Origin of the sequence: Streptomyces sp. NPDC090077, from assembly GCF_044747545.1 — a bacterium.
Taxonomy (GTDB): domain Bacteria; phylum Actinomycetota; class Actinomycetes; order Streptomycetales; family Streptomycetaceae; genus Streptomyces.
In genome coordinates this window covers 110409-162965 of sequence record NZ_JBIVEG010000017.1, presented here as the reverse complement: position 1 = coordinate 162965, position 52557 = coordinate 110409, and the positions used below count along the sequence as shown (strand labels likewise).

The window sequence follows — 52557 nt, the reverse complement described above, 5'->3', positions numbered from 1 at the left end:
CGCAGGGCGTGCTTGAGCACGGGGTCAACCACGAGGCTTCTTTCGATCGGTACGCGGTCGACCCCATCGTGCACCACTTTCAAAACACGGCCTAGTCGGGGCAGGAGTCAGGGCCGGGCAGCGTATGCGGGCGCGGTTCGCACAGTGAATCCACAACCCAAGGTCACTTTGACGACAGACCCTGGGGCCGTTCGAAGGCCTGGAGGACGCCGCCGGCCGAGAAGCACAGGGCGCCGGTGAGCGTGCCCCAGTTGGCGATGCCGGTGTTGACCAGGCTTCCCGTAGCGGGCCGGGTGAACGCGGCCAGTGCCGAGACCATGAAGAGCACCGATCCGAGCTGGTTCACCGCCACGACCCACCAGCCCAGGCTGCGTGAGCGCAGGCAGGGCCGGGAGCGGTGGCAGATCTCGACGAACGCGAGGTGCCCCGAGGCCAGGAACAGCAGGCATCCGATCACGTCGGGGGTCCAGATCAGCCGGTTGGTCTGCTGGACACTGAGCCCCTGGAGGAAGGAGTCCAGCAAGTTGACGCCGAACACGAGCGTCCCCGCGAAGAGCGCGAAGGCGCTCAGCCAGGCCAGGCTCATCGGTTCGTACCCCCACCACCTCCAGCGGTTGGTGACCAGCGGGCCGCCGCCCTGGGAGTGCTGGGGCGCATTGAGGACCTGGAGCAGCGAGGTGTAGCCCCCGGTGTTGAAGAAGAGGCCTCCCGCGAAGTAGATCGAGGCGCTCTCCAGCGGGTCGCCCGAGCCGAACTGGGCCACGGCGGCGCCGAGGGCGAAGAGGGCTCCGCCGATGACGAACGCGACCGAGGCGATGGCGTTGAGCCTGCGCAGCCGGCCGAGGGCCTCGTCGTCGGCCGCCGGGGACAGGGTGAGCGAGTCCCCCGGGCCGGGGACGGACAGCGCTCCGCGCCGGCGCGCGACCCGTGACTCCCAGACCACCGCTCCCCCTTCCGGGCGGTGCCAGGTGAGCCGGGTGGTGAAGGGTCCCGCGCCTTCGGCGCGCTGCTCGGGGTGTCCCACGACGCGAGCGTAGCCCTGCGGGCGGCTCCCGAGAGGGGAGACCCGCCGCGCGCGGCGGCAGTTCGGGTCAGGCAGCGGGCGGCGGGCGTCCGGGGGCGGCCGGCCGGTCAGCGGCTGCGGGCGGCGATGTCTCCGTAGGCGGCTGGAGATGGGGGCGAGCTCAAGCGGTCAGCGCACCCGCGACTGGATCGCCACCGAGGAACGGATGATAACCGCCGAAGGCGCGCGCCGGCCCGCACCACCGCCCCCGGACTGGCTGATCGAACACGGCATCGGCACCGGCCGGCCACCCGTCCGCGTCCACACCGGACAGTGCTGGGACACCCGCACCCGCTGCAAACGCGCCACCACCGACGCCGTGCGGCAGGCCCTTGCCGCCGCACGGCGACACCGTCACCCTCGTGAAAATCGAGCTTCCCGCCCCGGGCGGCGCGCTGGGTGCACAGGGTCCCGCCCTCGGGGTGCCTGCGTCCCCGGGCGGGCGCAGCGGCCTCAGGGTGGATCACCAAGGATGTGAAGCCTTATGCGGCCTCGCGTGCCCGTAGGGCGAGGTAGAGGCGGGCGTTGACGAGGTAGGTGAAGGCGATCTGGAACATCAAGAAACCGATGAGGAGCGTCGTGCCGAGGGCCAGGGTGCCGTAGAGGTCGGTGATGGCTTCGAATCGCAAGGAGCTCGGACGGTACGAGTCGTCGTTCGGCAGGAAGGCGGTGTACTCCCCGTTCCAACCGGGGACGGATACGAGCATCGCGGCCAGCGCGCCGATTCCGTACGCAATCAGGAAGGCCAGCCCCTGGGTGGCGAAGGACAGCCACCACGCTCCCTTGACCAGTTTACCGGAGCGGCTCATGGACTGGCCCGCCCCGACCCTTTCGAAGGCTGCGACCGCCGGGGCCAGCGCGAGCAGCACCCACAGCCAGACGCCGAAGAGGACGACAGGGATGAGGGGAGCCGAAGCGAGAAGCACGTACGGGGATTCGATGCCGATGAAGGTGCCAGTGGTAAGCAGCAAGGGCATCAAGAGCGTCGTCGACAGGAAGTCGCTCCCGATCGCTGCCGGTATACGTGGCACGCCCGCCCTCAGCAGGCTCCACACCGTGACGCGAGGGCCGCCGGGCCGGTACTGCTCGATGAGCGCGCACGCCACGGCGCTCATCGCGCCCCGCACCAGGTAGAGCAACAGGGCGAAGGGAAGGAGGAGGATCAGGACGGTGGCGTCCTCCTCACTCAGGTCGTTCGGGCGCTTTCCGTAGACGTCGGGGCTCAGAAGCTGGCCCATGAGCAGTGTCGTGATCAGCACCACGATCAGGATCGCGAGCTCCGACGCCAGCACCGCTCCGAGCAAGGGGCGCCAGGTTCTGCCCAGCACGGCAAAGGCTTCTCCGACCAGCCCTACAGGACCCGGAAGCGGCGGTAGGCTCCCGTGTGGGTGTGGCGGACCTAACCCCGAACTCATCTTCAGCCCCCCAGTGGCCAGATCGTGCCCTCAAACCCGGGCCGTGAAGGCGATGGTAGGGATCGCCGTGTGCGGAGGACAGCGATCCGGCAGCGGTGCGAGAAGGCCGGGTTGCCTGACGGGCGACCGCACTGATCGCTTGAGAAGGCGTTGAGCTCCGGGCGGGACGCCGAGCGCATCGGACAGCCGGGCCACCGCCGACCCCGCACCGACTCCGCGCAGAGCGGCGCGGACCGCCTCCGCGTCGACCGCCCCAGCCGAAGAGCGGGACGTCCGCCGCCGCCGTCACTTCCAGACGCAGCCACTTGAAGCGGACCGGATGCCGGTCGGCGCTGACCTCCGCCACCGCCTCCGGCCGGACCAGGACCGCGTCCAGGACGTGCCGGGACCCCCATGACGCCGCGAACCGGAGCCCGGCCCAGGGGTGTTCGGGGCCGACCGGGGCGAGGCGCTCGGCCACCTGGCGGCCTGATCGGGGCGCAACGGAACCGTCCGGCCGACCGTGCACAGCCGGCCCCCGGTGTCGTGGCGGCCGAGGACCAGGAGCTGCGGGCGAGTCAGGGTGCCGGTGACCGCGCCGATGACCGCCTCGGTGGTGTCCCGTCTTCTGATCTTCGTCCAGCCCCGGTATCCGGCCAGATATTTGCTGGTCAGGGGCTTAATGACCAGACCTTCAACCCCTGATACGTCGGTCCAGGTCTGGAGCCACTCCCGGGCTTTGGCCAAGTCGGTCGTCATCGGGCACAACGTCCACGGGGCCGTCAGAACGCGGTCGGTGAACAACTTCTCCAGTTCAGTCCTGCGGTCCCTGTAGGGCGAAGCAACAGTTCCTCGCCGCCCTGCTGCAGGAGGTCGAACGCGACAAAGTAGGCCGGCCAGCGGGCGACCAGGGCGGCGGCCCCGCGGCTACGGGCGGCGGCCGGCGCTGCAATGCCTCGAACGACAGCCGGCCCTCCGCCCCGTCCCAGACGAGCAGTTCGCCGTCCAGGACCAGGCCGGGCGGCAACTGCTCGGCGGCCGCCACCAAGTCCGGCCACCGGTCCTGCACGAGGGACCCACGCCGGGTCTGGAGCAGCACCCGCCCGCCCGAACGGGCTGGTCCGCACGTCCCGAGCAGCATCAGCTTCTGATGCAGCAGACCCTGGACGCTCTGCGCGACCAGCTCGGCGCCGCCGTCTACCTCTCCATCTACACCAGCGGCGAAGTCGAGATCCTCCAGTCCTCCCACAGCCCCACCGCACCCCCGGTCCAGGTCCGGGCCGCGTTCACCGACAGCGCGCACGCCAGCGCGGTCGGCAAAGCGCTCCTGGCCGACCTCGACTTCAGCGCCCGCATGGAACACCTGACCCGCTACCAGCTCCGCTCCTACACCGGACACACGATCACCAACCTGCGGACCCTCTTCGACAACCTCGACGGCGACGGCCCCCGGACCCTGCACTACGACCTCCTGGAGTACTCCGACCTCAACCTCTGCGCTGCGTTCTCCCTCACCCTGCCCGGACACGACGCCACCTGCGTCGCCCTCGCCCTGCCCACCGACCAGCACCACCGCCTCAAGCGCACCGCCAGAGCCCTCAGCAAACTCTCCACCGGACTCCTCGCCCACCTCCTCACCACCACCCACGACATCCCCGACACCACCCCCGGCGACGTCTGGACCACCCGACCCGCAGACCCACCCCGCATCGCACTCCCCTAACCCACCACCACCGCCCTGCCCGGCCGACGCGCCACACGACGCACCAACCAGGCAGGGCACCGGCATCCCCGAACAAGGCCGACACCCCAGCTGGCCGGCACCGATCACGCTCAGCCGGCTGCAGCCCTACCACCCCCGAAGGGCGGCACGTCCTTCAACCCCACTTCCAGGCGCAGCCGCTTGAATCGCATCGGATACCGGTAGACGCCGCGCTCAATAGACCGGTCGGCGCTGACCTCCGCCACCACCTCCGGCCGCGCCAGGACCACGTCCAGGACTTCGCGAGACCCCCACGCGGACGCGAACCGCATGCCCTCCCAGGGGTGCCCGGGGCCGGCCAGGGTGAGGTGCTCGCCTACCTGCCAGGCCTGTCCGGCGCTAGGGCGTGTCCGGAAAGTCATGGAGCCAGAGCCGTAGGCAGGCGATGGTGACCATGGCCTGGTAGTGGCGGGCTCGTTTGTCATAGCGGGTGGCCAGGGCCTTGTTCTGCTTGAGCCGGTTGAAGCAGCGTTCTACGACGTTGCGGCGCCGGTAGGCGGCCCGATCCAGGCGGCAGCGGCTCTCGCCGCGCCGGATGCGTCCGTTGATCTGGTCGATCCGCTCGGGGATCGTCGCAGCGATCCCGCGTCGTCGCAGGTAGGCGCGGATCTTGCGGGCCGAGTAGCCCTTGTCGGCGACGACACGGCCGGGCCGGGTCCGGGGCCGTCCCGGTCCCGGCCTGGCGACTTTGATCCGGCCCATGACCGCCTCGAACTGGGTGCAGTCGTTGACGTTGCCGCCCGTGATCGTGAAGGCGAGCGGCCGGCCGCGTCCGTCGCAGGCCAGGTGGATCTTGCTGGTCAGTCCGCCGCGCGACCGGCCGAGGGCTTCGCCCTCCCAGGGCCCCCTTTTCGTGCCCCGGCCGCGTGCTGATGCGCACGAACTGTGGTCGAGTCCACGCAGACGATCGACCAGTCCACGGTCCCGATGGCGTCGCAGTGCTGCTGGACATGCGCCAGGAGCCGGTCCCAGGTGCCGTCGGCGGACCAGTGCCGGAAGCGTTCGTAGGCCGTCTTCCACGGCCCGTAACGCTCGGGCAGGTCCCGCCAGGCGGCGCCGGTCGACAGCTTCCACAGGATCCCGTTCACGACCTGGCGCCGGTCCCGCACGGGCCTGCCCATCCGCCCCGGTGCCAGCAACGGAGCGATCAACGCCCACGAATCATCCGTCAGTTCATGTCGACGCACCACGAACGGACTAACGAGCGATCGACTTTCCGGACACGCCCTAGCCCGACCCACAAAGCGCGAGGCATCTTACGGGGCCGGAAATCGGGCATCGAGACCGCAGTACATGTCCTAATAGTTGTGGTGGCCTCAGGTTAACCGTGGGTAAGGTGATCAACGCAGAAGCGGGCATCCCTGACCAGGATGCCCATTTCACATGTTAACGGCGGCCAGGGGGACACTGCCGCTGCGGGGGATGAGTTTGCTGTGCCGCGATGCCAGCCGCGCCGGATCGTTCATGCCGGCTTCCATACCTGTGAATCGCAGGCTGCCGGTAGCCGCCTTCTCGGGTCCTGACCTCCCTGGACGCCTTCAGCCGTCATGAAGGACGCATACGTGAACTCAAGACCAGGCATCTTCTCCCGGAAGTCGCCCAGATCCCAGCTCCTCACTCCCACCGTGACGTCGATAGTCGCTATGGCCGTCTTAGGCGGGCTGGCCATTGAGCCTGCTGCGTTCGACCAGACCAGCATGCTGCGCGCCACCCCTGTCGCAGACTCCTACGACTGGCTCTACGACACCCCTGCCGAGCAGTGGCGTCAGGATCAGTGCCTGATGAACGAAGTTCTGCGCCTGGGTGGTCCTGCAATGGCCCAGACCGCACAGGACAGCCTCAACCAGGCACAGGACAAGCTGCACGTCCTGGCTGACCGCAACCACTGGGAGCAGACACCTCTGGCGGTCGCCTACAAGAAGGACCGGGACGCGGCCAGTAGCGCGATGAGCGCCTTCGGCGCCCAGCGGGATGCATGGGCGAAGCCCCTAACGGGGCTGACGAATCCGCCTGGAGGTATGAACAACGCTGACTTCCACTGGCCTCCCGGCTCACCGGGCGATGGGAAAACAGACTTCTACACGCAGACCGGGCTGAATAAGTGGATCGCCGACCGGTTCTGGACCGAGGAAGGAGTCTTCTATCAGGACTCCACCCCCAAGGCGTACGACATGGCCAGGGGGATGGTCAAGTCGTTGGGAACCCCCCTCTACGGGAAGGACCCCGATCCCCAATCATCTGGACCCAACTGGAATCGCGATCTGGCAGAGCGGTCGGCATTCCAGCACCTGACGGAGTGGTCCCCTGAGCCGATGGGGGCGGACAACGCCCGCCTGTTCATGGCATCGGGAGGGTTTCCCCGCACGGCACCCGAGCCGGGAACGGCGGAGTACCGCATCGCTGTCGAGGACCTGAAAGCCCGGTTCGCCAGCTGCGCATGGCGCGACCCGATCGACCCGAACCGGGTACTCGGCGGCATCGCCACTACCGCCGCAGGCGAGTGGCAACAGGAGATCGCCTCGCAGCAGGTCCAGCGCAACCAGATCCTCACCGCGAACGCCGAGGCAACCACGGCGCTCGCGACGGGGGCGAAGTCTCTGGGCGAGATGCTGGGCCACTCGTGGGTCGCCGACCACGCCACCCGCTGGCAGGACTATTGGTCCCCGGGCGGGATCGGCGCGGTCGGTGACAAGCCGGCGGTGATCGAGCTCCATGCAGCAGCAGGTAAGTGCCTTGACGTGGAGAACAGCGGGACCAATGACGGCTCGCCTGTCCAGGTCTACTGGTGCAACGGCACCTCGGCGCAGCAGTGGCAGCTGTTCGGTGACAACGACGGCCTGCACCTGAGGAACGTGGTTTCGCAGAAGTGCCTGGACGTCTCGAACAACGACTCGGCCAACGGCACCCGGATCCAGATCTGGACGTGCAACAGCTCCCCGGCTCAGACGTGGGAGTACAACCTGCGGGCCACCACCGCTATCAAGAACGTCGGCACGGGCAAGTGCCTCGACTTGCACACCTACGAGCCCGGATACGACTCCTGGCTGTGGGAGTGCAACGGGTCCGGCCCGCAGCAGTTCGACATCAAGCCGTCCGGCAACGGAGCCGTCGCACCGCAGAGCGAGTTCACCAAGGCCAAGGCCGCCGTCACCGGGGCCCAGGCAGGCGCGAAGAAGCAGCTCGACGTCCTCAGGGCCCAGGCCGCGGCAGCGAAGAAGTCCGCTGCGGCCACCGAAGCCGCTGTGCAGGCCGCGTACACGGTCGCGGACGCCGCTGGTGCTCCGCGAGGCCGCGGGCTGCTGGTAGGGCAGCAGAAGGCCCAGGTCACCAAGGGCGCTGCCGCCGCGCTGGAGGCCATGGTGAAGGCCGGCGAGACAGCCGAGGCCGCCACCCGTGCCTCCGGCGCGGACAGCGAGACCATCGCCCAGCGCGCCCTGGCACAGGCCGCGCAGGCCAAGGCCGAGTTCCGGCGGGAAGCCGCGCGTACGGCGGAGCTCCAAGCGAAGGCCGCCGCAGACACGGCCAGGACGCATCGAGACAACGCGAAGAAGGACGCCGAGACCGCGAAGGCCAGGCTCGGCGACGCGGCGAAGGCGGAGGCCGACGCCAAGGTCGCCGCTGCCGACGCCCACGCCAAGCGGCTCGCCGCCGAGGCTGAAGAGGCCACGGCGAAGAGGGAGCGGGGGACCGCGGCCGCCAAGCAGAGTGAGGCGGCGCAGCATCGGGGGAACGCACAGGCGGAGGCCACGAAGGCTCAGAACGCCAGGACGAAGGCGGAGGCGTCCGAGGCCACCGCGGTCGAACGGAGGAACGGGGCGGTCAAGGCCCGTGACGAGGCCAAGGCCAAGCGTGACGACGCGTGGAATGCGGAGCAGCGGGCGGAGGCCGAGCGGGCCAAGGCCGATGCCCAGGCTGCCTACGCCGCTTCGCTCGACGCCGGTACGGAGGCGGACGCGGCTCGCACGGCGGCCAACCAGGCCGACCAGCACGCCAAGGACGCCGAGACAGCGGCCGGCAGAGCGCGCGGGGAGGCGGATGCGGCAACGCGGGCCGCTGCGGAAGCGGATGCCGCGGCTACCCGCGCTGAGTCGGCGGCGAAGCGTTCACGGGCCGACGCGGAAGCCGCGCAGGCCGCGAAGCTGAAGGCGGACGCCGCGGTGAAGACCGCGACCAGCGCGGCCGCGGACGCGATCGCCGCCTCGCAGCACGCGGCGTCGGAGGCGCGCAGCGCCGTCGCCCGGGCGGATGAGGCGGACGGCAAGGCCAAGGCCGCCAGGACCCAGGCGGATGCGGCGAGCCAGGAAGCGGTCAAGGCGCGGGCGGCATCGGCCAAGGCAGCCGGCTTCGCATACGTCACCGCGCAGGCCGCGGCCGATGCCGGGAAGGCGGCCGCCGGGGTCGCCCGGCCGGCGAACGACGCGATCCAGCTCGGTTCGCCGTATGTGACCACCGACTCGACCGCGTCCCTGATCGTGCTGACCGGGCAGGCGTCCAAGACGATCGCCGAGCAGCAGAAGGCCATCGCCGAGGCACATGCCAAGAACGCACAGGAAGAGGCGGCCTCGGCCAAGGCACTCGCCGACGCAGCGCAGGCGGACACGAAGGCCGCCTACCAGCACTCGGCCAACGCAGCCGGGTACGCCTCCGAGGCCCGCGGATACGCCAAGGAAGCCCTCGGCCATGCAGCCGAGGCGGCCAGTTCGGCTTCCCTGGCAGCCGCGTCTCTGGCCCGCACCACCGAGTACGGCCGACAGGCCGCGGCCGACGCCGCTGCCGCCGGCCAGGCGGCCGGCCGCTCCGAGGGCTACGCGAAGGAGGCCCGCGACTCCGCCGACCAAGCAGCCCTCGACGCCGCCGCCGCCCGCACCGCAGCGGCCCAGGCCGAACAGGACGCCAAAGCCGCCCGCGCGGCGGCCGACCGCGCTGCCACGGCGGCCAGTGAGGCCGAACAGGCCGCGAAGGACGCCGACAAGTACGCCAAGGAAGCCCAGGAGGCAGCTGAGCGCGCCGAGAAGGCAGCCAAAGCCAAGCAGATCGACACCGGAACCGTCCCCGACGGTGCTGGTGCGTCCATCGGCAACATGTTCTACCTAGTCAACCGCACCGAGCAGATCGGCAAGCCCGAAACGCTGAGGAAGACGGCCGGCTGCGAGGGGTTCATCGACGCGCTCTTCTACAAGGGCGACTGCACGATGACGATCAAGATCCGGTACAAGGCCTTCCTGGATCTGTACCTGTGCACGGCTGACGTCCTGGACCCCACGAAGGGAACATGTCCGCCGGCCGGGACGGTGTACTTGGGTGAGTACCCGACGGACGAGCTGTCCCAGGAAATCACGCACACCATCACCATCGCCGAGTACCAGGCGGGCGTCAGCCCGGTGGACATCCTCTTCGGACACTGGATCAAGTGCGCGCAGAAGTGGCCCGGCGGGGAGAGCGGAAGCTGGACCGGATGCGCCTGGGCTGCCTTGGACGTCGCCCTGCTGTTCTCCGGCAAGATCCTCAAGCCCATCGCAGACGCTGTCAGAGCAGCCGATGCCGCCGCCAGAACCGGTATCGGAGTCGCGGACGCCTACAAAGCCCTACGGACCCTCGGGCTTACTGAGGCCGCAATCGAGGGCATTGGCGCGAGGGCGCTCCGGGGCTTCGTAGAAGGATGCGCCGCGCCCAAACCCCTGGGTCGCCGCATCGCAAGCACACAAGGTGCCAATCCCTGCGAGGGGATGATCGCGTACCTCAGCACCGAACTCAGCCGTATGGCATACAAGGCCAGGACCGCATCTGGAATCTCCACCAACCGCAACGTCGCGGTCGCCAGGGTTCCCGGGTGGAACGACCCCAAGACCGGCGACCTCGTGGTCGGCTTCAGCAAGGGGAACGGATATCACTCGGAGAACCACATCCTGGACCAGTTGACCGCGAAGGGATTCAAGCCGACTCAGATCACCGAACTGTATAGTGAGCGCAGCCCCTGCGCAGCGTGTGGAACTCTGCTGGAAAACTCTCTAAGCCCCGGAACGCCAATCTCCTGGTCTCTGCCAGCCGGTCCAGGCTCAGGCGATCTCCTCTACAGCATGATTCGGGGATTCGGGGGGAGGGCTTCTCTCAGCCAGTCCGCCGTCGAATAGGAAACGAAGCGAGTGTGGTGAATTTCCTCAAGGAATCCAGCACATCCGCACCACGGGAAGTGTGAAAAACATCATGACCGAGTACGGATTCTCCCGTGCCTCCGATGACGTTGTCGCCATCCGAACCGAACTAGCAGACCAGGTTGTCCAGGTACTTCAGCATGCCGGCCTGACTGCTTTCCGCGACGGCGCAGAAGGCAGCCTGAGCCAATCAGGCGCTGTGATCTATGTCGACACCGACGCGGAGACTGCCTCGGCACCCGTATCCGTGGGATGGAGGCCCAATGCCGTCGTGAGCCAGGCCGCTGTGGATGCTCTTTCCTCCGGGCAACCTCACGATGCACCGGTTGTCCGCCGTCCCGGAACGATCGGTCTCCACATGCAGACTGCGCTGATCAAGATCCTCTTGTCGGCGGGAATCATCGCCACATTGGAGAACGACAGCATGAATCCAGATTACGTCCTGGTATTCGGCAAGACATGCGACCTGCCACCCGCACTACGACCGATGTTCATTCCACTAGCACGCTAGCATCCATTTTCCAGAACGGCCTGCCGGTCCTTCCGGTGGGCCGTTTCCCCTTCCGCCCAGTCCGCTGATCCGGGTGCGCGAGTGTGTGTCGTGAGCGCAGCAGTGCAGGCCGCTACCCGGCGAGCGTGGCGGCCCACACTGATGCTCCAGGTCAGAGCGTGGGGCGGTTCCGCTGGCCTGCCTGCCTCCGCTCGGCCGCCTTGGGTCCGGATGTCAGGAAACCCTGACAGGCGGGAGGGGTTCCGTGTTCCTTCCCCTCCGGTGCCAGTCGGATCCGATGACCACACCGTGACCCGCTGCGCCCACAGCTCCGCGCGAACGGCAGCCCGACATCACCGCGATACTCGAAGGCCAGACCAGTGCCTGCGAGGCAGCCCGCGAGGCCATCGCCGCCGACGGTCCTGGCGGCGCCCGCGAAGCTTTCGCGTAATACAAGGGTGGACATTGATGCGGTCCCCCCTTCGCGGCGCGACCATGGATGCCGTGAGCGGTCTGGGGGCGGCCTCCGGGAGAAGGGGAATGTCCATGGTGTTCGTCGGCACTCACGCCAAGTGGGGGCGCATCGACGCCACGTTGCTGGACCTCGGATGCGGCCAGGACCGCGCCGCGCTGCACCACAAACCGGCTCCGGTCACATGCCGTGAATGCGGGTGGCGCCTCCACCTGGTCCACGTCACCCACGGCGGCCGGGACTTGTGGCACCTGCGGCACGCCGACAACGCGCCGCAGTGCACGGGCGCCAAAGAGAGCATGGCGCGCCACCTGTTGAAGCTGGACCTGGCCTGGCACGCCCGGGACGCCGGCGCGGTGGTTGAGCTGGAGGCCCGGGCGGATGACGGGTCCTGGACGGCGGACGCCCTGGCGACCATGCCGGACGGGCGGCGGGTGGCACTCGAAGCGCAGCTGGCGCCGAAGGCCGCGGCGGAGATCGAGATGCGCACCGCCCGGTACGCGGCCGCCGGGGTCGAAGTGTGCTGGTTCAGTGACCGGCGGAAGGTCCCGTGGCTGGACAGCACCCCGGCGGTGCAGCTGGCCCGGGCCGGGGACGGCGGGCCGCTCCAGGTCGTGGCCGGCGCGGCCCGGTTCGTGGCGGGACGGTGCCTCAAGCGGCCCCTGTGCGAGCAGGTGCCGGGGGCGCTGCCGTGCGCCGGTCATGGCGGGTGGGAAGACGTCGAGGTCCCGCTGGACCGGTTCGTGGCGGCCCTCTGCCGGAACACCGTCCGCCCGTACCGGCTTCGGGTGGGGCCGTCGGTGCTGCGGTGGGTCACGCGCCCGTACTTCGGTCTGGAGGCCGAGCAGCTGGCGGCGGCCGGGCACCGGGAACGCGCCGCCGAGCGTCTGGCGGCGGCCCGCCGGCGCGAGGAGCAGGACCAGGCCACACACATGGGACACATCAACGCCCTGCTGCAGCGCCAAGCCACGTTGGCCGGGGTGGTCAGCGCGTACGTGCACCACGAGACCGGGCAACCGGTCAAGGTCGGCCGGGATCCGGATCCCGCGTTCGCGATGGGTGTGTCGGTCACGGTGCACGGTGAGCTGTACGGGGTGATCTGCCCGGTGGCCAGTCGCATCCCCGCGCAGCGTGAGCAGCTGGACGGGCTGGTCCTGTTCGCCGCGACGGAGCGGGAAGCCGACCGGATCACCGCGCAGGCACCCCGAGGGCAACGGGTCGTCGTCCTCCAAGTACCGCAACAGCCGACCGCCTCTGCCCCGACCCCGGCGGAGGGGGCAGTGAGCGTGACCCGGGTCGGCCAGGGACAGGCGGCTATCAGCATCCGGGAGGCGGTCCGCATCATGACCGGAGTCGACCGCTACTGACCCGGCCCCGGCAACGACAGGCGTTGTCCCCGTCTCGATACCGAGGCCTTGGTCCAACGCTTGACGCGGCCTGAGGTGCCACGGCCCAGGCCACTTGGGCGTGGTGGCGTTCTCCTGGGCGGGGATCCGGACGTCCAGGTAGACGGCGGCGCTGGGGCCTCCCTCCCCATCGGCGGAGGTCAAGCGGATCCGCACCTGGGAGTCGGCTGGCGGTTCCAAGCCGGTCGCCGTCAGGACCCGCCGTGAGCGGGGCGCGCCGCTCACGGAAGCTGCGCGCGCCGACCGGGGCAAGGCCAGACACCGGCACCGGCCCGCGGACTGGCACCAGCTGAGATCACCCGCGCGGGCATCAGGAGGTGGCGGTAGCCGCCCGTCCCGGCCGCGCCAGGTCCTTCAGTGAGCGGTGCGGGCTTGGAAACAGCCGGGCGGCCGAAGTCGGGCCGGGAGACGGCCTGGCCTCCGGCGTCGTCACCCGCGCTGCCAGCGGTGGCGAGGCCTGGTGGCGGATTTCGGTACGGACCACCCCCGAGTCCCGGCCCACCATCCCCGGGCTCGACCTCGCGCCCACGCTGCCGGCCTCCGGACCGGTCAGCACCGGCGACATCGAGCTGCTCCTCGCCCACGCCGCCGTGACGGTAGGCGCCGTCACCACTGCCCGCTACAGCACCCGCGAGAACCCGTCGGCGCTCAAGTACGGGGTCCACGCCGAGTTCGAGGACGAGACGGCCGCGTTCCTCCAGCTGCAGTGGGTGCTCCGGCCCGGAGAGGAGCGGCGGGATCACAACGCGGGGCTGGCACCGCGACGAGGTGTAGTCTGCGCCGTCGAACCGCCAGCCGGGTGATTTGCCGTGCTCGACACCGTTCCCGTGGAGGAGCCCAGGCGATCGGTCTCCTGGCCAGCCCTAGCCTCCCGGCATGGACACAGCGAACATGCCGGCGGGCCTGGTCTCGGGGATCCACGCGAGCGCCTGCGAGGCAGTCCGGGACCTGACGGACGCCCTGCGCTACGCCCAGGGCAACAGTCCCTTCAATGTCCCGCGGATGGTGCTCTACCGTCTGGGCGACGCCATCGACACCCTGTCGCAGATCACCCGGGTGATCACACTGCACTACCGTCAGAACGGGTGGGCGGAGCAAGACCTCACTTCGTACCTCCAGCCCCGCCAGGAGCGGCCCCGGACAGGCGAGGCCGCGGAAAGCGATCACCACTACCTCGCCGGTCTCCTTGGCCGTCCCTGCCCGAGCGACAACGGTTCGCCAACCGGTCTTTACGACTGGGGCCGCATGGAGGCCGAGAACCCCAACCTGCCAGAGGTCGTCAACACCCTCGCGTGCCTGTACGCGCTGCGTGCCGCCTTCTCCGAAGAGCCCGAAGCGGTCTTCGCTGACCTTGACGAACCGACACGCACCGTGGCACGAGGTGTGGCCCAACATCTGCTGCGGGCACCGGCCGAAGAGCCGTGCGACCTCTGACGACCGTGTTCTGCGGGTCTGTGGCTGCGTAGGTGAGAGCGGGCTCTGGTCCACTTCTTGTGGTGCGACCGCTCTGAGTGATCGACGGAGGTTTCAGGGGGACGTGGGTCTTGAGTCAGAACGGCGGGTCGTCGCTGTAGCTGCCGCCCGTCCAATTTCCGTCCCAGGCACGGGCGGCTCTGAGCTGGGTGTGGTGCTCGCGGGCCACGATGTCGGACTTGTTCTCCAGTCCGCTGGTGTCATGGCCCCATGTCCTCAGCGCGTCCAGGACGCAGTCTCGGTGCTGCCGGTCGGTGCAGGTGGCCAGGAGGCGGCGGGCGTGGTCGGCCATCTCGGCCTGGTGCTGGGTGAGGAGGGGGTGCTCGATGAGGGGGATGGCGGCGACCAGGGCGGTGCGGCGAACGTCGGCATCGTCATGACCCAGAAGGGGATGAACAGCGGAGAAAATCGCCGGGCGTGCGTCCCGGAAAGCACGCATAGGCTCGTACTCGGCCAGGAAGTCTCCGTCGAAGAAGCATTCGCCGGCGGCGACGCACTCATCGTCGGCGTCGTAGGCGGTGTCACCGAGCCAGTCGAGCAGCTCCACGAGCGTTGGGCGGTTCTGTGTCCCACCGCCGGGGTTGTCCTTGGCCACCGTGATGGCCGGATGGTTGAGGATCGCCGCGACACAAAGCGCCACGGGGACGGTGGCCTCGTAGATGCTGTTCTGGTGAGTCACGGGCCCCAGGGCGTCGCGGAGGGCGGATTCCCTGACGGTCGGGTCAGGGTCAGTGAGGAGCGTCAGCGCCGCCGGCAGGGCTTCGCCCGTCCCGTAGGCGGTGAAGATCGATGCCCAGTCCGTAGTGTCCAGCAGTGTCTGAAAGGGAGGGAGCTCGGCGGGGTGAGGCGGCTCGGTCTGTCTGCGGCTCAGGGTCACAGGCTGAGGCTATTGCGTCGACGATCCGGACCCGTGCCCGGGTGTCACGTGTAGAGCAGGACTCGCTTGCGCAGAAGCTCGAAGCCGGCGCGGCCGAACATCTGGCGCTTGACCATCTTGATCCTGTTGACATGGCCTTCGACGACTCCGGAGTTCCACGACTGCGAGAGTCCGGCGGTGACGGCGTCGAGATCGCGTTCCAGGTGCCGGGCGAACCGTTGGAGGCTGGGCAGGTCGGTGGTGGTCGCGGCTTCGATCCAGGCCGGCAGCTGGTGGCCTTGCAGCTGGGTGAGCATGTGGGCGAACGAGCCCACGTGACAGCGAGTGCGTCCAGCTCAGGGCAGTTCGCCAGTACCATCTTGAGCTGGAGTCGGTCACCTTCGGCCAGGGCGTCGGGGTGGGTGAGGATCCAGCGGGTGACGGCACGGGCGGACGGCGGCCCGGGGCCGACCGGCTGGGGCTTGCTGCGGAGGTTCCGGCTGAGGTAGGCGCGAACGCTGCTGTAGCCGTCCGGGTAGCCCTGTTCCTTGATCTCCTCCCACAGCTTCCAGGCGTTGGTGCAGCCCTTCGTGATGCACCAGCGTCACCCGGCTGCATGGCGAGCTGGTCGCCGAGCAGGCTCCCGTCACCTACGGCATGGTCCGAGCTCACATCGCCACCTTGCGCGGGGCTCCGTCGTCAGCACCGCCGAGGGCGCCGACGGTGCGGCAGGTGACCGGCTGGATCACCCGACATCCCGAGGCCCTGGCCGGGGAAGACCGAGCCGGCCTGAAGGACCTCCTGGCCCGCTGTCCCGAACCGGACACAGCTGCCGGACACGTCCGCGACTTCGGCGAGATGCTTACCGACCGCCTCGGCTCCACACTCCCGGCCTGCATCGACGCAGTCGAAGCCAGCCGGCTGCCCGGCCTCACCGGCTTCGCACTACACCTGCATCGGGACCTCGACGCCGTGACCGCCGGCCTCACTCTCGACTGGAGCTCGGGCAGCATCGAGGGTGCCGTGAACCGTCTCGAGAAGATCAAGCGGCAGCTCTACGGTCGGGCCGGATTCGAGCTCCTACGCATGATGATCTTGCTTCAGCAGTGCATCACCCGGGTGCCGACTCACCTCCCGCCACGCCCCAGGTCAGAGTTCGGCCGTCCAGATTCCGACAGGATAGTCGCTCGGAGGCAGCCACAGCTGAGGCTGTGACTCGCGATGCCTCTCGTCAGCCTGCGCATCCCAGTGGAAATGACCCTCGGCATCAGGCCACGCAACTTGCAGCACGGGCAGAGGCGGTCGCCGGTAGAACCCAAGGGCCTGCCCGAAGAAGGTCCGGTACCAGCCGCGATCAACCTGCCTGAGCGTGACTCGATGACCGACGACAACATCAGGATGGCTCTGGCCATCCGCCAGTGCTTCGCCCGCGGCAGACTTCTCCCCGAGGGTGTTGAGCATGTGGTGCATGGCGCGGACATCGAGCCCGAACATGGCGAGTTCAGGTCCGCCGTGCGTGTGCGCGAGGCCGACGGTGTATGCGAATCCAGGACCGATCTCGTCTTCGGGAACCATCACAACGTGCCATCCGTGCTGCTGCACATGCTCGATGACCGTCAGATCCATGCGGTCCGCTTCGTCCCGGTCGCCGCAGTCATGGCAGAGGACACAGCGGCACTGGAACGGATCATCAGTCATGTGCGGAGGGTACGGGGTGAGCCCTCACGTCGAGCCACCCGGGTTTGGACCCCTCTCAATCGAACAGGGCCATCACCCTCCGCGACGGCTCCCCAACATCCGTGCCAGAACCTGTTTCTGACCTACGCAGCCATCGGCCATGGGCTCCTTCCTCCTGAACCGCTACCGGTCGGTGTCCGCCCGCCTGGAGGCGGAGGACCTGCGTGCTGTCCGGCGGATCATGGGCGTGCGTTGGGCGAGCGACGCGGCCGGCGCGCTGGCGGCTGGAGCCGTGTGGACAGCCCTGTGGGTTCTTGCCTCCCGCGGCGTGCTGTCGCTGTCCCAGGCCGCGACGGCCGTCATCGGTGTCCAGGCGTGCCAGCGGGCGACCGGCGCATGGGTGCGGGCCGGGTCCGAACTGTTCCGCACCGCGCTGCGGCTGGACGACTGGCAGCGCTTCTGCCGGCGCGCCGCACTCCTGCGTTGTAGCCGCGGCCCCGTGCAGGCGGGGCCGGATGGGCCGGACGCGATTGTCGCAACCGCAGTCGGCTTCACCTACCCCGGCAGCGACCGGACGGCCCTGGACGGCATCGACCTCAAGCTCCGCCGCGGAGAGGTCGTCGCCCTGGTCGGCGAGAACGGGTCCGGAAAGACCACCCTCGCCAACCTCCTCGCCGGCCTGTACTTGCCCACCACCGGGGTGGTGTCGTGGGACGGCCACGACCTGGCCACCTGCGACGCGCACTCCGTTTGGTCCAACATCGGCCGGGTCCCCCAGAACTTCACCCGCTGGCCGATGACCGTCCGGGAGAACATCACCCTCGGCCGAAACCAGGCCGAGCCTGGGGACAAGGCAGTCCTGGAGGCCGCGGAAGCGGCCGGCGCAACCACCATCATCGACAGTCTCCCCGAAGGCCTCGACACCCTGCTCGCCCGGTCCTGGTGGGGCGGACATGACCTCTCCGGCGGGCAATGGCAGCGCCTGGCCATCGCCCGGGCCTTCCAGCGCGACGCACCCGTTCTCATCCTCGACGAGCCAACCTCCGCCCTCGACGCACGTGCCGAGCACCACGTTTTCGAACGTCTCCGGACCCTTGCGACGGGACGCACCACCGTGTTCGTCACCCACCGTTTGGTCAACACCCGCCTCGCGGACCGGATCATCGTCCTGGACCGCGGGCAGGTCATCGAGGAAGGTGACTTCGCCTCGCTGGTGTCCGCCGGCGGTCTCTTCGCCGACTTGTACCAGCTGCAGCAGGGTTCAGGAGAAGCGGCCACACCGCGGGCGTAGAGACGGGGGCCGGCCCGTGCTGGTCACACCAGAACGGCGGCAGGGTTAGCGGCCCTGCCCCGGCCCCCGCTCGGTACCCGGCCCCACTGGGGCGATCACCCGCCACAACACCGGGCACCGCCCACACCCTAACCTGAGGGCCCCACGTGCAAAGGAGCTGGTCATGAGCGACCGCAGCCGTATCGATCCCCTGCCCGCAGCCGCGGCCCACCAGCCTCCCACCCGCCGCCGCCGCTCCCTTTTCCTCGACATGGGCACCTGGCAGGAAGCCAGCACCAAAGCCAAAAACGAACACCTCACCGGCGCTCGCGTCCTGGAAGTCCTGCTCCTGAGCTACGCCGCCGGCCACATCACCCTCGAACCGGCTGACGCCCAAGGCAGCGACTTCACCGCCGTAGGGGTCAACCTCGCCGACAACGCCGTCGCCCAAGCCGAAACACGCCGCGCGACCGACCAGGCCACGGCCTCCCTTTCCGAACTCGCGCGCCGCCTCCTCTCGGGCTACACCCAAGGCACCACCACCGTCACCCTCACCGCCAGCGGCACAGCCTGATCGACCAACTTCCACGCATGCCAGTGGTCCGGTCCCGCCTATCCGTCAGACGCCCGACAGAAGCCAACCGCCTCCCCCTCCTCAACCACTCCCTCTCCCTACATAAATAAAGTCCGGCCGGTCACCGCCACCGAAGAGGGCACCTGACCAGTGCAAATGCAAGGTGCGGGATCAGTTCGGTGTCCCGGGCAGATTCCCCCTCTTACCTCCCCTCAATATCCCCCTCCTGCCTCCCCCGCTTCTTCCCCCTCAGCCGCCCAAGGCCGTGCGGGGGTTGGCGAACCCCGTGCGCATGGCGCGGCATCGCGGGTGCCGATCACCGCGTCGATGGCGATCATCTGCCGGAGCAGCAGGCACTCACACCTGGTAGGGACTCAAGCAGCCCAGACGGGCAAGCTCGCGATGGCCACCTCGGTCAGGCTGAGGCCTGTGCCGGGGTGGCCTCGTGCTGGGCTGAGCGGGCGGCCTAGTACTGTGACCGCATAGGTTCACCGGGTTGCTCGTTGTGCTGGTTGGAAGCGATGTCGCTTCCAACCAGCAGGGGAGGCGGGATGGCACCACCGGTCAAGGTCCGCAGGCTGACGGAGCAGGAGGGACAGAAGCTCCAGCACATCGTTCGGCGGGGCAGTACCAGCTCGGTGCGGTTCCGGCGGGCGATGATGCTGCTGGCCTCGGCCGTCGGCAGCACGGTCCCGGTGATCGCGCGGCTGGTCCAGGCGGACGAGGACACCGTCCGCGACGTGATCCACCGCTTCAACGAGATCGGGCTCGCATGCCTTAACCCTCAGTGGGCCGGAGGCCGTCCCCGCCTGCTGAACCGTGACAACGAGGACTTCGTCATCCAGACGGCCACCATCCGCCCGACCATGTTGGGCAAGCCCTTCACCCGCTGGTCGGTCCGTAAACTGGCCGACCACCTGCGCCGCAACATCGCCAGGCCCATCCGGATCGGCCGCGAGACCCTGCGGTGCTTACTGACCCGCCGCGGGATCACCTTCCAGCGGACAAAGACCTGGAAGGAGTCCCCGGACCCCGCCTTCGACGCCAAGCTCGCCCGGATCGAGTACGCGGTCAACGAGCGTCCGGACCGCACGTTCGCGTTCGACGAGTTCGGGCCGCTGGGCATCCGCCCGACCCGCCGGCTCCTGCTGGTCCGAACATAACCGGCCCGACCGTCTGCCGGCCACCTACCGCCGCACCCACGGCATCACCTACTTCCACGGCTGCTACTCCGGCGGCGACGACAAGCTGTGGGGTGTCAACCGGCGCCGCAAGGGCATCGACCACACCTGGGCCGCCCTGCGATCGATCCGCGCCGCCCGCCCGGACGGCGCTCCGATCTACGTGATCCTCGACAACCTCTCCGCCCACCTGAACTGGAAGATCGGCAGGTGGGCGGCCAGGAACAAAGTCGAGCTGTGTTTCACACCCACCTACGCGTCCTGGGCCAACCCCATCGAGGCCCACTTCGGGCCCCTGCGGCAGTTCACCCTGGCCAACTCCAACCATCCGAACCACAAGGTCCAGACCCGGGCCCTGCACAACTACCTGCGCTGGCGCAACCAGAACGCCCGCCACCCTGACGTCTTGGCCGCCCAACGACGCGAACGCGCACGCGTCCGCAGCGAACGAGGTCGCCGCTGGGGCGGCAGGCCACTGCCGGCCGTGGCCTGACCCCGCTCAACCCGGCGAGGTCACAGCATTAGTCGTCGAACTCGAAGCCCGAAGCCTCCGCACGGGTAATGATGTCGCGGACTGCCTCGGGGCTCGTGATGACGGATTCGACGGCTGTCTTGAGTCGCGCGAGGTCGCTCGAACTGCCGACCACGCAGAACATGCCAGCCTCGCTGTCGAAATCGACGTGCTCGGCAATATCCGGCCAGGCAAACCGCACGAGACCTTCCCAGAAGTACCCGTTCGGCTCGTGTCCGGCGGCAAATAACGCGGCATCGGCAGCCAGGCCGCCGGCATTCAACGTCAGCGAGTGCTCGCCATCGAAGTCATGGAGGTGGATGGTCACAGCGCGATCGTCTCACCCCAGCACGCGAACCGTTCGCCCGGTTCCTCACAGCTCGCGAACCCGGTGAACCTTCCCGGTCACAGCAGTAGCGCAGGCAGGCAAAAACGGCCGTTTTTGCCTGCCCGAGTGTGCCCCTCCAGCGAGGTGCGGGCCGGGAGGTCGCCTACAAGGACATCGCAGCAGGACCTCGAGGACGTCCCGCTCCAGCCGCGTGGGCGCCCGGCCCTCGTCCCGGGTGGTCATCGTCCTCCACGGCCAGAAGGGCGAACTCAGGCAGTCCTACAGAGAAGGTCAGTCCCCAGGGGTAAGTTCACGTAATTCCCCATGGCCTGGCGCTGGTCCCGAGTACTGCTATCCCTGTGCAGCTTCCCCGAGCATGCTCTCCTGCGGCGGGGACTGGGCCTCGACGATGAGCACTGTCATGCCAGAGTCGGTCCAGGTCTCGTGTTCCTCGCCTGCGGCCCAACAGGCAGCTTGTCCCCTCGTCAGGGCCTCGGGTTCACCGTCTGTGCCGCTGACCCACCCCTGGCCTTCTGTGACGATGAGGACCTGTGGCACTGGCGCAATATGCCGCCCGATGCGTCCGCCTGGCGCCAGGTGCATGATGTTCACGGCGGAAGAACCGCTTCCGACGTGAACACGGACGCGTCGAACACCTTGGCTGCCGTAGGCCGTCGTCTGTGAGCCGACAAGCGTGTCGATGTCGAGGATCTTCATGTAGGAATTCTGAGGGAGCCTGTCGCACCTCGGAACGGCGGCCTGCGTGAGACAGGTGTGAGCCCTGCTGATCAGCCGGAACACAGCCACGACGACAACGGCAGTAGGCACGTTCTGGATGGACAGGCTGGTCAAGGACCTGCCCGTGGGCGTCGACCAACTACGGCAGGACCGCATCCTGGAGGAGGCTCTTGCCAGCGGATCGGATCCACTCCACCTCGCGCACGTGTTCTCGCTCGGTGCCAAAACTAGCCTCCGCTACACGACCGCCGCCGCCTCAGTCGCCGAGGACGAATCCCTCCCATGACCTGACGGACGGATTCCCGTGAGAGGCTGGGCGGCATGGGCGGGGCGTCGGACGATGAGTTTTCCCGGAAGTTTCTGGCTGCTATCCAGGTCGGTGATGTCTGCAGCGGGACCGTGGCAGAAGTGACTCCACGAGGTGTGTCGGTGACCCTGGACGGCTTCGCCGCACGTCCTCTGGGGTTCGTGGGGTCGCTGGATCTGTCCTGGGTCCGGTTCTCGGCAGCGGCAGTGGAGGCCGGCGACCGGATAACCGCCGAGGTGACTGCCATCGACCTGGAGCAAGGTCGAGCCTGGATGTCCACGGCCGCCACGGAGAACCCCGAGCTCTGGGCATTCCTGAAAGCCCTCCGCGCCGGAGAAATACTGTCGGGCCGGATCGGGTCGATCGAACGGTTCGGAGTGTTCGTGGCACTGGACGACGGCCCAAACCATCCGGTCTTCCCCGGAGTCGGGTTCATCACGATCCCCGAGCTGTCCTGGCGACACTTCGAGACAGCTTCGGACATCGTTCAAGTGGGCCAGCGCGTTAGGTGTGAGTTCCTCCAGTTCGACACAACGAACGGAGAGGCCAGGCTGTCCCTGCGAGCGACGCAGCCCGACCCGTTCCAGACCTTCGTCGAGACCACCACGGTGGGGCAAGCACTGCAGGGACGAGTTACCAAGCTGGTCCCGTTCGGAGTGTTTGTGCAGGTCACCAGCGGGATCGAGGGACTGGTCCATCTGCAAGAGCTCACCTGGACGCCTGTGGAGGCTCCAGAGGCGGTCGTTCAAGTCGGCGACGAGATCACGGTCGTCGTCACAGAGATCGACCGAGAGCGACGCAGGTTGTCCCTCTCCCGACGGCAGGCTTCTACGGCTCTCGACTGACCTCTCCAGGTCTTGCCGCAACCTACAAGCTCTGAACCGCCGCCTTCGTTCCGGCAAACTGCTCTCCCGACACCATGGGTTCGTCGCGACCACCCTTCTGCTCGTTATCCACCCTGGCCCCGACCTCGGGGGCCGCCGACTTCAGCAAGTGCAGGTCCCCGAGCTGGCCGCCCTCCAGGCGGGAAATGGTCGAGGCAGAGCAGAGGAGCCGTTCGCCGAGGTCGGCCTGACGCCAGCCGAGAGCCTGTCGGCCGAGCCGTACGAGGCCGCCGGCCTGCTGGCCCGCGGCGAGGGACTGGGCATGGCGGGTCGTCCACAGCGGGTCGGTGCTCACCAGGTTCCTCTCCGGCCAGAGGTGGCTCACAGGTCTGCCGTTCCCACCCTACGTCCTGTGACCGGGCGGGCACAGGACGTGTGCCGGATCTGCAAGGGCGGATGCGGGATCCGCACATCCACGCCCGGCAATCGCGCCGTTGTGGTGTGGTTGGTCACGCACGGCAAGAGCTCATCACCGACCAGTGAGGGGAGCACGTCATGGCGAAGGACAAGAACGACAGCGGGGGGAACGGGGGGAACAGCGGCGGCGGCAGCCACGCGAAGCCGACCCCGCCGCTGTCGACCGGCACACCGCCGCCCGGCAACTCCGACGGCCAGGTCTCCGACCCGGGCTCCGGCTCGGGCAAGCGCCGAAGGTAGCACCGCAATGCGTCTGGAACATCGCCGCAACATGCTGGCGGAGGCCATGGACGCCCAGGAGCTGTGGCCGACGGACTCCCCGTGGGTCCGCCGCGCCATCCTGGAAGACGTCCCCCGGCACCGCTTCGCTCCCGACATCCTATGGACGTGGGACGGCGCCGCCTACGTGCCCGTCGACCGGGCTCTTCAGCCCGAGGCGTGGGCCGACCTCGTCTACGCGGGCCCCTACGACTCCGCCGTCACCCAGGTCGGGGGCGGGCTGCCGACCTCCAGCCTGTCGTGCGTCTCCGTGGTCGCGGACATGCTCGACTCCCTGATCCTCGAACCCGGGCACCGAACACTCGAAGTCGGCGCGGGCGCCGGCTGGAACGCGGCCTTGCTCGCGCACCGGGCCGGCCCCGGCCTGGTCACCAGCGTGGAGGTTGACCCCGACCTCGCGGCGGCCGCGAGACAGCACATCAAGGCGGCCGGATTCGATGTCGAGGTGCAGCTCGGGGACGGGAACGCGGGCTGGGCCCAGGGCGCGCCGTACGATCGGCTGATCGCTACCTACGCGGTCGAGACCGTCCCGTGGTCCTGGATCGCCCAGACCCGGCCCGGAGGGCGGATCGTCACCCCCTGGGGGCGCCTCGGCCACGTTGCGCTCACTGTCGCCGACGACGGCCAGTCCGCATCTGGGTGGGTCCAGGGGTTGGGGATGTTCATGCCCAGCCGGGGTGTCGACCAGGGCCGCGAGCTGCACGCCATCCAGGCCGACCACCCGGCTGGCCGGACCAGACGGACCGAACGAGACGTGCGGATCCTCGGGAGCAACCTGGGACTGCTGTTCGGGCTGCGAGTCTGGGCCCCTGGCATCCGGTTCACCACCGGCAGGACGGAGGAAGGCTTCACCGCCTGGCTCCACGACGGGGCCGACTCCTGGGCCACCGTCACCGGCGGCGGCCCGGACGGAGCCCTGGTCCACGAAGGCGGCCCGCGGAACCTGTTCGAGGACGTGGAGAGCGGCTGGACGCACTGGCAGAGGCATGGCGCCCCCGGGCTCTACGACTTCGGGATGACCGTGGCACCCGGGCGGCAGACCATCTGGTGCATGTCCCCCGACGGGGGGCCGTACGCGGCTTGATCGGTCGTGCGCTGCTACAGGATGCCTGTCCATGTCCACGGGCGCGGTCCCTTTCGACCGCGTAGGCAGTCGACCCGGTGCTGTGCCTCGGGTTGCCAGCGTGGGATGCCGGCAGCGTGCTGGGCAGCATAGGTCACCATGCGGAGCTCGCGGGCCCCCGCGAGGGTGGTGTAGCCGGCCCAGGTCGTTACGTCGTGCCCGTAGGTGTCGCAGAAGGCCTCGTACTCCGCTGGTGTGACCGCGCCGGTTGTTCTGGCCCGTACGGCGGTGGAGACAAGGTCCCATTCAGGTGGGCCGGCCGAGAAGCGTTCCAGGTCCATCAGCAGCCAGCCGCCTTGGTCTAGCCGTACGACGTTGCCGGGCCAGGCGTCTCCGTGTACGGGGGCGGTGGGGAGGCCTGGTGGGAGACCGGCCTCCCACTGGCTGGCGAGGTCCGCGTACAGGTCCAGGAGCCACTGGCGGTCGTCGTTGGTCAGGGTCAGGGCGGTGGAGAGTCGTGCGGGGATGCGGACGAAGGGGTCCAGGTGGCCGATGTCGAAGTCGGGAAGGGGGAGGGCATGGAGCTCTGTGAGGGCTGTGGCGACGTCCGCGGTTGAACCATGGGCGTGGGGTGGGAGTTCCTCCCAGAACGTCACTACGCGTCCGGCTCGCTCGACGGGCTGCTCGACAGGCAGAGGTCTCACGACGGGGATGCCGTACTCCGCGAGCCACCGGGCGACGGTGATCTCGCGGTTGGCCGAGGGGAGCCGGTCGGCTGGTGCGATGCGCACGACGATCCCGCGCGGCAGCCGCCAGATCTGGTTCTCCGCCACGCGGACCGGTTCGGCGTCGCGAGTGTCGAAGCCGACTGCGGAGCAGGCTTCGTGGAGCGCGTCGAAGGCGGGTGCGGTCGGGCTTGTCATACTCGCACGGTAGCTTCGATTTCGGCCTTGAGGGCTGCGGCTTCCTGGATCTTCGGGTGTCTGCCGGCGAACTGGGCGAGCTGCCGCAGGTCGTCTGCGGCCCGAAGTGAGGTGAGGTCGCCGCCGAGGGTGAGGGCCTCGTGCCCGAGGGCGGCGGCCTCGCGGGGGTCTCCCCGCCGCATCAGCAGGGACGCCAGCTTGGTGCAGGACATGGCCTTGGAGCGTGCGAAGGTCGGCCCGTGTCCGTTCACGGCTGCGGTGAACCGCTGCTGCGCCTGGGCTGGGTCGTAGCCGCTGGTGCCGACAGATAGGTCCCAGAGGGCGTACGCGGTGTCTCCGTTGTGCTGGGCGGCGTCGTAGTACGCCATCCACGGCGGATCGTCCTCAGGACGGCGCTGGGCGAAGGCGTCATCAGCCAGGCCAACGGCCGCGATCGTCTCCGGGACGTTGCGCAGCTTGCCGAAGGCCCTTGCGCGGGCGGTGTACAGCATGGCCCGCTCGGATGCAGTCAGCCGGTCTGAACGGACCAGTCCCTTTTCTGCGTTGGTCAGGCCGTCGTCGGCGTTACCGACCCAGATCGCCTGGCGGGCGAGCAGGGAGTAGCCCTTCGCCCGAAGGTGCCAGTGCTGTCCCTCCTCGGCGCATTCCACGGCGATCTTGAAGGCCAGCCGGGCGTCGTCGTGACGGTAGACATCGAAGTGGGAGGCTCCGGCGACGAGTCCGAGCCGTGCCACGGCCCCGAGGAACTCAGCACGATGGTCGGTTCGGGGCAAACGCGGCCGGCCCCGGCGTCGCCCGGACGTCGTGCTCGGTGACCGCGGGTACGACCACGACAAGTACCGCCGTCTCGTGTGGGAACTTGGGGTGAAACCGGTGATCGCCCGCCGCGGGACCGAGCACGGTTCCGGGCTCGGCACTCGCCGCTGGGTCGTGGAGCGCGCGTTCGCCCACCTGCACTGGTTCCGCCGCCTGCGGATCCGTTGGGAGATCCGCGACGACATCCACGAAGCGTTCCTCAAGCTCGCCTGTTGCATCATCTGCTGGCGGCGCCTGACGAAGCTCGTGCCTCAGCCGTCGCTGTGCAAGCTGAAGCCGCGGTCCTGAATCACCGGGAACGTTTTCTCCGCAGCGGCAAGCCAGGCATCGATCTCGTCGTGGGAGGACCGGATGGCGCTGATCAGTTCCATGAGGGCGTCCAGCTTCTGCCTGCCGACGTTGAGGTGTAGCTCCTCAAGCGAAACTTCCTGGTACGGCATGCGCAGCTGCCACCAGAAGCGCATCAGGTAGCGACACTCCTGCGGCTCCCGGTCATCCGCGAGGCGACTGTGAACGACTGCTTGGACCCACTGCCGCTGGTCATCGTCGCGAAAGCCGTCTCTCAGGTCAGTCAACGTCACGGTCGGACAGTATCAACCGCGCTCATCGGCAGGCCCTATGAGGTCATTTCGTTAGGAGTTCTAAGGGGGCCGGGGTGCGGCAACGCACCCCGGCTACCCGACTGAACAGGGTGAGCACACCCGCCGGCAGCAGGCCCGGCCGGAGGGCCCAGACCGAGCCTATGTATGTGCTGCGGGGGCTCCTAGCGGGGCCAGAGGAAGGTACGCCGTGCCACCCGGCGCTGAGACCTCCGCCGCCGGAGCCTCGCTGTGGCGGCACCGGGACTTCTGCCGGTACCTGACCGGGCAGGCCACGAGCGTGGCCGGCAGCTCGGTCACACCGACGGCGACTTCAACCGCCGTTCCATCCGATCCCCTGGAGCGCACCGTGCTGACCGACAACACCGGACCCGTCGCGGACCTTCCGCCGCCGCAGTCCGCCGACGACACCTCCGAGGCCGCGGCAGCCCGGGCGGCGATGTTCGCCCGGCTCGAGGAGAGCGGAGAGCTGAGCCGCGGTCCGGTACGAGAAGCTCTGCTCGCGCTGCCACGCGAGATCCTGCTGCCGCACGCCTACGTCCGCGTCAGCGGCCCGGGCGCGGACCCAATCGACTGGCGCTTCCTCGACGGCTCCCACCCCGACGACCGTCAGGAGTGGCTCGAGCTGATCCACAGCGACGAGTCGATCCTGCTCCAGCGCGACGGCGAACCCCTCGACGACCTCCCCCGCGGGCCCGTGACCGGCAGGCACATGACGTCCATGTCCACCTATACCCCCGCCACGGTCGAAGCCCTCCAAGCCATGGAGCTCGGGCCGGGGCAGCGGTATCTGGAGCTCGGGCCGGGCCCTGGCGTCTCCCTCGCGCTCGCCGCCGCCATCACCGGCCCCGGACTCGCCACCGGCGTGGAGCGGGACAGACACATGGCGGCCTTCGCCCAGCGGAACCTGGACCGTCTCGGTGTCGGGGCGCAGGTGATCGAGGGTGACGCGCTCAAAGGGCACGAGACGAGGGCGCCATACGACCGGATCCACTCCGGCATCGGCGTGCCGTGTGTCCCGGTGCCGTGGGTGGAGCAGCTCGCACCGGGCGGCCGGCTGCTCAAAGTTCGCCGTCCTTCCCGATGTGTCCGCCGTGGGCGCCGCGACCACCGGCCTTGTCACGCTCGGTCCCACGGGATCCCAAGTCACTGGCCCTGCGGCCTGCGCGCCGTCCAAGCAGGAGGCCCAGGCGCGTGCGGCACTCGCTCTCCTTGCCGGACTCGCGGGAGTTGCGGTGCCCGGACAGGGACCATCTGCGGAGCGACCCTCTCGCCGCCTGGCCTTGCCGGGGATGGTGACCGAGGTCTTCGAGCGGCATCTCCGCCACGGGATGGAATCAGGGTAGGGACCGGGGCCGGTGCTGGAGGAGGAGCTGCTGCGCCGCGCCCGCGCCGGACGGCTGCGCCACCGCGACATGTACACGCTGCTGTTCGACGCACGGGGTGCGCGCTGGGATGCGGTGCGCAGGGCGGCGCTGGAACGGGCTGCCGCGATGCCGCCGGCGGCGGCCACGATGCTCCACTGGTACGCCGAGCAGCACAACGTGGAGAACGGGCTAACCTACGAGGAGCAGAGCCCGGATCCTGAGGGCCGTCACCAGGTGTGCGCCCGCCTGCGGGCCGAGCAGGATTGGGCTGGTTCGGTGCGTACCGCGTGGTCGCGCAAGACGGCCCGCCACTACGCCGCCTGCGCCCTCCTGGCCCAGATGTCCGCGCTGCCGGAGCCGACCGCGCCGGTCAGGGACGAACCCGCGCCGCATCCCCTTCGTGATTTGGTTGCATCAAGAATCTCTGGACCTCTACCAGGGCGGGGGCGTAGCCGTCGGAGGTGTCCACGAGCAGGTTTGGGGCGTCCAGACTGATGGGGACGGACTGATCGGGGTCGTAGAGGCCGGCCTCCATCGGCCTTGGGACTGGTAGGCGCGCATGTTCAGGAGTCGCGAATTCTCTATAGGTGTCGGTCGGTTGTCACCCTGCGCCGGTTCTCTCCGGCATCATGAACGCTATGGACACCGAGATACTGGTAGACGTCTGGCAGCGGCTTCTCGCCGACCCTCGCAAGTCGTGGGTTCTGTTCGAGCATGGCACTTGCGTCGTGCTAACCGCTCCCGATGGGGAGCTTGCTGAACAGGCCACCGAGATCCTGAGGAAGTTTGGCCCGGCGCATGCCGGATCTTCGGCAGGAGACTTTGGGGTGATCAACCTTAAGGACGTCGAAGGATGGGTCGTCACCGGTCATCACAACGACGTCCTTACCTATGTCGGCCCTGACGAGCCTCAGGACCAGTCGGAGATCACTGTCGGGCTGTTTGGGCGATCGAAGCGTCATCGCGACGGCACCGAACTGCACGTCGTCCATGTTGAGGACAAGCGAGCCTCAGCAAACCCTGGGTAAGTACCCGCGTGTCAGCAGCGGTGATCGCCAGGGGCATATCGGCTCCACGTTCCTCCGACTTCGGTAACCGATCGGGTGGCCGTCTTGTCGTGGTAACCGAGGGCCTCACCGGGGAACACGCGACACCTCAACATGCGAGTCCACCAGTCCCGAGGCCGAACGGGTGCGGTTCCTCCGAAGGGAACGGCTGAACTCCCAGAACGCTGACTGGGACTGTGTTCACGGCGGCCTCTCGTCTCTACCGTGATGGTGGAGGAGGGGTTGCGGATGGGCTCGCTGTTCGAGGAACTGGAAGCACGCGAGGCGGCTGCCCGGGTGCGCGTGGAGGAGCTCGAAGCCGAGCTCGCCGAGCTGTCGGGACAGCTGAGTCTGGCCCGGGAGAGCCTGGAACGGTTACGGATTGCCCGGGAGACGGTCGCCGAGGTGCTCGCGGACTTGACCCCGGAAAGGCTGGCAGCGGATGTCGGCGCCGACCAGCCGACCCTGGGTGAGCCGGCGGTGTCCGCGTATGCCGGGGCCGAGCGGCGAATCATCGGGGTGCTGACCGTTCCGAACTGGCAGCCCGGGATGGGGTCGGACGTCCTGCCGCAGGTGTATCGAGACATTCTGGAGGTGGTGGCAGATGCCCCGGTGCCGATCCGCGCCAAGCAGATCGTGCCCAGGATCGGGCTGCCGGCCGAGACCGGGAAGATCGAGGGCACCCGGTCGAAGCTGAAGCGGCTGGTGGAGCGCGGCTGGCTGGACGAGGACACGCCCGGGATTTTCACCCCGGCCCGCCGACGGACGACTGAATCGCCCAACTCCCATTAACAGCAGGGCTCTTCCGCTCCTACATTCGAAGGTGCGACCCAATCGATGCTGGACGGGAAGAGCCCTGGAGATGACACCGTAGGACACGCATGCCACCACTGACCCCTTTGCCTGCTCCCTCAGTGCCTTCGAGACGCTGATACGCACCCTGTCAGGTGGCGACGCGAGCACGTGGACCCACGCCGAACTGGAGGAACACCTCGACGCGGCCGGACGGGACCTGCTCCGACTGCTGCTGCACGACCACCTGGAGCTGCGCGGCCCGCCAGGAGAAGCAGGTCCGCACCGGTGGCGGTCCGGTCGTGCTTGGGCCTGAGGGCCAGGTCCGGCCCTGGCGAGAAACCGGCCACCAGCGCTGGCTGGCCACCGTGTTCGGGCTGGTCCGCGTTACTCGGGTCACCCACCGCGGCCCCGGCGCCTGCAACGTCCACCCCGCCGACACCGCGTTGTCGCTCCCCGCCGGCCGGCACTCCACCGGTTTACGGCGGCTCGCTGTCACCGAGGCCGTCCGCGGCTCGTTCGACCAGGCTCACGACGCGATCGAGCGCCGCTGCGGGAACGTGCTCGGCAAGCGCAGGCTGGAAGAGCTCGTGGTCGCCGCCGCGGTCGACATAGACGGCTTCTACCAGGCCAGGATCCCCGTCCCGTGCAGCCGCGAGATGCCGCTGGTGGTCCAGGTGGACGGCAAGGGCGTGGTCATGCGCCCCGAGGCCCTGCGCGAGGCCACCAGACGAGCCGCCGAGAAGGCAGCCAGTAACCACCGCGGCCGACTCGCGCCGGGCGAGAAGCCGAACCACAAGCGGATGGCAACCGTCGCCTGCGTCTTCGACACCCGCCCCACACCCAGGCGCCCGCACGACGTGATCCACCCTCCCGGCGGCCGCGGCGGTGAACGCCCCGGGCCCCGGGCAGAGAGTAAGTGGTGCACCGCCTCGCTGGTCCGTTCGCCCGGGCAGGTCATTGCCGACGCTTTCGACCAGGCCCAGGCCCGCGACCCCAAGTATCTACGGCTGTGGGTCGTCCTGGTCGACGGGGCCCGCCATCAGCTTGACCTGATCGAAGCGGAGACCGGCCGACGCGGCGCCACGGTCCACGTGCTGCTGGACTTCGTGCACGTTGCCGAGTACGTATGGGCCGCCGCTCACGCCTTGCATAAGCCGGGCACCACCGAAGCCGAGGCATGGGCGGCCGACCGTCTGACCTCGATCCTGTCGGGTGACGCGGCCCGCGCTGCCGCCGAGATGACCACCGAGGCCAAGCGAATGCACCTGCCGGTCTCGGGGCGCGAGGCCGTCCTGCGACTGCCACCGCTACCTGACCGGTCACCTCGACCAGTTCCACTACGACACCGCGCTGAAGAACGGGTGGCCGATAGCCGCCGTCGCGGTCGAGGGTGCCTGTCGCCACCTGATCGCCGACCGCCTCGACATTACCGGCGCCCGTTGGGGCCTGCCCGGAGCCGAAGCCGTCCTGCGACTGCGTGCTGTCGTCTCCAACGGTGACCTTGCTCTCTACTGGGCTACCACGCAGCCCGCGAGCACGAACGCCCCTACCCCACTCCCGACCAGCGTAATTACACCCTCACCGTTTGATCACCCGGCAAGCTCCAACCGTGTTCAGTCAACAGACCCAGGCTGTCGTCCGTCCGTCGTGCGCCCGTCCAGCCGACTCTGAACCTCCCCGGCCATGACCTCGACCGCGACAGCGGGATCACCGGTCTCCAGAACGATGCGGCCCTCGGCCAGCGGGTGGGCGATCACCGAGTACACGCCGGGACCGGCCGCGATTCCCGAGAACCCCTCCGTGCCGAAGTCGCGCCATAAATCGGAGGTGCACACGCTCAGGGTGTTCATGCCCTTCCACGGATAGAGCGAGGACAACAGCGGATCGGCGACCGCGGCCTGGAGGAGCAACCACATCGATGGTGACGCCCAGTCACCTTCCGAATGAGGCGGCCGATGGCTGTCCAGCAGCTCGTCCCACACCTCGTTATGACTGCGACCGGTAGCTGAGTTCATTGCTCAACGATCCTGCTCACCGCTGGACAGGGTCAAGGTCATCTGCAATCGCGGCCGTCACTCGAAACGAGCCGCACCCAGGCCGGATTCGCCGGCCCGGCAAGCTCAAGGTACTCACCCTGGGAACAGGCCCACAGCGTGCCGCGTGTCGGCACAGACGGACATAATGCCGCTGTGGACCTGAGACCGGAGCTGCTGCCCCCGCCCGTGAGCCAGCAGCGGCTGAACAAGCTGCGTGCTGAAGTTGAGCGGATCGCTGAGCTGCTGGTCGCCTGCCCAGAAGCGGCGGGCGAGGCGATCGCGGAGTTCAACGCAATGACCGGTCACGACTACGTGGCTCTCGACTTCGCTGAGTACGACGGAAACAGGAGCCTGAAGGATCTCGCGAAGGAGGCGGCCCGGCCGGCTCGCCCTGTGGTTGCGGACATCACCCGGGACGAGCTCGTTGAGATCGTTCGCAGACTCCTGACCGCCTCCGCAGAGAGCGACCACTACCTGCGGCTCCTTGAAGCGAACGTGTCGCATCCCCGGGTGAGTGACCTGGTCTTCTACCCCTCAGACGTCCTTCAAGGCCCGTCTGCGGAGCAGATTGTCGATGAAGCACTGAGCTACCGGCCGATCGCGCTCTGAGCGACTCGAACGCCACCGTCACCCTCCGCGCCCCCTCCCCAAGATCTGTGCCAGAACCTCAGAATCGGCACCATGCGGGCCGGAATCCGGATCACCCGCTCGTGCGCGGGGATCCCCGTCTTGTGGCCGGCCACCCACTCGGTGGAACCGACCAGGTCCTTGAGGAGGGCGTCGGCTTCCTCGCCCTGGAGGACCAGGTCCGCGCTCTCCTCTTCCACCCATACCGTCGGTGATCCCCGCCCACCGGTGTTGGGGTCGATCCCGACGAACCGTAGCGTCATCACGTACTCCCCTGGGACTCGGTTGCGCGTAGTTGCGCAGACCGTCCCGCAGGCCGGAACCGGCGTCAAGGGCACCTCCCCGGCCGGGGCGCTGTCAGGCGAGATCTCGGCGGGGGCTTCGCCCTGACCGGCACCGTCCCCCGGCGAGGCCCCCGGCGCTGTTGGGGGCATTGTGCCGTACGGCCGCGGTTGGCGAGAGGCGGTCTTGTGCCGCCGCTCGCGCCTGGCTGAGGCTTGGCTGATCACACACCAAGGGGGGTGCCTCGATGGGACGGTTCAAGCCGAAGAAGCAGCGGAGCAACCAGCCGCCGCGTCAGCGGTTCCACATCGACGACCGGGCCGTCAGCCAGGCGGAGATCCTGGCGGCCGGGGAGCAGCTGAGCAACAACGTCGACGACCACGGCCGGCTGCTCTACATGAACTCACCCGTGCTTGGACTGGGGCAGGTCGCCACCGGGATCGACCCGGACACCGGCACCCTGCAGACCACCGACGGCGAGGACCCGATGCCGGTGGCCCTCTTCGAGCCCGAGCGCGCGATGATGTCCCGGATCCCGGGCGGCGCGCCCACCGAGATCCAGGTGGAGGGCGCCATCGCATTAGGGATGCGGCGCTTCCCCCGTGGCGTCGCCGATCTGCGGACCATCCCCGGCTGAGCCCTCCACCGGCTCGCCGATGACCGGATCGAGCTGCGCTCCCCCGACGGCGGTGTCTACTCCCGCATCACTGTCCCGGCCTCGCCCGACTGGTACTCCGCCGTCCTGCACCACGGGTACGCGGTGTGCTTCTCCGGCCCGCAGCTCGGCGTGCGTACCCCGCCCGGTAGCTCGCCGGTGAAGTACACCGACGCCGAGCGGTTGGAGGAGTTCCGCACCGCCCGCGGCCGCGGCCTGGTCGCTGGCGGCATCATCGCCTACCGCAACAACCGCTGACCGCTCCGGACGACCGAGGAGAAGACTGCATGCCTACAGGAGTAGCCGTCGTCTGCGACACGGACGACTGCCTCGCCGTCTATCTGGCGGTGGAGACCGGCAACGACGGAGACGAGCGCTCCGCGAACGATGTCTCCCAGCTGGCGCGCAAGGCGGCCGAGGACGACGGCTGGGTGCTCAGCTTCGGCTTTCAGCAGCCGGTGATGACCTGCCCGGGATGCGCGGACGGCCGCGGCCCGGTCCGGGAACGCGGCGCCTGCCGACGGTGCATGGGCCGCGCCGATGAGGCGTCCAAGTGCGCGTACTGCCTGCACGCCGAGCCGCCGGGCGAAGACGGCTGAAGCCCACTCGTTCGTTGACGCCGTAGCCGGGCCGTCGTCGACGTACGACTGCATAGAGCCAGCCCCGGGGAACGTCGCCGGGGCCGGTAGGCCCCTGAGATGTCGAGTCGCACCCCCGCCGCGCTGGCAAGCACCCCGGTCCTGTCGACCCCGCCTTGAGCGCTCGCGCGGATATACCGGTATGTCGCTGTCAGTGCCCGCTCGTACGCTGTTGGCCGGCGCAGGCGCGCCGGAGCCTGGAGGCGTTCATGGCACGACAGCTGACGTATGACCAGCGGATCGCTTTGATCAACAAGTGGAGGAACCCTCCGGGCGCTTCCGAACAGCTCCGGCTGGAGCGCGCCGAGCGCATGGTGAAACAGGCGGTGGCCCGACACGAGCCGTTCCAGGGTCTCGACATCACGGTGGCGTCGAAGGGCTCGTATCCCAACAACACCAACGTCCGCGGTGACAGCGACGTCGACATCATGGTGAAGCTCAATGACCCCTTCCACACGGAGGGGCTGGCGGCGTGGTGGTTCGGGCAGCAGGCCAGTTACGCGGGGCCGTGGACCCGGCAGAAGCTCCGCCAGGAGGTCGAGGACGCGCTCACCAACCACTTCGGATCGGTAGACACGGACCACAACCTCGCCTTGTACGTTCCGGAAGTTGTCGGCAGCCGTCCCAGCATCGACGTGGTGCCGTGCTTCAAGTGGGTGGCCTACGACACCACAGTGCCCGGCGGCGAGTACGTGGGCAGCGTCGTCTACGGGCGCAACGGCAAGCGTGTCATCAACTGGCCCGAGCTCCAGCTGGCCAACGGCCGCACGAAGAACACCAACACCAAGTACCGGTACAAGTTCGCCGTGCGGGTGCTGAAGAACGTCGAGAACGACCTCGCCTCCGAGGGCGTGATCACGGCCCTTCCGTCGTACTTCTCCGAGTGCCTGATCTACAACGTCCCGGACCACGTCATGCTCGGCGTCGACACCCTGGACGAAGTGGTCCGCGAGAGCCTGCGAGAGGTCTACCGGCAGCTCACGGGAGCCTGGTTCAGCTCTCAGCGCATGGTGGAGCCGAACGGGATCAAGAAGGTCTTCGGCAAGGGTCAGAAGTGGACGGAGAAGGACGCCCGCGAGCTGATCGAGGGCGCCTGGGACTACCTCAACTACGAAGGCTGACGATGAACACCGCGACCACCATCCGCACCGGCGCCACCATCGCCGCCACCCTCTACACGGTCGTCCTGCTCGTCCTGGGCCTCTACCCGTCCGAGTTCCGGTACCTCTTCGCCTACATCCCGGCCCTCGTGGGCTACGGCACCGTCGTCTTCGACAAGTGGGCCTGGCACTGGCCCGTCATTCACCGCTTCACCGGGCGCCCGTGGGTCACCGGCACCTGGCGCGTGATGCTGGCACCGAGTCCGGAAAGCCACATCCCCGAAGGAGGAAACCGGGGCCCGATCACCACGTACATGACGATCGAGCAGACCTTCTGGAGCCTGCACGCCACGCTCCGCACGAAGGAGAGCACCTCCCGCTCGAGCAACGCCACGATCGCCGCCCCCGAGAACTCGGGCACCGCCGAGATCGGCTTCCTGTACGACAACACGCCCCGCGTGGAACACCAGCAGCGCAGCCCCCGGCACGAGGGAGCCTGCCGGATCGCAGTGACCGGGCTGCAGCCCAAGGCCGCTACCGGGCACTACTACACCAGCCGGTTCACCGCCGGGGACATGGACTTCACCCTGCTCGACCGATCGACCAACTACGGCACGTTCGCCGAAGCCCAGGCCGCCGACCGCAGCCACGCCGACTGAGGCTGGCCGCCCCCGCCTCCGGGCAGCGCAAACGAGGGGGGCGGCCCCGGCCGAACTGCGTCCCGTCACGGGGACCGGGGCCTTGCCCACGCGCTCCATTCCGGTGCGGGCCGGAACCGACCCTAGTCCGTCCAGGTGAGCGAGGGGCCGCAACTCCGGTGTCCGGCGGCGCAGCCCCTTTAGCGTGCGGCCATGGAGCCCACACCTATGCCCGAGCCGCTGCGCCGGGCGGTTCACCAGCTTGTCTCCGAGGCGATCGCGAACTGCCAGGAGGTGCTGCGGTACACCGAGCCCGATCAGGCCCACACATGGAAGCGGATGACCCTGTACCGGGCCACGGACGCGGCGGACACGATGAACATGGTGGCGATGCTGATCGCCGCGTACTGTCGGCGCACGGGCATGGGCCGGGACTCCATGGAGGCGTATCTCCAGCTGGCTCAGCAGCACGACCGTGCCAAGGGGCCGGACGATGGGGACTGGGCGCACCTGGCGGGCCTGCTGGGCGAGGACGCTCCGGTGGCGGCGAGCGCGCCGAGGACCGGGCCAGCATGCAGTTCCGTTCGGGGCAGCGGCACGCCGCGAACGCGCAGAGGGTGGAGAACGACCCGGCGAGGCTGTTCACCGAGGCCGTTCTGCACGGTCTGAAGGCCCGCCTGTGTGACGACGTCGCCTCGCTGGACAGCTACCTGCCGCCGCACGTCGCGGAGCTGGCGAGGAAGGTCGCCGGTGTGCTGGAGGAGCCGCAGCCGGCCACCGCGTAACGGCGGGGCGCAGCGTCGTTGGACGCTGCGCCCCCGAGCCGGTCCCTGAGACGTCGGGCGGCCGGACCGGACAGGCCCGGTTCGCGGCCGCCGGACGGGACGGGTCAGTCGACGTCGGTGGTGCCGGCGGCGCCGCGGGGCCGGTTGCGGGCCCACCTCTTGAGGTCGCCGACGCGGAAGAGGTGTTCGTGGCCTCGGTGAACCGGGGCTGGGAAGGTCCGACTTACCGGTGTTCCTGGCCATCACGGCCGTCGCCGGCCCCGCCCTGTTCTGGGCCTACATCGGCCTCGGCTTCGGGCTGAGCAAGACGGGCTGGGCGGCCGGACTCGCCCTCACCGGCATCCTCACCACCCTCACCTACGGGTGGCTCCTCGCCTCCTCCAACGGCCACGGCTTCTCCTACTGGCTGTTCCTCACCCTGATCGTCGCCACCAACCTCGGCGCCTTCTGCGTCATGCCCTACGCCCTCGTCCGCGGCACCATCGGACGACGCTGACCTTCCAAGGCCGTCCTGCTGCGCCTCGTCCCTCCCGCGCACGCCACGCCTAGGACTGCCCACCGCCCTCCGTGCCCACCTGCCGACGAACTCCTCCAGGGCGCGGCGCTGCTGCTCCTCGCGGGCGATCTGCCGGGCGAGGACGTCGCGGTCGATGTACGGGTCGACGGCGGCGAGGACCAGGCGCTGGAGTTCGTCCGGCTCCAGCGCTTCGACTTCCCACTGGACCGGGTGCTCGATGTCGAAGCCGTAGCGGCGGGCGAAGGCCGGCCGCCGCGGGTCGTCCCGTTTGCCCTCGGTCGCCGGGAGAGCGTACGCGCGGACCTGTTCGTGGGTGAGCAGTACCCGGGTGACCGAGCTCCAGCACCCCGTGCGCTCCACCCAGTCCCGTTCGATGTATTCGCCCGAGCAGTTGCGTTCCCGGATCCATCCACCGACCTCTGTCATGGCTCCCCCTCCGGGGACGGTTGGGGTGGCTGGGTGAATCAGGCGGGGAGGGTCATCAGGAGGAGGGGGTCGGTGGTGGGCTGGGGGGATCCTCCGGCAGGTTCGAGGGTGAGCCCTACGGCGCCGGCGTCGGCGGGGTTGCCGGTGAGGATGACGGTGCCGTCGTGGTCGATGAGTCCGGCGGGGCGCATGATGCCGTCGTGGTCCAGCCACAGTTGGTAGGTCTTCCCGGCTCCGGGGGCGGGGAGCCGGGCGGCGGTGAACACGGCCTTGTTCTGCCGCTCGGAGGACACGACCGTGGTCAGGGCGCCGTTGGCGGCCCGGCCGTGGACGGCGCGGGCGTCCGCGGCGGCGAGTACGGAGCTGATCGTGTCGAGTTGCTGCTGGGCCTGGCGGGCCTGGGCCTTGAGGTCCTGTCCGTCCTGTGTCTGCCACACGGCGATGCCGCCGAGTGCGGCGGCTGCCACGCTGGCTGCCAACGCCAGGGGGACGGCCCGGCGGGTCAGGATGCCACCGCGGGCGGGCGCGGGGGCCGGGGCGGGGGCGGGAACGCGCGGCGGGAGTTGGCGCACCTCGTCGATGGCGGCCAGGACCTGTTCCTTGGCCGCGGGGGGCGGCGGCTGGGCGACGGCCGCGGCCAGGCGGGCCGCGGTGGCTTCGAACTCGGCGGCTTCCTGCCGGCATGCCTCGCAGTCCTGGAGGTGGGTGGCGAAGTCGTTGCGTTCGGCGTCGTCGAGTGCGCCGAGGGCGTAGGCGGCGGCGAGGGTGTGGGTGTCGGTGGCGTGGTGTGTCATGTGGTCACCCCCATGCAGTCGCGGAGCCGGATGAGTCCGTCGCGCATGCGTGTCTTGATGGTCGGAAGCGGTGTGCGCAGGGCTTCCGCGACTTCACGGTAGGTCAGCCCCCGGTAGTAGGCCAAGGTCACCGCCTGGCGCTGGAGTTCGGTCAGGCTCCGCAGGCAGCGGCGGACCTGCTCGCTCTCCAGGCGGGTCTCGACCTGTTCAGCGACCTCGTCGAAGGCGGTGCGGTGTTCGCGGGCGGCCTGGGCGTGCTCGCGGTCGGCGGCGGCCTGGGCGGAGCGGACCCGGTCCACGGCCCGCCGGTGGGCGATCGTCGCGGCCCAGGTGGTGACGCTGCCGGCGTCGGAGCGGTAGCGGGCGGCCTGCCGCCACAGGTCGATCATGACCTCCTGGGCGACCTCCTCGGACTGCGCCCGGTCGCGCACGACCTTGACGACGATCCCGAACACCATGGGCGCGAGGGCGTCGTAGAGCGCGGAAAAGGCCTGCTTGTCGCCGTGGGCGACCTTCTGCATGGTCTCGGTGAGGTCGCGGCGGGCAGGGTCGGAGGGACGGCCGGTGTTGAAGGGGATCGGTTGGTTCACCCGCGGGGCTCCGGCTGTGGAGAGAAGGCGAAGAGGCGGCCTGGGGCGGCCGTCAGAGGGCAGGGCGTCCATCGCATGCCGGTCCTTGTGTCGTCGCTGGTGCGGGACCGGACCGCCCCCGGGGCAGTCCGGCCTGGGAAACCTGTGCGTGTTTCGCCTGTTCTTCGTAGCCGGCGGGTCTGCGGATGGGAGGCCGCCTCGTCAGCGCCTGCGCATCGGGACTCACCCGTTGGGGGGAAGCCGGGCCTCTCGGCCAAGCCGCCCCGGAAACGGCAGCGAAAGCCGGGTGTGAGGAAGCCCGAAGGCGTGTACGGGGGTTCCTCACCGGCCGAGCGGGACCTCTGCGCGGCCGTGCATCCTCACGGGAGGTATGAAGACATGGTTGATGTGCGACGCGGTCTGGCCGTGGCCCTGGCGGCAGGTGCGGTGCTGGTGGCGGGTGCGTCGGTGGCGTCCGCTGACGCGGGGGCTCAGGGCGTGGCCGCGGGTTCGCCGGGCGTGGCCTCTGGCAACGTCATCCAGGTGCCGATCCACATCCCGGTCAACGCCTGCGGGCAACACTGTGAGCGTCATCGGGCTGCTGAACCCGGCCTTCGGCAACACCTGCGTCAACGCCTGACCGTCCGCCGCGGGCACGTGCTCCGGTCCGGCGCCGTCAAGACGGGGAGGCGCCGGCCGGTGACCCGGTCCGGCACGTTGCCGTGCGCGGCTCTGGGGACGCGCTGCGTGCGCGACCGCTGTCGGGCCGGTCGGCTGCGGGTGGCTGTCGGCACAGCCACCCGCAGTACGTCCTGTTCATCCGGTTTGCCAGGTGAGGACCGCAACGACCTGCTTACCGCTGCCCGAGCGGCTGACGAAGAGGTCCGCGCCGAGAGCTCGGACGATCTTCAGGCCGCGGCCGCCCGGCCCGATCCGTCGGGCCGGGTCGTCGGGGCGTCGGCCCGACAGATCCGGGGAGCCGTCGCCGACGGCGATGCCCGCCCGTCCCGGCTGAAGGCTCACCGTGAGCGCGTAGGGGCCCTGCGCGTGCAGGACCGCGTTGGTGACCAGCTCGGAGACGATCAGCACGAGGTCCTCGGCAACCGCACGCGGGCAGACGTCCGGTTGCAGGGCCAGCATCCGGGTCACGCTGCGACGGGCGTGCGGGGCGGCGTGCGTGCCCGGCGGGAGCGGAAGGTGGAGCGTGGCCGGACATCCGCAGGGTGTGATGACGGTGTCCATGATCATTCCTCGCGATCGGCAGCGTCCACGGACGGGGCGGAAGGTGCGGTGAGGGACAGGAGCGGGGTTCCGGTGGTGCCGGAACCCCACGACGGCCCTGCAGGGGCTACCACTTGTCGTGGCAGTTCCAGTGGCCGGGCACCCAGTGAGTGGTGTAGTGGGCGGGCACCCAGTGCTGCTTCCAGTAGCCCTTGCCCCACCATCCGTCGTGCCACTTCCCGTGGCGGTCCTGGTAGCCGTGGTGCCAGCTGCCCGGGTGCCACTTCCATTCCCAGTGGCCCTTGACCCACTTCTTTCCCCACTGGCCCTTCACCCAGTTGCACCGCTCGTGGCGGTCCCACCGGTCGTGCCGGTGGTCCCGGTCGCTGGTCACCGTCGAGGACGCCGCTGACGGCGCCGGTGTGGCGTTCGCCGTCGCGGAGACGCCCAGCACGGACGCGCCGGCCAGCAGCCCGGCCGATGCCGCGCCGGCCACGAGCCTGCGCATGTTCACGGATGCGGTCACCGCTCTCACCTCCCTTGAATCCTGCCGATCGCGGAACTCGGTGTGCTGCGGGCCCCGTCAGGAGCCTCACGCGAAGGATTCGGGGCAAACGGGACTAAGGATTGTGTCAGCGGATTAAATAGTGAAAGTCGCCCGGCTGGGTGGCATCCGGGAGCCCATCCCGGCCCCGCCGTGGCGTCGAAGCACCGCCGTACACCCGTCCAGGACGGGGGTCCGCGGGCTTCCGCAGGGCCGCCGGGCGGCTTCGGCCGCCGTGATCGGAAGGCGCCCTCGTGGTGTGGAAGTTCCATCGGGCAGGGCCGTTGGCCGTGTTGCTGCTGTGGCTGGTCCTGGCAGTCGCCGCGGGCCCGTACACCATGCGTCTGGGCGAGGTGGCCCGCTCCGGCCAGGAGCTGCAGCTGCCGGCCGACGCCGAGTCCGCACGGGTCGCCCGTCTGCTCAATCCGACCGCACAGGACGAACCGCTGCCCCTCGCGGTGATCTGGACCCCGCGCGCGGACGGCGAGCAGATCACCGCGGGCCAGCAGGAGGCGGCCCGTCAGGTCACCGCCCGCCTGGCGGGCTCCGCCGCCGCCCCGGTTCTGGCTGCGGACGGCCGGGCGCTGACGGCGGTGATCGCCGCCGGGCCGGCCGACCTGGCCGCGCAGCTGAAGGTCATCCGCCGGGCGGCCTCCGAGGTCGGGGCCACCAGCGTCGACCTGGCGGGCCCGGCCGCCGCGCAGGCCGACCTCGACGCGGCGTTCGCGCAGACCGACGCCACCTTGCTGGCCGTCACCCTCGCCGGCGTCCTGCTGATCCTGCTGGCCGTCTACCGCAGCGTCCTGATGCCGCTGCTGGTGATCGCGAGCGCCCTCGTGGCGCTGGCCGCAGCGTGCGCCGCCCTGTACGTGCCGGCCCGGACGGGATGGCTGGCGATCGACGGCCAGACGCAAGGCATCGTGTTCGTCCTCGTGATCGGCGCGAGCACCGACTACGCCCTCCTGCTGGCCGCCCGCCACCGCGAAGAGCTCACCCAACGGCCCGATCCCGCACGTGCGATGGCAGCCGCGTGCCGCGCCACCAGTCCACCGGTCCTGGCCAGCGCCGCGACGATCGCCTGCGCCATGATGACCCTCGCCTTCAGCGACCTTCCCGCCGAGCAGGCGCTGGGACCGGCCGTGGCGATCGCCGTGGCCTGCAGTGCCGCCGTATCCCTGACCTTCCTCCCCGCCGTCCTCCTCGTGTGCGGACGGCGGACCCTGCGCCCCTCCCCCACGACGGAAACGGGACAAGGCGGCCGGCGGTCGCGAGCGGGCCGTGCGATCGAGTGCCGGCCGCGCCGGGTGTGGACGGGCTGCCTCATGCTCCTCGCCGCAGGAGCGGCGTGCGCCCCGCTCCTGACGCAGGCCGGAGTCCCCCTGCATCAGGCCCTGCCGGCCGGTTCCCCCTCCGCCGCCGGGCAGCACGTCCTCGCACGCCACTTCCCCGCCGGCACCGCCAGCCCCCTGATCATCGTCATGCCCGCAGCCGACGCCCCCGAGGCGCGCAGCCGGATCGCCAGGACGACCGGTGTGGCAGCCACCACCATGGCCCCGGCCCCGGCTCGATCAGCCGGCCAGGTCGACGTCCTGGCGACGCTGGCGCACGCCCCGGACAGCGCCCCCGCACGCGACACGGTGGCCGCCTGCGCACGACGCTGACCGGGACCGGGGCACTGGTCGGCGGGCAGAGGGCACAGCTCACCGACCACCACCGGGCCTCCGTCGACGGCCACCGGCTGATCATGCCGCTGGTGCTGGCCGCCGTCCTGGCCGTCCTGATCGTTGTGCTGCGCTGCCTGCTCCTGCCCCTGCTTCTGGTCGCGGCCGCGTGGATCAGCCTGCTCACCGCGTTCGGGGCCGCCGCGCTCGCCTTCAAGCCGGCTACCGGCAGCGCCGCCACCGAGCCGGCCGTGGTGCTGTTCTCCTTCGTCTTCCTCGTCGCCCTCGGAGTGGACTACAACATCTTCCTCGTCCACCGCATCCGCGCCGAGGCCGGCCGCCACGGCACCGCGGCCGGGGTGCGTCGGGCCATGGCGACCACGAGCGGCGTCATCAGCGCAGCGGGACTCATCCTGGCCGCCACCTTCGCCGCGCTGACCGTGATGCCCCTGCTCTACCTCGCGCAGATCGGCTGCATCGTCTGCCTCGGCGTCCTGATCGACACACTCCTCGTCCGCCTCTTCCTCGTCCCCGCGCTCATCCTCGACCTCGGCCCCCGCACCTGGTGGCCCCCCGCCTGCCCGGCGACAGCCCGGTCCCCGGCAGCATTCCGCGCCCGCACACCGGCGACGGCGACCGCCCCGCCCCCGCTCCCGTGCCGTGACGGCAGCACCACCGGACCGTTCACTCCTTCGAGGGGCACACCCATCCGCCAGGTGGGGGCTTCCGAATGGCAGGTGTGAGCAGCTTCCGCAGCACCCTCTCCCGCGCCGCACGAGGCGCGCTGGCCGGTCTTCTGGCCGCGTTCACGGCGCTGGCCGTGGCCGAGCTGGTCGCCGGACTGGTGAGGCCCGCGGCGGGACCTGTGACCGTGGTGGGCGGCGCGGCGATCGACCGGACGCCTGCCGCGGTGAAGGACTTCGCGATCCGCACGTTCGGAGAGAACGACAAAACCGTCCTCCAGCTCGGAATCCTCGCGATCCTCGCCGTCATCGCCGTCGCACTGGGCGTCCTCGCCCTCTCCCACCGCCGGACCGGCGCGGCCGGCGTGCTGGTGTTCGGGATCATCGGCTCCGCCGCGGCTCTCAGCCGTCCGGACTCCACCGGCATCGGCGATGCACTGCCCTCGATCGCCGGAGCCCTCGCCGGAGCCCTCGTCCTCTACCTCCTGGCATCGAAAGCCGTACCCGCTGCGGCCCCCGCCGGTGCGGACGGGCAGGGGGGCAGCAAAGAGTGGAGCAGGCGCGGATTCCTCGCCGCGGCCGGTGTGACCGCTGTGGCGGCCGCCTCGGCCGGCGCCCTGGGCCGGTTCTTCACCGGCCGCCAGGGCCAGGGCGCGGTCGCATCCCGCACCAGCCTGGTCCTGCCCGCTCCCGCCTCCCCGGCCCCCGCTGTCCCCGCGGGCGTCCAGCTCAAGGTGGCCGGCATCAGCCCCTTCACCACCCCCAACGCCGACTTCTACCGCGTCGACACCGCTCTGACCGTTCCCAAGGTCGACGCCGGCATCTGGCGACTGCGCATCCACGGCAAAGGCGTCACCCGCCCCCGCACCTACACCCTCGAACAGCTCCTGGCCCGCCCCCTGATCGAGCGCGACATCACCCTGACCTGCGTCTCCAACGAGGTCGGCGGCCCCTACCTGGGTACCGCCCGCTGGCTCGGCGTCCCCCTCGCGGACCTCCTCCAGGAGGCCGGCGTACGGCCCCCGTCCAGGGGAGGGAAGGCCGATCAGCTGGTGGCGCGCTCGGTGGACGGCATGACGCTCGGCTCCCCGGTCGAGGACGTCATGGACGGCCGCGACGCGATGCTCGCGGTCGGCATGAACGGCGAACCCCTGCCGTTCGACCACGGCTTCCCCGTCCGCATGCTCGTCCCAGGCCTGTACGGATACGTGTCGGCCTGCAAGTGGATCACCGACATCGAGCTCACCACCTTCGACGCCTACGACCCGTACTGGGTGAAGCGGAAGTGGGCCCGGCGCGCGCCGATCAAGACCCAGGCCCGCATCGACACCCCCAAGCCGTTCGCCCGCCCCGCCGCCGGCACCGTCGTCGTCGCCGGTGTCGCCTGGGCCCAGCGACGCGGCATCACCCGCGTCGAGGTCCGCATCGACGACGGACCGTGGCAGGACGGCGACCTCGCACCCCAGGCCACCGTCGACACCTGGCGCCAGTGGTCCTACCTCTGGAAAGCCACACCCGGCGGACACACGATCACCGTCCGCGCCACCGACGGCACCGGCCAGGTCCAGACCGAGCAACGCGCCCGGACCATCCCCGACGGAGCGAGCGGCTGGCACAGCGCCTTCGTCACCGTCCCCTAGACCCCCGGCCGGCCCACCACAGGGCCCGGTCCGGCAGCACCACCCCCGAAACCCTCACAACCCTGACAGACCGACAGAAGCTCAAAGGGAGCAACTGATCATGAACAGCATGAAGATCCGCCGCACCGCCATCACCGTCGCCGCAGCCGCCCTGCTGCCCTTCACCCTCGCCGCCTGCTCCGACTCCAGCGACACCAAGGCCGCCCCCACCGCGGCCGCCGGCGACCAGGCCAAGACCGGCGAACGCAGCCCGTCGGACGACTCGATGACCGGCGACCAGCCCTTCGGCGCGGCATGCGCCGGCGTCCCGAAGGAAGGCGCCGGCTCGTTCGACGGCATGGCCAAGGACCCGGTCGCCACCGCCGCCTCCAACAACCCGGCCCTGTCCACCCTCGTCGCCGCCGTCAAGCAGGCCGGCCTCGTCGACACCCTCAACAACGCCAAGGACATCACCGTCTTCGCCCCGACCAACGACGCCTTCGCCAAGATCCCGAAGGCCGACCTCGACAAGGTCCTCGCCGACAAGGAGCAGCTGACCAAGATCCTCACCTACCACGTGGTCGGCCAGAAGCTCACCCCCAAGCAGCTGGAGAACGGCTCCTTCGAGACCCTGCAGAAGGGGATGGTCACCACCAAGGGCTCCGGCGAGGCCTACAAGGTCAACGCCACCTCGAACGTCGTCTGCGGCAACGTCAAGACCGCCAACGCCAACGTCTACATCGTCGACACCGTCCTCATGCCCAAGTAGCCCGCGCCAGGAACGATCTGTGCACGGCCGGTGGCCCTGCTTCCTTCCCCGAAGGGCGCAGGGCCACCGCCATGGCCGGCCTCTATGCGTGGATCGGCCAGCCGGCCCGGCCCGGCGCACTGGTCCCCCGTCGGGACCGGTGGCGCGGGACGGGTGTCAGGGTGCGGCTACTTCTGGTTGATGGGCAGAGCCAGGTCGGTGACCTGGTACCTGGTCGGGAAGGCACCCTTGCCGGTGGCCTTGCCCGTCAGCACGTCCACCGCGTAGAGGCGGTAGGTGTTGCCGGTGCCGATGGCGGCGTAGCCGTGGTTCGTTCCGGCCATCGGGTTGTAGTAGATGTCGAACCCGGCGTCGAGGGCGGCGTCCACGCCGAGGTTGCCGGTGGGGGCGAGCGTGCCGGCGTTGGCGGGGGACTGCAGGGAGATCCGGTCGGCCATCGTGTCGAGGTCGAACAGGGTCGTCGCGGTCGCGGCGTTCAGGTCGTTGTTGGTGTAGGCGGCGCCGGTCACCCCCATCGCGGTCGACGGCGGCGTGGTGGGGTTGGTCAGGGTGCCGTCGATGGTGGTGGTGAGCGGCGCCGCGGGGTCGTCGATGTTGTGGCGAAGGTTCTGGCCGGTGTTGGAGATCACCCGCAGTCGGTTGGCGGCCGGGTTGAAGTCCACCCCGAACGCGGTCCCGGCGAGTGCGACGGTCAGCTGGGACACCTTCATCGCCCGGGCGTTGGTGGTGCTCAGCGTGTAGATGCCGCCCCGGTCGCCGACGCCGTACAGCTTCTCGTTCTGCACGCGGAAGTCGATACCGACCAGCTTGGTGTCCCCGGCCAGACCGGCCACCCGGCCCAGCGACCAGGTCTTGGACGGCTTGTTGACGTCGAACTCGACCAGACGCTGGTCGCTGGTGAGCCCGATCGCGCTGAGGGCCTTGTGGTCGTGGGCGGGCAAAGTCTGGGGCGGGGTGTCGGAAGCGGCCAGGGCGGGCGCCGCGCACAGAGCGGCGAGCACAGCAGCGGAAACGGCGGTCACGGTGCGGTTTCGCATAGTTCCTCCAGTTATTGGCCATTGGTCGGGGTGGCCGACGGCTTGTCCTGGATTCGTCACCGTGGCCGCGGTGGACAGGCCACCTGGGGGAAAGCCACCCAGCCGGCCCAAGCAGCACACGAAAAGGTGCTCCAGCCGGGTGGTATCGGCGCGTCGTGACCCGCTTCCGGGTCCGGCAGGTGCACAGGCGTGGGGACGGTGCGTGCATGGAATCTCCTCCAGGCTGGCAGCCGACGGACTGCGCCGGACTCGAACTCTGCCGCGCGGGCAACACGGTCCGCGGGCTACGCCTGCTGGGCTGGCACGAGGCGCTGCCCCGCTCCCTGGCCGCCGTCCTTGCCCCAGGGCCGGCCACCGGCCTCCTCAAGCCGGTGGGAGCGGACGGCATCGAGGCGACTCGGCCATTCCTGTGAATCGGCAGCGCGGAGTTCGCGCCCGGTATGCGTCCAGGCACCTCACACCCGGGAAGCAGGGCAGGCGCCCGATGCGAGACCGGTGCGAACGAACGGAACCCACCGGATCCCGGCGGACTTCCGGCTCGACCTGACCGCGACCCCGCCGATCCTCGCCGCGGCCCGCCCGCAGAAGGCCGGCGGCCAGGAGGCGGAGATGCGTGGCCGGCCCCGAATCCGGTCGCCCGGCCGGGGCTCCCGGACCTCGAACACATCCGTCGGGGTGACGATCTCGAAGAGCCGCGCCACTGCGCGGAACCGAGCCCTGCAGCACCAATCGGCAAGCGTTCTTCAGGTGGAGAGCCGGCCCGCGGCGGCGAGGAGGTCGAGCATCGGCGCCAGGCCGCAGCAGCGCGGCCGGAACCGCCCGTCTGGATTCGACCGGGTCTGACCCGGCCCGAGGGCCATGCGTCATGTCCTGTTCAGTGGATCGGTGCCGGGTTCGGTGGTCGGCTGTTGCGCCATGCGGTGGGCGTGGTCGCGTAGGCGGTGCGGAAACGACGGGTGAAGTGGCTGTGGCTGGTGAAGCCGCAGCGTGCGGCGATCACGGCGATGGGAAGGTGGGCGTGGCGGGGGTTGGAGAGCATGCGGCGGGCGAGTTCGAGGCGTTCGTGGATCAGCCACTGTTCAAGGCTCATACCGGCCCGGTGGAACGCTTTGTAGAGGTGGCGGGACGAGACGTGGTGGGCACGGGCGATGGCTTCCACGCAGAGGTCGGGGTCGGTCAAGTGGCGTCGGGCGTAGGCCTGGACGCGCGTGAGCAACGAGTCAGCCATGGCGTCGCGCGCCAGTGGGTTCTGGCTGGGGAGGGCTGCCGATGCGAGGAGGGCGCGGACGAGCTCCACTGTGGCGCCCGCCAGGGCGGGAGCCCCGGGATCGGTCTCGAGGAGGCCCGGCCGGCGGAAGAGGCCCTGTAGATGGCCGCGGACCAGGTCGTGCACGGGGCTGGAGCGCAGGCGAAGGGATGCTCGGACCACGGCGTCCACCGACAGGCCCAGCTCGTCCATGTCGATGGTGAGGGCCTGCGAGGCACCGAAGCCGGACCAGCCGTACGCACGGGGCGCCAGCTCGTGGAAGACGCACACGTCGGACGCGTCGAGCGTGAACCGGCTCTCACCCGACTCGGCCAGGCCGACCCCCGATGTCTGGAGGGAGACCGACACCACCGGACGGTCGCGGTGCCTGCGCACGTGCCAGGCGGTGCGCCGGACCTCGAAACCAGTGCAGCGCATTTCGAAGAGGTCGAGGCTCCCCACGCGCCAGCCCTCGAAACGCGCCCTCATGCCCGTGTCCGGTTCTTCGTGCCGGATGCGGTTGGGCACGGAGGTGTCGGTCATCGCGTGGTGGAAGGCATCCACCCGCTCGCGCGGCGGAACCGTATCCAGATCAAGCAGTAGCACCCGGCTCTCCCCCGCCCGTTCCCGATCACCTGCCGGACCATTGTCACCCAGCAAGATCAAGAGCATGGCGCCCTGGGGCCAGGAGCGGGCGGTCAGGGACAAGCCGGCACCTCGGCGCGCGATGACACTGGCACGGCACCACCGACTACGGCAGCAGCCACCCATCCGGGCGTGGCCGCTGCCCGAGCAGCAGGCACGGCTGACCGCGCTGATGCCCGACTGCCGCTCGCCCCTTAGAAAAATGATCATGATTGGTTTCGTCAACACGGTGAGGGAAGACATGGGTTTCACGCGGCTTCGGGCAGGAATGGTTGTGGCGGCATGTGTGGTGGCGGGAACCATGGTGGGGCCGTCGGCGACGGCCGCGTCACAGCCGCCGAACTGCAACCCCGGGTTCCTGTGCCTGTACCGGGACCGCTCCTTCGGCAGCGGGCAGCTGAACATCGTGTCGCACAACCTGGCCAACGCCAACACTCCCGGCTACTCCAGAAGCCTCGGCCTGTTCAACAACGTGACGTCGTCGCTCTCCAACCAGACCAACATGCGGATCTGCCTGTCCAGCGGACAGAACCGCCAGGGCAACGTCATGGCAGTCGGACCCCACGAGAACTGGGACCAGCTTCCGTTCTGGGCCGAGGACGACATCGAGTCCGTCTACAAGTGCTAGCAAGCAAGCACTGACCCAGCACCCATGACCGCCCGGCCTCCGCCGTCAACAGGCGCAGGAAGTGCTTCTCCGGCGGGCACCGAGCGCGGCGCGGGCGTGCGGGCGTGCGCGCTCACCGCCACCGGCTCGGAGGCCGCAGCCGGGGCCGGGGCCGGGTCGGGAGCAGCCGGGGCGGGGGCGGAAATGTCCTGTGGTGCGGCGGGCGCCGGGTTCGGGGCGGGGGTGGGCCGGGCGGCGGGCACCCCGGCCGTCGGGGCGGGTCCGGCTGCCGGTCCGGCGGCGGGCTGGGCCAGGAGAGCGGCGACGGCCCGGTCCACGCCGACGCCTTGGCCGTGCGCGGCAGTCAGGAAGGCGGCGACGTCGACACCCTGCTGGTCGAGGAGGGCCATCTTGGCGGCCATGTCCGGCCAGGCCGGGGAGGCCAGGATCGCTTCGCGGACCAAGCCGCCCGGCATCGTCTTCGTGAGGAGGTCGGCCCGGCGGTCGGTGCCTGCCGCGGTGATGCGCCGGAGCGAGCTTCTCCTCCCCCCTCGGCGAGTTCCTCCTCTTCGCCCTTGTGGGCCTTCTGGGCGGCGCGGCGCACGGCGTCGGAGATGGTCAGCATCAGCCGGAACGCCGCCGCGGCGGTCTGGGCAGCCTCCGCCATGGCTTCGGCGAACGGATCGACGGCGGCGGGGTCGGGGGCGGGGGTGGTCAACGGCGGGCTCCTCGCAGGCGGTCAGCGGGACTTCCCCGCACCCGGCCGGGGCGGGCCCGGTGGACGGGGCGGCACACCGGTAACGGCCCCAGGCGCGGTCGGGCCACGGCCCGCCACCCGTGCGGTGCGCGCGGTGCGCGCCGGGCCCGTACTCGAGGGCGGCGCGCCGGCCGTGGCGGCGGCATCCCGCAGCAGCCGCCCGGCGTCCGCTGCGGCCTTCGCCTGCGCGCGGTAGGCCTGTGCCTCGTGCCACAGCCGGGCGGCCTCCACCGCGTCCACAAGCGCCACCAGGAGGGTATGGACCACCACCGCGCCGCTGCCCCGCGCGGTACGCGGCGCGTGTTCCAACGCGCGCGCCGACGCCCGCCAGCCCGCACGCGCCAGGCCCTCCAACGACCGCTCACCTGGCGCCCGGCCGGCCTGCTCGAAGGCGTCCGCCGCCGACGTCAGCCGCTCACGTACGACAGCGGGTGCGTGCGCGGCCGCGGCAACTAGGAGGTCGCCGAGGGCTGCCACGTCCCCGGCTCCTTCCGCCCGCCCCGAGGCGGCCCGGACGGCGGCCGCCTCGCGCACCAGGCGCTCCGCCTGTGACCAGTCCGCCGGGCCGACGGCGGGCTCGTAGCGCTCCCGTACGCGGGGCAGCGACAGGTCGTAGGCGAGGGAGCTGCCGGAGAACCAGACCGGCCTGGTGCCGTGGTCCGCGCGGTCGCCGGGGAGCGCGACCGCGTACCCGGCGAGGGTGCCGTCGTCGCCGTGGCGCTCGCGCACGCGGAGACCGGCGTCGCGGAGCCGGTCGAGGAAGTCGGCGTCGTCGTGGGCGAGCGCGGCCGCGGTACGGACGGTGCGCTGGAGGGACTCCCTCGCGGTCTCCAGCAGGCCGCGGCGGCCGGCCTTCGCCAGCTCCCCCGTCGACGGACGGCGTAACGCGGTCCGGTCCTGCGGTGACATCGGCGTCAGCCCCCACCGGGCCTCGAAGGCGCGGGCGGCGGCGTGCATCGCGAGGATGTCGCCGCGCAGCCTCGGCTGGCGGCCGTCGACCCTGGCAAGGGTCTCGACGAGGTGGATGTGGTCGGGTGCGTGCCGTACGGCGGCCCACCGGCAGGCCTGTTCGTCGCCGTACGGGGCGATGCCCGCGGCGTCGGCCATCGCGGCGGCGACCTCCGCCCACTCGGCGTCCATAAGGGGCCGGTCGCCGGGCGCGTTGCGGACCGAGACGTGCCACACGTGCTTGTCCGGACGGTCCCCGCGCAACGCCTGGACCGGGGCATCCAGAAGGTCCGCCAGCCCGCCCAGCGTCGTACGGCCCAGGTGGCGCCGGGCACGGCAGATGAGGGTCCCAGGCCGCCACGAGGTGGGGGACGAGGTGCTCGTCGCGCTTGCCCGGACCAAAGAGGCACTCCAACAGCTTGTAGGTGTCGTCGCCCATCTCCGGCTTCTTCGGCATCACGTGCGGGCCCGGCGTTCACCCATCACCGCCACCGTCGCCGCCTCCACCCGCACCACCGCAGCGCGGGCACCGGCCACCGCGTCGGCCAGCCCCGCCCCGATCACGCCGTCGAGGCCGAGAGCATCCAGGCGGACCGCGACCTCCCGCAGGCCGGCCCGCGCCTGAACGAGCTCGCGCAGGACGTCCGCGCGGTCAGCGGAGACCGGCACCAGGACGTCCTACGCGACCGCCATCGTCTGCCGGCCCACCCACCCCGCCGCCGACATCCCCTCACGGACCGCAGCCGCGCACGACCTCCAACTCGGCCGGGCTGAACGCGACACCCACCCGCTCCGAACGCCGGACCCCGCTCTCCCGCTCACATCGGCGGCCACCCTCACCAGCCATCGCCTGCCACCCCATTTCGACCACGCCCGGACGCCGAAAACGGCCCCGGGGGTCCGGGGCCTTATCAAGATCAGTTAGTGCGTAATGTTCCATTCCGCACTAACTGGCTGCCATTCTTGATGCTGAGGAAATCCTCCCAGCCCGCTGCACAAGCCCTCCCGAAACCGCCTGCCCGGCATGTCGGACGACAGCAGAGTGTCAGTGGCTGACGGCATGAGATGTCAGTGATCAGCGACATGAAGCGTGTCAGTAGGCGGTGACGACTCGGGGAGCGTCCGCAGGCTGTAGAGCACGTTGTTGTGGAAGCGGTTGATGAAGAGGGCCGCCGGTGATCCCCCGCACGAGATGAACCACGCTGGTTCACACCCGCGCGGGGCCGAGGCGCGTCGCGGGCCGCCCGGAGTGACTGAACCGCAGCAGTTGCTGGGGAATCCCGATGGGCGCACGGTGGAAGAAAGGGAAGCCCCCGAAAGTGAGTCCGTCATGCGACGACGCAAGGGTGCAACCTCGTGCACCACCTTGATTGCCGCGCTTGCCTTCGTCGCGGCCGGCACCGGAAGCGCGATGAGTGAACCGGAGCCGCCTCCGCCCTCCACCGCTCCAGCGCCCTACGCCCAGGAGATTCCTACCGACACTCCCGAGGGTCTTGCCGAGTACCTGACGTTCGCCTTCGGCAAGATTGATGAGTACTGGAAGAATCACTTCACGCAGGAAAAGCTAACGGGGCCGTCCACGTACTACTCACTCATCGGATCCGGGCAGGAGTCCGTGAGCCGGTGTCTGCCTGAGCCGATACAGACCAACACGCGGAACTACTTCTACTGCTCGGCGGACACCTGGACCAACGCCGAGGGAACCACCTACACGGGTGGGATCCACATACCCGTGGGCTCTGCGATGAGCCTGCAAGCCGACACCAGCGCCTTCGCAGTAGCCACTGTGGTAGCGCACGAGTACGGCCACGAGGTCACCCAGGAGTACATGACTCAGCTGAACCTGCCGGCCATCGTGCAGATGAAGGATGGTGCACCCGTCTTGGACGAGAACGGCAGCACCATTCCGG

Annotated in this window: 53 protein-coding genes and 6 pseudogenes (1 of these 59 cut by a window edge); 36 read left to right on the top strand and 23 right to left on the bottom strand. The window is 69.6% G+C overall.

Features of this window, described 5'->3' with window-relative positions:
- Positions 1–163 precede the first annotated feature (163 nt).
- Complete coding sequence (locus tag ACIPW5_RS26170; RefSeq protein WP_401249449.1) at positions 164–1024, bottom strand: hypothetical protein; 861 nt, start codon at positions 1022–1024, stop codon at positions 164–166.
- A gap of 148 nt (positions 1025–1172) precedes the next feature.
- Between ACIPW5_RS26170 and ACIPW5_RS26165 the strand changes: the two genes are divergently transcribed.
- Entirely contained in the window at positions 1173–1541 is a 369-nt protein-coding gene (locus ACIPW5_RS26165) for a DUF6233 domain-containing protein (protein ID WP_401249446.1), read from the top strand.
- Positions 1542–1545: 4 nt separating this feature from the next.
- Here ACIPW5_RS26165 and ACIPW5_RS26160 read toward each other — a convergent pair whose 3' ends face one another.
- Positions 1546–2391: a hypothetical protein gene (locus ACIPW5_RS26160; protein ID WP_401249443.1), complete on the bottom strand. Its 846-nt coding sequence runs from the start codon at positions 2389–2391 to the stop codon at positions 1546–1548.
- 1216 nt (positions 2392–3607) lie between these two features.
- Between ACIPW5_RS26160 and ACIPW5_RS26155 the strand changes: the two genes are divergently transcribed.
- On the top strand, positions 3608–4180 hold the full coding sequence (locus tag ACIPW5_RS26155; protein WP_401249440.1) for an IclR family transcriptional regulator C-terminal domain-containing protein: 573 nt from the start codon (positions 3608–3610) through the stop codon (positions 4178–4180).
- A 378-nt stretch (positions 4181–4558) separates the two neighbouring features.
- Here ACIPW5_RS26155 and ACIPW5_RS26150 read toward each other — a convergent pair.
- Positions 4559–5340, bottom strand: a pseudogene (locus tag ACIPW5_RS26150) (IS5 family transposase).
- 426 nt (positions 5341–5766) lie between these two features.
- Between ACIPW5_RS26150 and ACIPW5_RS26145 the strand changes: the two are divergent.
- The 5 genes from ACIPW5_RS26145 (at position 5767) to ACIPW5_RS26125 (ending at position 14173) form a co-directional block, all read left to right on the top strand.
- Positions 5767–10350: a ricin-type beta-trefoil lectin domain protein gene (locus ACIPW5_RS26145; RefSeq protein WP_401249437.1), complete on the top strand. Its 4584-nt coding sequence runs from the start codon at positions 5767–5769 to the stop codon at positions 10348–10350.
- 61 nt (positions 10351–10411) lie between these two features.
- Positions 10412–10882: a hypothetical protein gene (locus tag ACIPW5_RS26140; protein ID WP_401249434.1), complete on the top strand. Its 471-nt coding sequence runs from the start codon at positions 10412–10414 to the stop codon at positions 10880–10882.
- 519 nt (positions 10883–11401) lie between these two features.
- On the top strand, positions 11402–12700 hold the full coding sequence (locus tag ACIPW5_RS26135) for a hypothetical protein (RefSeq protein ID WP_401249431.1): 1299 nt from the start codon (positions 11402–11404) through the stop codon (positions 12698–12700).
- A 356-nt stretch (positions 12701–13056) separates the two neighbouring features.
- Complete coding sequence (locus tag ACIPW5_RS26130; protein WP_401249428.1) at positions 13057–13542, top strand: hypothetical protein; 486 nt, start codon at positions 13057–13059, stop codon at positions 13540–13542.
- 73 nt (positions 13543–13615) lie between these two features.
- Entirely contained in the window at positions 13616–14173 is a 558-nt protein-coding gene (locus ACIPW5_RS26125; protein WP_401249425.1) for a hypothetical protein, read from the top strand.
- Between the two features lie 115 nt (positions 14174–14288).
- On the opposite strand, the gene ACIPW5_RS26120 is transcribed toward ACIPW5_RS26125, so the two are convergent.
- Both ACIPW5_RS26120 and ACIPW5_RS26115 read right to left on the bottom strand, forming a co-directional pair.
- Complete coding sequence (locus ACIPW5_RS26120) at positions 14289–15089, bottom strand: hypothetical protein (protein ID WP_401249423.1); 801 nt, start codon at positions 15087–15089, stop codon at positions 14289–14291.
- A 44-nt stretch (positions 15090–15133) separates the two neighbouring features.
- Positions 15134–15385: a transposase gene (locus tag ACIPW5_RS26115; protein ID WP_401249420.1), complete on the bottom strand. Its 252-nt coding sequence runs from the start codon at positions 15383–15385 to the stop codon at positions 15134–15136.
- Positions 15386–15800: 415 nt separating this feature from the next.
- On the opposite strand from ACIPW5_RS26115, the gene ACIPW5_RS26110 reads away from it, so the two are divergent.
- On the top strand, positions 15801–16283 hold the full coding sequence (locus ACIPW5_RS26110) for a transposase (protein WP_401249417.1): 483 nt from the start codon (positions 15801–15803) through the stop codon (positions 16281–16283).
- Here the strand turns inward: ACIPW5_RS26110 and ACIPW5_RS26105 are convergent.
- Complete coding sequence (locus ACIPW5_RS26105) at positions 16218–16766, bottom strand: DUF4262 domain-containing protein (RefSeq protein WP_401249415.1); 549 nt, start codon at positions 16764–16766, stop codon at positions 16218–16220. The genes ACIPW5_RS26110 and ACIPW5_RS26105 overlap by 66 nt on opposite strands.
- Positions 16767–16905: 139 nt before the next feature.
- On the opposite strand from ACIPW5_RS26105, the gene ACIPW5_RS26100 reads away from it, so the two are divergent.
- From ACIPW5_RS26100 to ACIPW5_RS26090, 3 genes and pseudogenes are all read left to right on the top strand, one after another.
- Positions 16906–18036 (top strand): ATP-binding cassette domain-containing protein, encoded by a 1131-nt coding sequence (locus ACIPW5_RS26100; RefSeq protein WP_401249413.1) that lies wholly within the window; start codon positions 16906–16908, stop codon positions 18034–18036.
- Between the two features lie 163 nt (positions 18037–18199).
- Entirely contained in the window at positions 18200–18589 is a 390-nt protein-coding gene (locus tag ACIPW5_RS26095) for a hypothetical protein (RefSeq protein WP_401249410.1), read from the top strand.
- A gap of 551 nt (positions 18590–19140) precedes the next feature.
- Positions 19141–20263 (top strand): annotated as a pseudogene (locus ACIPW5_RS26090) (IS630 family transposase).
- A gap of 28 nt (positions 20264–20291) precedes the next feature.
- On the opposite strand, the gene ACIPW5_RS26085 reads toward ACIPW5_RS26090, so the two are convergent.
- Together ACIPW5_RS26085 and ACIPW5_RS26080 are read right to left on the bottom strand one after the other, a co-directional pair.
- The gene (locus ACIPW5_RS26085; RefSeq protein ID WP_401249408.1) at positions 20292–20609 is read right to left on the bottom strand and encodes an Imm51 family immunity protein; all 318 of its coding nucleotides are present in this window, start codon (positions 20607–20609) and stop codon (positions 20292–20294) included.
- A 351-nt stretch (positions 20610–20960) separates the two neighbouring features.
- On the bottom strand, positions 20961–21326 hold the full coding sequence (locus ACIPW5_RS26080) for a cupin domain-containing protein (protein ID WP_401249405.1): 366 nt from the start codon (positions 21324–21326) through the stop codon (positions 20961–20963).
- Positions 21327–21444: 118 nt separating this feature from the next.
- Here ACIPW5_RS26080 and ACIPW5_RS26075 point away from each other — a divergent pair, with 118 nt between their 5' ends.
- Both ACIPW5_RS26075 and ACIPW5_RS26070 read left to right on the top strand, forming a co-directional pair.
- Positions 21445–21633 carry a hypothetical protein gene (locus ACIPW5_RS26075; RefSeq protein WP_401249402.1) on the top strand — a complete coding sequence of 63 codons (189 nt, stop codon included), beginning with the start codon at positions 21445–21447 and terminating at the stop codon, positions 21631–21633.
- Positions 21634–21668: 35 nt separating this feature from the next.
- Positions 21669–22499: a S1 RNA-binding domain-containing protein gene (locus ACIPW5_RS26070; protein WP_401249399.1), complete on the top strand. Its 831-nt coding sequence runs from the start codon at positions 21669–21671 to the stop codon at positions 22497–22499.
- A gap of 22 nt (positions 22500–22521) precedes the next feature.
- Here the strand turns inward: ACIPW5_RS26070 and ACIPW5_RS26065 are convergent, their stop codons facing one another.
- Positions 22522–22833, bottom strand: a complete 312-nt coding sequence (locus tag ACIPW5_RS26065) for a multiprotein-bridging factor 1 family protein (RefSeq protein ID WP_401249396.1) — start codon at positions 22831–22833, stop codon at positions 22522–22524.
- A gap of 200 nt (positions 22834–23033) precedes the next feature.
- Between ACIPW5_RS26065 and ACIPW5_RS26060 the strand changes: the two genes are divergently transcribed.
- Complete coding sequence (locus ACIPW5_RS26060; RefSeq protein ID WP_401249393.1) at positions 23034–23195, top strand: hypothetical protein; 162 nt, start codon at positions 23034–23036, stop codon at positions 23193–23195.
- Between the two features lie 7 nt (positions 23196–23202).
- Positions 23203–24318, top strand: coding sequence for a methyltransferase domain-containing protein (locus ACIPW5_RS26055; protein ID WP_401249390.1), 1116 nt, complete (start codon positions 23203–23205; stop codon positions 24316–24318).
- A 14-nt stretch (positions 24319–24332) separates the two neighbouring features.
- Here ACIPW5_RS26055 and ACIPW5_RS26050 read toward each other — a convergent pair whose 3' ends face one another.
- On the bottom strand, positions 24333–25220 hold the full coding sequence (locus ACIPW5_RS26050; protein WP_401249389.1) for a phosphotransferase: 888 nt from the start codon (positions 25218–25220) through the stop codon (positions 24333–24335).
- Positions 25217–25954, bottom strand: coding sequence for a hypothetical protein (locus tag ACIPW5_RS26045; protein ID WP_401249388.1), 738 nt, complete (start codon positions 25952–25954; stop codon positions 25217–25219). Before ACIPW5_RS26045 ends, ACIPW5_RS26050 begins: the two co-directional genes overlap by 4 nt.
- A 28-nt stretch (positions 25955–25982) precedes the next feature.
- On the opposite strand from ACIPW5_RS26045, the pseudogene ACIPW5_RS26040 reads away from it, so the two are divergent.
- Positions 25983–26324, top strand: a pseudogene (locus ACIPW5_RS26040) (transposase); the annotation flags it as partial.
- Here ACIPW5_RS26040 and ACIPW5_RS26035 read toward each other — a convergent pair.
- Positions 26288–26617: a hypothetical protein gene (locus tag ACIPW5_RS26035; RefSeq protein WP_401249386.1), complete on the bottom strand. Its 330-nt coding sequence runs from the start codon at positions 26615–26617 to the stop codon at positions 26288–26290. The pseudogene ACIPW5_RS26040 and the gene ACIPW5_RS26035 overlap by 37 nt on opposite strands.
- A gap of 457 nt (positions 26618–27074) precedes the next feature.
- Here ACIPW5_RS26035 and ACIPW5_RS26030 point away from each other — a divergent pair.
- The 5 genes and pseudogenes from ACIPW5_RS26030 to ACIPW5_RS26010 form a co-directional block, all read left to right on the top strand.
- Positions 27075–27638, top strand: a pseudogene (locus ACIPW5_RS26030) (methyltransferase); the annotation flags it as partial.
- Positions 27639–27993: 355 nt separating this feature from the next.
- Positions 27994–28497 carry a hypothetical protein gene (locus ACIPW5_RS26025; RefSeq protein WP_401249480.1) on the top strand — a complete coding sequence of 168 codons (504 nt, stop codon included), beginning with the start codon at positions 27994–27996 and terminating at the stop codon, positions 28495–28497.
- A 134-nt stretch (positions 28498–28631) separates the two neighbouring features.
- The gene (locus ACIPW5_RS26020) at positions 28632–29030 is read left to right on the top strand and encodes a hypothetical protein (RefSeq protein WP_401249383.1); all 399 of its coding nucleotides are present in this window, start codon (positions 28632–28634) and stop codon (positions 29028–29030) included.
- Positions 29031–29297: 267 nt separating this feature from the next.
- Entirely contained in the window at positions 29298–29840 is a 543-nt protein-coding gene (locus ACIPW5_RS26015) for a hypothetical protein (protein ID WP_401249381.1), read from the top strand.
- Between the two features lie 100 nt (positions 29841–29940).
- Positions 29941–31432, top strand: a pseudogene (locus ACIPW5_RS26010) (ISKra4 family transposase); the annotation flags it as partial.
- 24 nt (positions 31433–31456) lie between these two features.
- Here the strand turns inward: ACIPW5_RS26010 and ACIPW5_RS26005 are convergent.
- Positions 31457–31858, bottom strand: coding sequence for a hypothetical protein (locus ACIPW5_RS26005; protein ID WP_401249378.1), 402 nt, complete (start codon positions 31856–31858; stop codon positions 31457–31459).
- A gap of 174 nt (positions 31859–32032) precedes the next feature.
- Between ACIPW5_RS26005 and ACIPW5_RS26000 the strand changes: the two genes are divergently transcribed.
- On the top strand, positions 32033–32488 hold the full coding sequence (locus ACIPW5_RS26000) for a hypothetical protein (protein ID WP_401249375.1): 456 nt from the start codon (positions 32033–32035) through the stop codon (positions 32486–32488).
- On the opposite strand, the gene ACIPW5_RS25995 is transcribed toward ACIPW5_RS26000, so the two are convergent.
- The gene (locus ACIPW5_RS25995; RefSeq protein ID WP_401249372.1) at positions 32467–32769 is read right to left on the bottom strand and encodes a hypothetical protein; all 303 of its coding nucleotides are present in this window, start codon (positions 32767–32769) and stop codon (positions 32467–32469) included. The two genes, ACIPW5_RS26000 and ACIPW5_RS25995, sit on opposite strands and share 22 nt — an antisense overlap.
- A 266-nt stretch (positions 32770–33035) precedes the next feature.
- On the opposite strand from ACIPW5_RS25995, the gene ACIPW5_RS25990 reads away from it, so the two are divergent.
- From ACIPW5_RS25990 to ACIPW5_RS25965, 6 genes are all read left to right on the top strand, one after another.
- Positions 33036–33425: a hypothetical protein gene (locus tag ACIPW5_RS25990; protein WP_401249369.1), complete on the top strand. Its 390-nt coding sequence runs from the start codon at positions 33036–33038 to the stop codon at positions 33423–33425.
- Positions 33426–33730: 305 nt separating this feature from the next.
- Positions 33731–34042, top strand: coding sequence for a hypothetical protein (locus ACIPW5_RS25985; protein ID WP_401249366.1), 312 nt, complete (start codon positions 33731–33733; stop codon positions 34040–34042).
- A 248-nt stretch (positions 34043–34290) separates the two neighbouring features.
- Positions 34291–35202: a nucleotidyltransferase gene (locus ACIPW5_RS25980; RefSeq protein ID WP_401249365.1), complete on the top strand. Its 912-nt coding sequence runs from the start codon at positions 34291–34293 to the stop codon at positions 35200–35202.
- A 2-nt stretch (positions 35203–35204) separates the two neighbouring features.
- A complete protein-coding gene (locus ACIPW5_RS25975) occupies positions 35205–35840 on the top strand; it encodes a hypothetical protein (RefSeq protein ID WP_401249362.1) in 636 nt (211 codons plus the stop codon).
- Positions 35841–36391: 551 nt separating this feature from the next.
- Positions 36392–36604 carry a hypothetical protein gene (locus tag ACIPW5_RS25970; protein WP_401249359.1) on the top strand — a complete coding sequence of 71 codons (213 nt, stop codon included), beginning with the start codon at positions 36392–36394 and terminating at the stop codon, positions 36602–36604.
- Positions 36605–36833: 229 nt separating this feature from the next.
- The gene (locus ACIPW5_RS25965) at positions 36834–37100 is read left to right on the top strand and encodes a hypothetical protein (RefSeq protein WP_401249357.1); all 267 of its coding nucleotides are present in this window, start codon (positions 36834–36836) and stop codon (positions 37098–37100) included.
- A gap of 485 nt (positions 37101–37585) precedes the next feature.
- On the opposite strand, the gene ACIPW5_RS25960 is transcribed toward ACIPW5_RS25965, so the two are convergent.
- Positions 37586–38341, bottom strand: a complete 756-nt coding sequence (locus ACIPW5_RS25960; RefSeq protein ID WP_401249354.1) for an anti-sigma factor — start codon at positions 38339–38341, stop codon at positions 37586–37588.
- On the bottom strand, positions 38338–38931 hold the full coding sequence (sigK, locus tag ACIPW5_RS25955; RefSeq protein WP_401249351.1) for an ECF RNA polymerase sigma factor SigK: 594 nt from the start codon (positions 38929–38931) through the stop codon (positions 38338–38340). The genes ACIPW5_RS25960 and sigK overlap by 4 nt, the downstream gene beginning before the upstream one ends.
- 378 nt (positions 38932–39309) lie before the next feature.
- Between sigK and ACIPW5_RS25950 the strand changes: the two are divergent.
- Positions 39310–39550: pseudogene (locus ACIPW5_RS25950) on the top strand (chaplin).
- 176 nt (positions 39551–39726) lie between these two features.
- Here ACIPW5_RS25950 and ACIPW5_RS25945 read toward each other — a convergent pair.
- Both ACIPW5_RS25945 and ACIPW5_RS25940 read right to left on the bottom strand, forming a co-directional pair.
- The gene (locus tag ACIPW5_RS25945; protein ID WP_401249348.1) at positions 39727–40152 is read right to left on the bottom strand and encodes an ATP-binding protein; all 426 of its coding nucleotides are present in this window, start codon (positions 40150–40152) and stop codon (positions 39727–39729) included.
- Between the two features lie 106 nt (positions 40153–40258).
- The gene (locus ACIPW5_RS25940; RefSeq protein WP_401249346.1) at positions 40259–40657 is read right to left on the bottom strand and encodes a hypothetical protein; all 399 of its coding nucleotides are present in this window, start codon (positions 40655–40657) and stop codon (positions 40259–40261) included.
- A 308-nt stretch (positions 40658–40965) separates the two neighbouring features.
- Between ACIPW5_RS25940 and ACIPW5_RS25935 the strand changes: the two genes are divergently transcribed.
- The 4 genes from ACIPW5_RS25935 (at position 40966) to ACIPW5_RS25920 (ending at position 45407) form a co-directional block, all read left to right on the top strand.
- Complete coding sequence (locus ACIPW5_RS25935; protein WP_401249473.1) at positions 40966–42336, top strand: MMPL family transporter; 1371 nt, start codon at positions 40966–40968, stop codon at positions 42334–42336.
- Positions 42243–43079, top strand: a complete 837-nt coding sequence (locus tag ACIPW5_RS25930; RefSeq protein WP_401249470.1) for an MMPL family transporter — start codon at positions 42243–42245, stop codon at positions 43077–43079. The genes ACIPW5_RS25935 and ACIPW5_RS25930 overlap by 94 nt, the downstream gene beginning before the upstream one ends.
- Positions 43067–44659: a molybdopterin-dependent oxidoreductase gene (locus ACIPW5_RS25925; RefSeq protein WP_401249343.1), complete on the top strand. Its 1593-nt coding sequence runs from the start codon at positions 43067–43069 to the stop codon at positions 44657–44659. Before ACIPW5_RS25930 ends, ACIPW5_RS25925 begins: the two co-directional genes overlap by 13 nt.
- Before the next feature lie 100 nt (positions 44660–44759).
- Positions 44760–45407: a fasciclin domain-containing protein gene (locus tag ACIPW5_RS25920; RefSeq protein ID WP_401249340.1), complete on the top strand. Its 648-nt coding sequence runs from the start codon at positions 44760–44762 to the stop codon at positions 45405–45407.
- A 167-nt stretch (positions 45408–45574) separates the two neighbouring features.
- Here the strand turns inward: ACIPW5_RS25920 and ACIPW5_RS25915 are convergent, their stop codons facing one another.
- A complete protein-coding gene (locus ACIPW5_RS25915) occupies positions 45575–46444 on the bottom strand; it encodes a DUF4394 domain-containing protein (protein WP_401249337.1) in 870 nt (289 codons plus the stop codon).
- Between the two features lie 206 nt (positions 46445–46650).
- Here ACIPW5_RS25915 and ACIPW5_RS25910 point away from each other — a divergent pair, with 206 nt between their 5' ends.
- The gene (locus ACIPW5_RS25910) at positions 46651–46857 is read left to right on the top strand and encodes a hypothetical protein (protein WP_401249334.1); all 207 of its coding nucleotides are present in this window, start codon (positions 46651–46653) and stop codon (positions 46855–46857) included.
- Positions 46858–47318: 461 nt separating this feature from the next.
- On the opposite strand, the gene ACIPW5_RS25905 is transcribed toward ACIPW5_RS25910, so the two are convergent.
- Complete coding sequence (locus tag ACIPW5_RS25905) at positions 47319–48233, bottom strand: helix-turn-helix domain-containing protein (RefSeq protein ID WP_401249331.1); 915 nt, start codon at positions 48231–48233, stop codon at positions 47319–47321.
- A 127-nt stretch (positions 48234–48360) separates the two neighbouring features.
- Between ACIPW5_RS25905 and ACIPW5_RS25900 the strand changes: the two genes are divergently transcribed.
- The gene (locus ACIPW5_RS25900; RefSeq protein WP_401249328.1) at positions 48361–48963 is read left to right on the top strand and encodes a flagellar basal body protein; all 603 of its coding nucleotides are present in this window, start codon (positions 48361–48363) and stop codon (positions 48961–48963) included.
- Here ACIPW5_RS25900 and ACIPW5_RS25895 read toward each other — a convergent pair.
- The 3 genes from ACIPW5_RS25895 to ACIPW5_RS25885 form a co-directional block, all read right to left on the bottom strand.
- Positions 48960–49406: a hypothetical protein gene (locus ACIPW5_RS25895; protein WP_401249325.1), complete on the bottom strand. Its 447-nt coding sequence runs from the start codon at positions 49404–49406 to the stop codon at positions 48960–48962. The genes ACIPW5_RS25900 and ACIPW5_RS25895 overlap by 4 nt on opposite strands.
- A gap of 275 nt (positions 49407–49681) precedes the next feature.
- Positions 49682–50911, bottom strand: a complete 1230-nt coding sequence (locus ACIPW5_RS25890) for a hypothetical protein (protein WP_401249323.1) — start codon at positions 50909–50911, stop codon at positions 49682–49684.
- A 192-nt stretch (positions 50912–51103) separates the two neighbouring features.
- A complete protein-coding gene (locus ACIPW5_RS25885; RefSeq protein ID WP_401249320.1) occupies positions 51104–51316 on the bottom strand; it encodes a hypothetical protein in 213 nt (70 codons plus the stop codon).
- Positions 51317–51977: 661 nt separating this feature from the next.
- On the opposite strand from ACIPW5_RS25885, the gene ACIPW5_RS25880 reads away from it, so the two are divergent.
- Positions 51978–52557, top strand: partial view of a neutral zinc metallopeptidase gene (locus ACIPW5_RS25880; RefSeq protein ID WP_401249317.1) — the 5' portion only. The gene runs 254 nt beyond the window's last position; 580 of the gene's 834 nt are visible here — the first part of the coding sequence; its start codon is at positions 51978–51980; the stop codon falls past the right edge of the window.

Excerpts from the sequence above, each read along its gene's own strand:
- ACIPW5_RS25945 (WP_401249348.1), bottom strand. The coding sequence starts at position 40,152 with ATGGACACCGTCATCACACCCTGCGGATGTCCGGCCACGCTCCACCTT.
- ACIPW5_RS25910 (WP_401249334.1), top strand. The coding sequence starts at position 46,651 with ATGGAATCTCCTCCAGGCTGGCAGCCGACGGACTGCGCCGGACTCGAA.
- ACIPW5_RS25985 (WP_401249366.1), top strand. The coding sequence starts at position 33,731 with ATGCCTACAGGAGTAGCCGTCGTCTGCGACACGGACGACTGCCTCGCC.
- ACIPW5_RS26080 (WP_401249405.1), bottom strand. The coding sequence starts at position 21,326 with ATGAAGATCCTCGACATCGACACGCTTGTCGGCTCACAGACGACGGCC.
- ACIPW5_RS25980 (WP_401249365.1), top strand. The coding sequence starts at position 34,291 with ATGGCACGACAGCTGACGTATGACCAGCGGATCGCTTTGATCAACAAG.
- ACIPW5_RS26095 (WP_401249410.1), top strand. The coding sequence starts at position 18,200 with ATGAGCGACCGCAGCCGTATCGATCCCCTGCCCGCAGCCGCGGCCCAC.
- ACIPW5_RS25905 (WP_401249331.1), bottom strand. The coding sequence starts at position 48,233 with ATGACCGACACCTCCGTGCCCAACCGCATCCGGCACGAAGAACCGGAC.
- ACIPW5_RS26020 (WP_401249383.1), top strand. The coding sequence starts at position 28,632 with ATGAACGCTATGGACACCGAGATACTGGTAGACGTCTGGCAGCGGCTT.
- ACIPW5_RS25970 (WP_401249359.1), top strand. The coding sequence starts at position 36,392 with ATGCAGTTCCGTTCGGGGCAGCGGCACGCCGCGAACGCGCAGAGGGTG.
- ACIPW5_RS25920 (WP_401249340.1), top strand. The coding sequence starts at position 44,760 with ATGAACAGCATGAAGATCCGCCGCACCGCCATCACCGTCGCCGCAGCC.
- ACIPW5_RS25975 (WP_401249362.1), top strand. The coding sequence starts at position 35,205 with ATGAACACCGCGACCACCATCCGCACCGGCGCCACCATCGCCGCCACC.
- ACIPW5_RS26145 (WP_401249437.1), top strand. The coding sequence starts at position 5,767 with ATGAAGGACGCATACGTGAACTCAAGACCAGGCATCTTCTCCCGGAAG.
- ACIPW5_RS26055 (WP_401249390.1), top strand. The coding sequence starts at position 23,203 with ATGCGTCTGGAACATCGCCGCAACATGCTGGCGGAGGCCATGGACGCC.
- ACIPW5_RS26115 (WP_401249420.1), bottom strand. The coding sequence starts at position 15,385 with ATGCTCACCCAGCTGCAAGGCCACCAGCTGCCGGCCTGGATCGAAGCC.
- ACIPW5_RS25925 (WP_401249343.1), top strand. The coding sequence starts at position 43,067 with ATGGCAGGTGTGAGCAGCTTCCGCAGCACCCTCTCCCGCGCCGCACGA.
- ACIPW5_RS26050 (WP_401249389.1), bottom strand. The coding sequence starts at position 25,220 with ATGACAAGCCCGACCGCACCCGCCTTCGACGCGCTCCACGAAGCCTGC.
- ACIPW5_RS26015 (WP_401249381.1), top strand. The coding sequence starts at position 29,298 with ATGGGCTCGCTGTTCGAGGAACTGGAAGCACGCGAGGCGGCTGCCCGG.
- ACIPW5_RS25960 (WP_401249354.1), bottom strand. The coding sequence starts at position 38,341 with ATGACACACCACGCCACCGACACCCACACCCTCGCCGCCGCCTACGCC.
- ACIPW5_RS26075 (WP_401249402.1), top strand. The coding sequence starts at position 21,445 with ATGGACAGGCTGGTCAAGGACCTGCCCGTGGGCGTCGACCAACTACGG.
- ACIPW5_RS26005 (WP_401249378.1), bottom strand. The coding sequence starts at position 31,858 with ATGAACTCAGCTACCGGTCGCAGTCATAACGAGGTGTGGGACGAGCTG.
- ACIPW5_RS26100 (WP_401249413.1), top strand. The coding sequence starts at position 16,906 with ATGGGCTCCTTCCTCCTGAACCGCTACCGGTCGGTGTCCGCCCGCCTG.
- ACIPW5_RS25995 (WP_401249372.1), bottom strand. The coding sequence starts at position 32,769 with ATGACGCTACGGTTCGTCGGGATCGACCCCAACACCGGTGGGCGGGGA.
- ACIPW5_RS26135 (WP_401249431.1), top strand. The coding sequence starts at position 11,402 with ATGTCCATGGTGTTCGTCGGCACTCACGCCAAGTGGGGGCGCATCGAC.
- ACIPW5_RS26125 (WP_401249425.1), top strand. The coding sequence starts at position 13,616 with ATGGACACAGCGAACATGCCGGCGGGCCTGGTCTCGGGGATCCACGCG.
- ACIPW5_RS25990 (WP_401249369.1), top strand. The coding sequence starts at position 33,036 with ATGGGACGGTTCAAGCCGAAGAAGCAGCGGAGCAACCAGCCGCCGCGT.
- ACIPW5_RS26070 (WP_401249399.1), top strand. The coding sequence starts at position 21,669 with ATGGGCGGGGCGTCGGACGATGAGTTTTCCCGGAAGTTTCTGGCTGCT.
- ACIPW5_RS26105 (WP_401249415.1), bottom strand. The coding sequence starts at position 16,766 with ATGACTGATGATCCGTTCCAGTGCCGCTGTGTCCTCTGCCATGACTGC.
- ACIPW5_RS25900 (WP_401249328.1), top strand. The coding sequence starts at position 48,361 with ATGGCGCCCTGGGGCCAGGAGCGGGCGGTCAGGGACAAGCCGGCACCT.
- ACIPW5_RS26165 (WP_401249446.1), top strand. The coding sequence starts at position 1,173 with ATGGGGGCGAGCTCAAGCGGTCAGCGCACCCGCGACTGGATCGCCACC.
- ACIPW5_RS25915 (WP_401249337.1), bottom strand. The coding sequence starts at position 46,444 with ATGCGAAACCGCACCGTGACCGCCGTTTCCGCTGCTGTGCTCGCCGCT.
- ACIPW5_RS26060 (WP_401249393.1), top strand. The coding sequence starts at position 23,034 with ATGGCGAAGGACAAGAACGACAGCGGGGGGAACGGGGGGAACAGCGGC.
- ACIPW5_RS26155 (WP_401249440.1), top strand. The coding sequence starts at position 3,608 with ATGCAGCAGACCCTGGACGCTCTGCGCGACCAGCTCGGCGCCGCCGTC.